General features: G+C 70.0%; 51 protein-coding genes (1 of these 51 running past the window's edge). 24 read left to right on the forward strand and 27 right to left on the reverse strand.

Annotated features, from left to right (window positions below):
* On the reverse strand, positions 1–1559 hold the 5' portion of the coding sequence (locus Q0747_RS11015) for a TM0106 family RecB-like putative nuclease (protein ID WP_298254571.1). The gene continues 2104 nt to the left of window position 1, outside the view; the window shows 1559 of its 3663 coding nt (coding positions 1–1559); it begins with the start codon at positions 1557–1559; the stop codon falls past the left edge of the window.
* 216 nt (positions 1560–1775) lie between these two features.
* Between Q0747_RS11015 and Q0747_RS11020 the strand changes: the two genes are divergently transcribed.
* The 4 genes from Q0747_RS11020 to Q0747_RS11035 all read left to right on the forward strand — a co-directional run bounded on the left by Q0747_RS11020 (position 1776) and on the right by Q0747_RS11035 (position 3218).
* Positions 1776–1973, forward strand: coding sequence for a CsbD family protein (locus tag Q0747_RS11020; protein WP_298254573.1), 198 nt, complete (start codon positions 1776–1778; stop codon positions 1971–1973).
* A gap of 141 nt (positions 1974–2114) precedes the next feature.
* On the forward strand, positions 2115–2585 hold the full coding sequence (locus tag Q0747_RS11025; RefSeq protein WP_298254575.1) for a DUF3817 domain-containing protein: 471 nt from the start codon (positions 2115–2117) through the stop codon (positions 2583–2585).
* A complete protein-coding gene (locus Q0747_RS11030; protein ID WP_298254577.1) occupies positions 2585–2935 on the forward strand; it encodes a hypothetical protein in 351 nt (116 codons plus the stop codon). The genes Q0747_RS11025 and Q0747_RS11030 overlap by 1 nt, the downstream gene beginning before the upstream one ends.
* Positions 2925–3218, forward strand: a complete 294-nt coding sequence (locus tag Q0747_RS11035; protein WP_298254579.1) for a DUF3253 domain-containing protein — start codon at positions 2925–2927, stop codon at positions 3216–3218. The genes Q0747_RS11030 and Q0747_RS11035 overlap by 11 nt, the downstream gene beginning before the upstream one ends.
* Before the next feature lie 9 nt (positions 3219–3227).
* On the opposite strand, the gene Q0747_RS11040 is transcribed toward Q0747_RS11035, so the two are convergent.
* The 4 genes from Q0747_RS11040 to Q0747_RS11055 form a co-directional block, all read right to left on the reverse strand.
* Positions 3228–3578, reverse strand: a complete 351-nt coding sequence (locus Q0747_RS11040; protein WP_298254581.1) for a GNAT family N-acetyltransferase — start codon at positions 3576–3578, stop codon at positions 3228–3230.
* 22 nt (positions 3579–3600) lie between these two features.
* Entirely contained in the window at positions 3601–4611 is a 1011-nt protein-coding gene (locus Q0747_RS11045) for a pirin family protein (RefSeq protein WP_298254583.1), read from the reverse strand.
* Positions 4608–5114, reverse strand: a complete 507-nt coding sequence (locus Q0747_RS11050) for a carboxymuconolactone decarboxylase family protein (protein WP_298254585.1) — start codon at positions 5112–5114, stop codon at positions 4608–4610. The genes Q0747_RS11045 and Q0747_RS11050 overlap by 4 nt, the downstream gene beginning before the upstream one ends.
* Before the next feature lie 159 nt (positions 5115–5273).
* On the reverse strand, positions 5274–6311 hold the full coding sequence (locus Q0747_RS11055) for an isopenicillin N synthase family oxygenase (RefSeq protein ID WP_298254587.1): 1038 nt from the start codon (positions 6309–6311) through the stop codon (positions 5274–5276).
* A 215-nt stretch (positions 6312–6526) separates the two neighbouring features.
* Here Q0747_RS11055 and Q0747_RS11060 point away from each other — a divergent pair, with 215 nt between their 5' ends.
* Genes Q0747_RS11060 through Q0747_RS11070 form a run of 3 tightly spaced genes read left to right on the forward strand, consistent with a single transcriptional unit; the run spans position 6527 to position 9229 of the window.
* Positions 6527–7585: an ABC transporter ATP-binding protein gene (locus Q0747_RS11060; protein ID WP_298254589.1), complete on the forward strand. Its 1059-nt coding sequence runs from the start codon at positions 6527–6529 to the stop codon at positions 7583–7585.
* A complete protein-coding gene (locus Q0747_RS11065) occupies positions 7575–8351 on the forward strand; it encodes an ABC transporter permease subunit (RefSeq protein WP_298254591.1) in 777 nt (258 codons plus the stop codon). The genes Q0747_RS11060 and Q0747_RS11065 overlap by 11 nt, the downstream gene beginning before the upstream one ends.
* A gap of 5 nt (positions 8352–8356) precedes the next feature.
* Positions 8357–9229, forward strand: a complete 873-nt coding sequence (locus Q0747_RS11070; RefSeq protein WP_298254593.1) for an ABC transporter permease — start codon at positions 8357–8359, stop codon at positions 9227–9229.
* A gap of 78 nt (positions 9230–9307) precedes the next feature.
* Here Q0747_RS11070 and Q0747_RS11075 read toward each other — a convergent pair whose 3' ends face one another.
* Complete coding sequence (locus tag Q0747_RS11075; protein WP_298254595.1) at positions 9308–9868, reverse strand: GNAT family N-acetyltransferase; 561 nt, start codon at positions 9866–9868, stop codon at positions 9308–9310.
* 150 nt (positions 9869–10018) lie between these two features.
* Between Q0747_RS11075 and Q0747_RS11080 the strand changes: the two genes are divergently transcribed.
* The gene (locus tag Q0747_RS11080) at positions 10019–11029 is read left to right on the forward strand and encodes an alpha/beta hydrolase (protein WP_298254597.1); all 1011 of its coding nucleotides are present in this window, start codon (positions 10019–10021) and stop codon (positions 11027–11029) included.
* Here the strand turns inward: Q0747_RS11080 and Q0747_RS11085 are convergent.
* From Q0747_RS11085 to Q0747_RS11105, 5 genes are all read right to left on the reverse strand, one after another.
* Complete coding sequence (locus Q0747_RS11085) at positions 11026–12111, reverse strand: ABC transporter permease (RefSeq protein ID WP_298254599.1); 1086 nt, start codon at positions 12109–12111, stop codon at positions 11026–11028. The two genes, Q0747_RS11080 and Q0747_RS11085, sit on opposite strands and share 4 nt — an antisense overlap.
* Complete coding sequence (locus Q0747_RS11090) at positions 12108–12992, reverse strand: ABC transporter ATP-binding protein (RefSeq protein WP_298254601.1); 885 nt, start codon at positions 12990–12992, stop codon at positions 12108–12110. Before Q0747_RS11090 ends, Q0747_RS11085 begins: the two co-directional genes overlap by 4 nt.
* A 178-nt stretch (positions 12993–13170) precedes the next feature.
* On the reverse strand, positions 13171–13752 hold the full coding sequence (locus tag Q0747_RS11095; protein WP_298254603.1) for a GAF domain-containing protein: 582 nt from the start codon (positions 13750–13752) through the stop codon (positions 13171–13173).
* A gap of 172 nt (positions 13753–13924) precedes the next feature.
* Positions 13925–15685 (reverse strand): SDR family NAD(P)-dependent oxidoreductase, encoded by a 1761-nt coding sequence (locus Q0747_RS11100; RefSeq protein ID WP_298254605.1) that lies wholly within the window; start codon positions 15683–15685, stop codon positions 13925–13927.
* Positions 15682–17193 (reverse strand): NAD(P)/FAD-dependent oxidoreductase, encoded by a 1512-nt coding sequence (locus Q0747_RS11105; protein ID WP_298254607.1) that lies wholly within the window; start codon positions 17191–17193, stop codon positions 15682–15684. The genes Q0747_RS11100 and Q0747_RS11105 overlap by 4 nt, the downstream gene beginning before the upstream one ends.
* A 34-nt stretch (positions 17194–17227) precedes the next feature.
* On the opposite strand from Q0747_RS11105, the gene Q0747_RS11110 reads away from it, so the two are divergent.
* On the forward strand, positions 17228–18319 hold the full coding sequence (locus Q0747_RS11110; RefSeq protein WP_298254609.1) for an AraC family transcriptional regulator: 1092 nt from the start codon (positions 17228–17230) through the stop codon (positions 18317–18319).
* On the opposite strand, the gene Q0747_RS11115 is transcribed toward Q0747_RS11110, so the two are convergent.
* Positions 18273–19475 carry an MFS transporter gene (locus Q0747_RS11115; protein ID WP_298254611.1) on the reverse strand — a complete coding sequence of 401 codons (1203 nt, stop codon included), beginning with the start codon at positions 19473–19475 and terminating at the stop codon, positions 18273–18275. The genes Q0747_RS11110 and Q0747_RS11115 overlap by 47 nt on opposite strands.
* Positions 19476–19744: 269 nt before the next feature.
* On the opposite strand from Q0747_RS11115, the gene Q0747_RS11120 reads away from it, so the two are divergent.
* On the forward strand, positions 19745–20059 hold the full coding sequence (locus tag Q0747_RS11120; RefSeq protein WP_298254613.1) for a DUF6457 domain-containing protein: 315 nt from the start codon (positions 19745–19747) through the stop codon (positions 20057–20059).
* Between the two features lie 4 nt (positions 20060–20063).
* On the opposite strand, the gene Q0747_RS11125 is transcribed toward Q0747_RS11120, so the two are convergent.
* Together Q0747_RS11125 and Q0747_RS11130 are read right to left on the reverse strand one after the other, a co-directional pair.
* Positions 20064–21362, reverse strand: a complete 1299-nt coding sequence (locus Q0747_RS11125) for an MFS transporter (protein ID WP_298254615.1) — start codon at positions 21360–21362, stop codon at positions 20064–20066.
* Positions 21363–21456: 94 nt separating this feature from the next.
* Positions 21457–23868 carry an FdhF/YdeP family oxidoreductase gene (locus Q0747_RS11130; RefSeq protein ID WP_298254617.1) on the reverse strand — a complete coding sequence of 804 codons (2412 nt, stop codon included), beginning with the start codon at positions 23866–23868 and terminating at the stop codon, positions 21457–21459.
* Between the two features lie 361 nt (positions 23869–24229).
* Between Q0747_RS11130 and Q0747_RS11135 the strand changes: the two genes are divergently transcribed.
* From Q0747_RS11135 to Q0747_RS11150, 4 genes are all read left to right on the forward strand, one after another.
* Positions 24230–26095 (forward strand): MFS transporter, encoded by a 1866-nt coding sequence (locus Q0747_RS11135; RefSeq protein WP_298254619.1) that lies wholly within the window; start codon positions 24230–24232, stop codon positions 26093–26095.
* A gap of 9 nt (positions 26096–26104) precedes the next feature.
* Positions 26105–26839, forward strand: coding sequence for a glutamine amidotransferase (locus tag Q0747_RS11140; RefSeq protein ID WP_298254621.1), 735 nt, complete (start codon positions 26105–26107; stop codon positions 26837–26839).
* 146 nt (positions 26840–26985) lie between these two features.
* A complete protein-coding gene (locus tag Q0747_RS11145) occupies positions 26986–27336 on the forward strand; it encodes a hypothetical protein (protein WP_298254623.1) in 351 nt (116 codons plus the stop codon).
* A gap of 190 nt (positions 27337–27526) precedes the next feature.
* On the forward strand, positions 27527–28708 hold the full coding sequence (locus Q0747_RS11150) for an NAD(P)/FAD-dependent oxidoreductase (RefSeq protein ID WP_298254715.1): 1182 nt from the start codon (positions 27527–27529) through the stop codon (positions 28706–28708).
* An 88-nt stretch (positions 28709–28796) separates the two neighbouring features.
* On the opposite strand, the gene Q0747_RS11155 is transcribed toward Q0747_RS11150, so the two are convergent.
* A complete protein-coding gene (locus tag Q0747_RS11155) occupies positions 28797–29108 on the reverse strand; it encodes a GNAT family N-acetyltransferase (protein ID WP_298254626.1) in 312 nt (103 codons plus the stop codon).
* Positions 29109–29302: 194 nt separating this feature from the next.
* Between Q0747_RS11155 and Q0747_RS11160 the strand changes: the two genes are divergently transcribed.
* Entirely contained in the window at positions 29303–29956 is a 654-nt protein-coding gene (locus Q0747_RS11160; protein WP_298254628.1) for an SDR family oxidoreductase, read from the forward strand.
* 74 nt (positions 29957–30030) lie between these two features.
* Here Q0747_RS11160 and Q0747_RS11165 read toward each other — a convergent pair whose 3' ends face one another.
* Entirely contained in the window at positions 30031–30747 is a 717-nt protein-coding gene (locus Q0747_RS11165) for a hypothetical protein (RefSeq protein WP_298254630.1), read from the reverse strand.
* Between the two features lie 612 nt (positions 30748–31359).
* Positions 31360–31827, reverse strand: a complete 468-nt coding sequence (locus Q0747_RS11170; protein WP_298254632.1) for a hypothetical protein — start codon at positions 31825–31827, stop codon at positions 31360–31362.
* A gap of 407 nt (positions 31828–32234) precedes the next feature.
* Between Q0747_RS11170 and Q0747_RS11175 the strand changes: the two genes are divergently transcribed.
* The gene (locus tag Q0747_RS11175; RefSeq protein WP_298254634.1) at positions 32235–32675 is read left to right on the forward strand and encodes a hypothetical protein; all 441 of its coding nucleotides are present in this window, start codon (positions 32235–32237) and stop codon (positions 32673–32675) included.
* 76 nt (positions 32676–32751) lie between these two features.
* A complete protein-coding gene (locus Q0747_RS11180; protein WP_298254636.1) occupies positions 32752–33621 on the forward strand; it encodes a Rieske (2Fe-2S) protein in 870 nt (289 codons plus the stop codon).
* A gap of 108 nt (positions 33622–33729) precedes the next feature.
* On the opposite strand, the gene Q0747_RS11185 is transcribed toward Q0747_RS11180, so the two are convergent.
* From Q0747_RS11185 to Q0747_RS11210, 6 genes are all read right to left on the reverse strand, one after another.
* Positions 33730–34197, reverse strand: a complete 468-nt coding sequence (locus tag Q0747_RS11185) for an excalibur calcium-binding domain-containing protein (RefSeq protein WP_298254638.1) — start codon at positions 34195–34197, stop codon at positions 33730–33732.
* Positions 34198–34347: 150 nt separating this feature from the next.
* On the reverse strand, positions 34348–34686 hold the full coding sequence (locus Q0747_RS11190) for a DUF4282 domain-containing protein (protein WP_298254640.1): 339 nt from the start codon (positions 34684–34686) through the stop codon (positions 34348–34350).
* Between the two features lie 86 nt (positions 34687–34772).
* Positions 34773–36326, reverse strand: coding sequence for a sulfatase-like hydrolase/transferase (locus tag Q0747_RS11195; protein ID WP_298254642.1), 1554 nt, complete (start codon positions 36324–36326; stop codon positions 34773–34775).
* Between the two features lie 395 nt (positions 36327–36721).
* Positions 36722–37423, reverse strand: coding sequence for a GntR family transcriptional regulator (locus tag Q0747_RS11200; RefSeq protein ID WP_298254644.1), 702 nt, complete (start codon positions 37421–37423; stop codon positions 36722–36724).
* Positions 37420–38373, reverse strand: coding sequence for a hydroxymethylglutaryl-CoA lyase (locus Q0747_RS11205; protein ID WP_298254646.1), 954 nt, complete (start codon positions 38371–38373; stop codon positions 37420–37422). The genes Q0747_RS11200 and Q0747_RS11205 overlap by 4 nt, the downstream gene beginning before the upstream one ends.
* On the reverse strand, positions 38370–39581 hold the full coding sequence (locus tag Q0747_RS11210) for a CaiB/BaiF CoA-transferase family protein (protein ID WP_298254648.1): 1212 nt from the start codon (positions 39579–39581) through the stop codon (positions 38370–38372). Before Q0747_RS11210 ends, Q0747_RS11205 begins: the two co-directional genes overlap by 4 nt.
* Positions 39582–39897: 316 nt before the next feature.
* Here Q0747_RS11210 and Q0747_RS11215 point away from each other — a divergent pair, with 316 nt between their 5' ends.
* The 4 genes from Q0747_RS11215 (at position 39898) to Q0747_RS11230 (ending at position 45768) form a co-directional block, all read left to right on the forward strand.
* The gene (locus tag Q0747_RS11215; RefSeq protein WP_298254650.1) at positions 39898–41991 is read left to right on the forward strand and encodes a hydantoinase/oxoprolinase family protein; all 2094 of its coding nucleotides are present in this window, start codon (positions 39898–39900) and stop codon (positions 41989–41991) included.
* Between the two features lie 3 nt (positions 41992–41994).
* Positions 41995–43869, forward strand: a complete 1875-nt coding sequence (locus Q0747_RS11220; protein ID WP_298254652.1) for a hydantoinase B/oxoprolinase family protein — start codon at positions 41995–41997, stop codon at positions 43867–43869.
* Between the two features lie 137 nt (positions 43870–44006).
* A complete protein-coding gene (locus Q0747_RS11225; protein ID WP_298254654.1) occupies positions 44007–44558 on the forward strand; it encodes an isochorismatase family protein in 552 nt (183 codons plus the stop codon).
* A 397-nt stretch (positions 44559–44955) separates the two neighbouring features.
* Positions 44956–45768 (forward strand): FCD domain-containing protein, encoded by an 813-nt coding sequence (locus tag Q0747_RS11230; protein WP_367277710.1) that lies wholly within the window; start codon positions 44956–44958, stop codon positions 45766–45768.
* Between the two features lie 60 nt (positions 45769–45828).
* On the opposite strand, the gene Q0747_RS11240 is transcribed toward Q0747_RS11230, so the two are convergent.
* The 4 genes from Q0747_RS11240 to Q0747_RS11255 all read right to left on the reverse strand — a co-directional run bounded on the left by Q0747_RS11240 (position 45829) and on the right by Q0747_RS11255 (position 50578).
* The gene (locus Q0747_RS11240; RefSeq protein WP_298254656.1) at positions 45829–47067 is read right to left on the reverse strand and encodes a M20 family metallopeptidase; all 1239 of its coding nucleotides are present in this window, start codon (positions 47065–47067) and stop codon (positions 45829–45831) included.
* The gene (locus Q0747_RS11245; RefSeq protein WP_298254658.1) at positions 47064–48317 is read right to left on the reverse strand and encodes a PLP-dependent aminotransferase family protein; all 1254 of its coding nucleotides are present in this window, start codon (positions 48315–48317) and stop codon (positions 47064–47066) included. Before Q0747_RS11245 ends, Q0747_RS11240 begins: the two co-directional genes overlap by 4 nt.
* Before the next feature lie 2 nt (positions 48318–48319).
* The gene (locus Q0747_RS11250) at positions 48320–49501 is read right to left on the reverse strand and encodes a M24 family metallopeptidase (protein ID WP_298254660.1); all 1182 of its coding nucleotides are present in this window, start codon (positions 49499–49501) and stop codon (positions 48320–48322) included.
* An 87-nt stretch (positions 49502–49588) separates the two neighbouring features.
* Positions 49589–50578, reverse strand: coding sequence for a D-2-hydroxyacid dehydrogenase (locus Q0747_RS11255; protein ID WP_298254662.1), 990 nt, complete (start codon positions 50576–50578; stop codon positions 49589–49591).
* 65 nt (positions 50579–50643) lie between these two features.
* On the opposite strand from Q0747_RS11255, the gene Q0747_RS11260 reads away from it, so the two are divergent.
* Genes Q0747_RS11260 through Q0747_RS11270 form a run of 3 tightly spaced genes read left to right on the forward strand, consistent with a single transcriptional unit; the run spans position 50644 to position 56562 of the window.
* Entirely contained in the window at positions 50644–51921 is a 1278-nt protein-coding gene (locus tag Q0747_RS11260) for an aspartate aminotransferase family protein (RefSeq protein ID WP_298254664.1), read from the forward strand.
* Positions 51922–51929: 8 nt separating this feature from the next.
* Complete coding sequence (locus Q0747_RS11265; protein ID WP_298254666.1) at positions 51930–55067, forward strand: FAD-binding and (Fe-S)-binding domain-containing protein; 3138 nt, start codon at positions 51930–51932, stop codon at positions 55065–55067.
* Between the two features lies 1 nt (position 55068).
* Entirely contained in the window at positions 55069–56562 is a 1494-nt protein-coding gene (locus Q0747_RS11270) for an NAD-dependent succinate-semialdehyde dehydrogenase (RefSeq protein ID WP_298254668.1), read from the forward strand.
* Positions 56563–56572: the final 10 nt, after the last annotated feature.

The following is a 56572-nucleotide window of genomic DNA, read 5'->3' on the forward strand; positions in this document are numbered from 1 at the left end:
CGGTTGTAGTCGCCGATCCCCGCGAGGAGCCGTGCGGCGGCCGCGGCATCGCCGTCGTCCCGGGCCGCGCAGTAGGCCGCATAGGCCACCACGGAGGCGCCGGCGTCGGTGACGTCCCCGGATCTCAGGTTCGCGCCCATGTACAGGGGTTCGAGCTTCTTGAGGCTGTAGGAGCGCTCCGAGAGGCGCAGGCTGTGGCGCACGGTGTCGTAGAGATCCACCAGGACGCCCTCGCGCAGCAGGGTGTCCACCGCGTCCTCCCCGATCACGTGGGTGAGGGACAGGCGGCGCAGGGCACTGCGCTCGTACGCCGCGTAGTGGTAGATGTGCAGCTCCGGGAACCGCCGGCGACGCTCGGCCACGTAGTCGAGGAAGCGTGCCAGCGCCGAGCGCTCCTCGGCCCGGGTGTGCGCCCAGAACGGGTGGAAGGGCGGTTCGCCGCCGGACGCGGGGACCTCCAGTACGCCGAACAGGTACTCGATGCCCCAGCTGCCGTCCACGGGGTCCTGCCAGAGCGGGTCGCCCTCGAAGTCGAAGAAGATGTCCCCCGGACTCGGGGCGGGCAGCGAGCCCAGGGTGTGCTCGGGGAGCACGCGGTAGGAGACGGAGCGCTCCGTCCCGTCGGGACCGGTGTACGTGACGCCGCCGTCGGTCTCCGCCACGCCCACCTGGAGCCGGGCCTGGTCCCGCAGCCGGGCCGAGGTCGGGTCGCCCGTGCGTGCGGGTTGTGTGGCCAGCTGCTCGATGGTCAGGACGCCCTCGCTCCGGAGTTTCGCCCGGCGCTCGGTGGTCATGCCGGCGACGAGCAGCAGATCGCGGCCGGCCTCCACCTGCTCGGTGCAGTAGGGGCAGCGGCCGCAGGCCCGCAGCCCGGACGCACCCCACACCACCGGGTGCGGCTGGTCCCGATGCTCCCCGACCAGATCGAGGAACCGGTCGCGGCGCTCGCGGAAGACCGGAAGGAGATCGGGAAGACTGTGCGTGGTGTGCGTGGTGTCGCCCAGCACGAGCGTCACCTCGGGCGACGTCGGGATCCCTGCGGCCTGCAGCTGGTCCCCGTAGGCGGCGAGCTGCAGCAGGGCGCCCACCCTGGCGCGCCGGGCGAGCTTGGTGTCCCAGACGGCGTAGGAGGAATCGGGGCGGCGGACGAGGAAATCGGAGCGCCCGTGGAAGACGCCGTCGAAGAAGGCCGCCTGGAACACCACCGAGGCCCCCGAGTGCAGTGCGCGGACCGACTCCTCGTGCTTGTGCTGCAGCGTGGCACGGTCCATCGACACCGCGGGGGCGACGTCGTACACGCCCCACGGGCGATCCGGTGACCACAGGCCGTGCTCGGCCACGAGTCCGTCCAGCACCCGGCGCTCGTGGACGTCCCCGAGGAGCGCCGCGCGCTCCGTCATACCGTCCACCGCGAACCCTGCGCGCGGTGTCCGCCCGAGCTTCTCGTCGAGGACGCGCAGCACGCGGTACTCGCACTCCGACGCCGTCACCAGGTCGGAGGCCGAGAACACCAGATCGGGCCGGGTGGGCTGCGGGGAGCGCGCCTCGAGCAGGAACATGGACCAGGGACCTTTCGCTCGGCGGGCAGGGTCCAGTCCATCATGATCCTCCGACAGGTGGACTCCGGCACGGTAGATTACCCCCATCGGTCGCGGCAGCGCGGGCCCGTGTCGCGGGGCGGCAGCCGTTCCGTGCGAGGGTCCTGTACCGCCGAACCGCACCTCCCCGGGAGGATCCGCGGGACCGACCAGCAGTGACGAGGAAAGGATGCGTGCATGAGCTTCATCGACAAGGCGAAGAACAAGGCCGAGGAACTCTCGGGCAAGGCCAAGGAGGCCGTCGGCGATTCGACCGACAACCACGATCTCAAGGCCGAGGGCCAGGGCGACCAGGCCTCGGCGTCCGGCAAGCAGGCCGGGGAGAACGTGAAGGACGCGGCGACGAACGTCTCGGACGCCTTCAAGCGCAAATAGTCCTGCGCAGGGAGGGCCCCGTACCGAGCGGTGCGGGGCCCTCCCTGTGTCCGGGCTTCTCGCTGTGTCCGGGGCCCGAGCGGCGAGGGGGCTCCGGGAAGAATGGAACAATCGGGGGAGACCCGATCACCAGGAGTACCGATGAATCCCCGCACGCTCTTCCGCTCCGTCGCCCTCGCGGAGGTGGTGACGTGGGCGTTCCTGCTGCTGGGAATGTTCCTGAAGTACGTCACGCGCACCACCGAGGCGCTCGTGCCACCCGCAGGAGCCGTGCACGGGTTCGTCTTCCTGTGCTTCGTGGTCACGACCGTCTTCGTCTGGATCAACCAGCGCTGGCCGGCGAGCACCGGGGTGCTCGGCCTGGCCTCGGCGGTGATCCCGTTCGCGACCATCCCCTTCGAACGGCGGATCGAACGCCGCGGGCAGCTCAGCGACACCTGGCGTCTGGGCCCCGGAGCGGAGGCTCCCGCGACGGTCCCCGAGAAACTGCAGGCCTGGGTACTGCGCAGTCCGCTCGTGGCACTGCTGGTCGCCGTCGTGGGCGTCGGTGTGGTCTTCAGCGTCCTGCTGATGCTCGGCCCGCCCGGGTCCTGGGGAGGTGAGGGTTCCTGATGAGTGATCTCGGTGGCACCACGGACGACGAGCGGTTCTTCCTCCACAGCGGACGCCGCTGGCGGAAGACCGATCCATCCCTGCCCGAGGAGGTGAGGATCCGGCTCATGTCCCACCTCGGACGGGGGCGCTCCGGCGTGCGCAACAGCGCCAAGGGCGACGCCGGCGGTGCCCTTCCGCGGGCACGGCGCACCGTCCAGCTCGCCAAGGAAGGCCTCGGCGAGCGGGGCACGCCGTGGTGGGAGCAGTCGGCGGCCCAGCGCGAGGCGCGATGGACGGCGGCGCTCGAGGAGCTCGAGGCACTTCGCCCGAAGCCTCCCGGGTCCTCCGGGAGCCCCGATGACGAGTGAGCCCGTTCCCGGCGCCCTGCGCGCGGAGATCCTGCGGATGGCGGAGTACCGCGGTCAGGGGAAGACGCTGTGCCCGTCCGAGGCCGCGCGCAGCATCGGCGGCCCGCAGTGGCGGGAGCTGATGCCCGCAGCACGGCGCATCTCCTTCGACCTCGCCGGGGCGGGACTGGTCGAGGTCACGCAGGGCGGCGACCCGGTGGACGCCGACGCACGCGGTCCCATCCGCATCCGCTGGGTGGAGACGGGTCGGTCCGACGGACCGGGCGGCGCACCCGCCCGGTGACGGTTCGGCTCAGCTCCCGGCGAGCTGCCGGACGGCCTGCAGATGCTCGCGCCGCACGGGCGAGGCGTGCTGCTGGTACTCCTCGTGGTTCTTCAACCACGTCTTGATGTACGGGCAGACGGGAACGATCGTCAGACCGGCAGCGATGGTGTCGTCGAGGGCCTGCCTGACCAGGATCGACGCGAGTCCCTGGCCGGCGTAGGCGTCGTCGACCTCGGTGTGGTAGAAAATCCGGTCCTTCTCCTCGCCGCCGTCGGCGGGCACGTACTCGGTCCTGCCGATCGCTGTGCCGTCGTCGAGGATCTCGTAGCAGTGCTTCGCCGCGGCGTGTTCGACGGTCGGGGTGCTCTTCGGTTCCATGGAAACTCCTGGTGGGCTGTGACTAGCCGCGAGGTCGCAGCTGGACATTGGGGAGGACGGGGGCGGGCAGCGGTGCCGGGGTTCCCTCCGGGAACGGACCGAAGCGGAGGTGCGGCGGGATCCCCCCGGGCGCCTCGTCCGGGGACGAAGTCGGTTCGGCGCCGATCTCGGCCTGCCACGCTGCCCGGTAGGCGACCACCTCCTCGTGGGACCGGCCGACGAAGTTCCACCACATGACGATCTGCTCCCCGAGGGGCTCCCCGCCCAGGATGAGCACCCGTACGGGGGACCCGTGCGCTTCCAGGATCAGACGGGAGTGCCCGGTGGGCAGATACGCGAGGTGGTCCACCGGAACGGCGGAGCCGTTGAGGGTCAGCTCCCCGGTGTCGAGGAGGATGCCGTGCTCGAAGGAGGGATCCAGCTCCAGCTCCAGGGTCTCGCCGGCCCTGATCACGGCCTCGGCGGCGAGGAGGGGCGGGGTGTAGGTCTCCACGGGCGAGGTGGACCCCGCGAGCGAGCCGAGGAAGACCTTCAGCTCCGCCCCGCCGAGGCGGACGGGCTCCGGGGCGAAGCGTTCGAAGGTCGGCAGCATGTGACGCGTGGACTCGGGCAGTGCGAACCAGAGCTGCGCGCCGTGCAGCACCGCGGTATCGGCGGTGGAGAGTTCCTGGTGGGAGATCCCGCGACCGGCGACCATGAGATTGACCGCGCCCGGTTCGACGGTCGCGGTGTTCCCGGCCGAGTCCCGGTGGTCGATCTTCCCGGAGAACAGCCAGCTGACCGTGGCGAGCCCGGTATGCGGATGCCGGGCCACCTTCATCCCGCCGGAGGTGGAGACCGGGTCGGGGCCGTAGTGGTCCAGGAAACACCAGGAGCCGATCAGGCTGCGCTTCCGCTGCGGCAGGGTCCGGCGGACGGGCATGGCGCGGGGGCCGCCGAGGGGAACGTCGCGCGGGGGCAGCACCTCCACGCCGTCGGGGTGCCCCTGCTGCCGGCACAGTGTCTCCTCGGGAGCTACTTCGAGATTGCTCATGATGCGTCCGCTGCTGCCGTCTGTGTGGTGTCCTTGCCTGCTGCCGGCCGCTGACGCACGGGGTGCCCGCTGAGGATCGAGACCCGGTTGAAGGCATTCATGGTCACGGCGGCCCACCGGAGGGCCGAGAACTGCTCGTCGGTGAGTTCCTCCCGCGCCGCAGCCAGCTCCGCCTGGAGCCGCGCGTGGTCGGGAAGTTCCGTGGCGGCCTCCCCGATGATGAGGGCCGCACGCTCGGTGGGCGAGAACACCGTGGTCTCCCGCCAGGCGGGAAGGACGGCGACCTGCTGCTCGCTGGCCCCCGCCTGGCGCGCAAGACGGACATGCAGGTCGAGGCAGAAGGCACAGCCGTTGAGCTGGGAGATCCGGACGTTGACCAGTTCGATGAGCGACCGCGGGAGACCGGCCGCCTCGGCCGCCTCGGCGACCTTGAGCGCCAGTCCGTTCAGCGCCCTCCAGCTGGCGGGGTCCGACTTGTCCAGAAAAAGATCCTTGCCTGTCATGCTGCTCCTCACGTCGACCGGTCGAGGGAGGAGCACAGGCCACGTCCGGTGCTCCTCCCAGTCTGTCTCACCCGGTGCGACTTCGGGAACGGGGCACGGTCCGGTGCCGGCCGACCCGGGCGCGGGCTTCAGACGTGGGCCTTCACCCGACGGCGGGGATCAGTCGGTCCGGCGCGCGAGGAGCTCCGGGTGGTGGAGCTCGGTGACATCCGGGTGCGCGCGGACGCGGCCCTTGAGCACGTTGGAGCCGTAGGAGGAGAGCATCGGGTTCTCCGGGTCGTCGGAGACACCGCGCGCGGAGGCCCTCAGTTCATCGGTGAGGGGAACCGGCTCGATCACCGCGTCGAGGCGTGGTGACCAGAAGAACGGGATGGCGTAGCGGTCCACGCCGGGGGCAGGAGCGGTGACGCGGTGGACGGTGGCCGCGAGGTACCCCTCGGTGGCCACCTCGAGCATCTCGCCCAGGTTCACCACGAGCGCTCCGGGGACCGGAGTGACGGGAACCCAGGTGTCCGTGCCGTGGGGGAGTACCTCCAGTCCGCCCACCTCGTCCTGCAGCAGCAGCGTCACGAAGCCGTAGTCCGCATGGGCGCCGACGCCCTGCGATCCTGCCTCGTCGACCACCCCGCCCACGTAGTGGACGAGCTTCGCCATCCACGCCGGGGTCTCGGCGAACGGTTCGGCGAAGTGGTCCTCGGGCAGGTGCAGGGCGACGGCGATCGCCGACAGCAGCTCGGCACCCACCTGCGACATCAGGTCGGCCCAGGCCATCGCCCGGTCCTCGAGTTCCGGCAGGGTCTCGCGGGGCCACAGATTGGGACCCTGCAGGAGCCAGTACGGTTCGTCCGCCGGGTACTCGGCCACGGGTGCGCGTTCGGGGGAGAAGTCGATCTGCTCGCGGGCATCGGGGCGGCCGCGCGTGATCTCGGTCCCCAGGCCGGCGTAGCCGCGGAAGTGGGGCGAGGTGCGGTTGTGGATCGCGAGGCGTTGCTCGAGCGGCAGCTCGAAGAACCGGCGGGTGACGTCGAAGAGGTCGTCGACCTGGGTGGGGGCGGCGCCGTAGCCGACCACATGGAAGAAGCCGACGGTGTGTGCGGCGGCACGCAGGTCCTCGATGAACTCCGGGGTGAAGGAGCCATCGGCCGAACGCGCGGTACTGAGGTCAAGGGTGGGGATCGATCTCGGGGTGTGCAGCATGCGCAGGAGGCTACGCCCGGTCCCCGGATGGTGGCTCCTTTGCATTACGCCGTGTTGCGCCGCACATCGGTCCGACCGGCCGTGCGTCGTGGCCCGCGCCCCTTCACTCCTCCCTTGATGTGGTGGACACTATGAAGAGTCTCGAGGCCACCGACGAGGCGGCGACGAGACGCCACGTGTGAGCACCCGGTTCCACGCCCAGCGAGGAGCGCGCAGTGAGTGACGAGGTCGAGAGTGACGAGGTCGACGCAGCAGCCTCCGACGTCGATCGCGGGCCGGTGCGCACCACACCGGAGGAGCTGCAGGGTGCATCGGGTCCGGCGGTCATCGCCACCGCCGGATTGACCAAGCAGTTCAAGGACTTCACCGCCGTGGAGGAGCTGGACCTGGAGATCGGCCGCGGAGAGATCTTCGGATTCCTCGGACCCAACGGTGCGGGAAAATCCACGACCATCAGGATGCTGTTGGACCAGCTGCGGCCTTCCTCCGGATCCGCGCGCGTGCTGGACCTCGAGGTGGGTCCGGACTCGCTCGAGATCCACCGACGCATCGGCTACATCCCCGGCGATCTGGCGCTCTACCCGAAGCTCACCGGCACCCAGACGCTGCAGTACTTCGCACGCCTGCGCGGAAATGTGGACTGGTCCTACGTGCTGGAACTGGCCGAACGGCTCGAGGCCGATCTCGGGAAGAAGGTCGGGGACTACTCGACGGGTAATCGGCAGAAGATCGGTCTCATCCAGGCCTTCATGCACCGTCCCGAGCTGCTCATCCTCGACGAGCCCAATGCCGGCCTCGACCCCCTCATGCAGCAGACCTTCCACGAGATGCTGCGCGAGGTACGCGCTGCCGGTCGCACCGTCTTCCTGTCCTCCCACACCCTCTCCGAGGTGGAACGCGTCGCGGACCGCGTCGGGATCATCCGGCGGGGGAAGCTCGTCGTCGTCGAGCGGGTGGACGAGCTCAAGCGCAAGGCCATCCGACGGCTGGACTTCGAGTTCGACCAGCCGGTCCCGGCCGACATGTTCGAGGGCGTCGCCGGTGTACGGGACGCCGAGATCGACGGCGTCCACGCCAGGATCGCCTACGAGGGGAGCGTCAACGACGTCCTGCAGGCGGCCCTGGTCCATGAGGTGACCAATCTCCACTCCCGGGACGCGGATCTCGAGGAGATCTTCCTGGCCTTCTACCGTTCCGACGATCCACCCGCCCCGGTGCCACCGGCCCGGACCGCGACAGCATCGGCACCCAGGGCGGGACGCCGTGTTCGCTGAGGTACTGCGGCACGAGAGTCGGCAACGGGCGGTCCCGACCGGCGTCCTCGGCGGGACCCTCGCCGCCTTCGCCTTCCTCGGGCTCGCTGTCTCCGGCAGCCTCGGCTCCGCCCTCGACTCCCTGACCGCCTCCATGCCCGAGGCACTGACGGCGTTCATCGGCGGCGATTCACCGGGCGGCTACGTGGTGGGGGAGATCTTCACCCTGGTGGCACCGATCGCCCTGGTCGCCTACGGCATCATCGCGGGAGCCGGCCTCTTCGCGGGCGAGGAGCGCGAGGGCACCATGGCCGTCCTGTCGGCTCAACCGGTGACTCGGCGGAGTCTCCTCCTTGCGAAGGCCTGCAGCCTCCTCCTGAGCCTGGTCGTCATCGCCGGGCTCTTCTGGGGCGGGATGACAGTGGCCGCGCTCGTCTTCGATTCCGAGCTGACCGCAGGTGCTCTGGCGGCCGGCAGCACCCATCTGGTGATGCTCGCCCTGGCCTTCGCCGCCGTGGCCCTCGCGGTCGGAGCAGCCACCGGCCGTCCCGAGCTGGCCTCCGGAACAGCAGGCGGCCTCGCGGTCATCTCCTATCTGACCTCGGCCATGCTGCCACTCGCCGGTCTGGAGCAGTGGGCGCGGCTCAGCCCGTGGCACTACGCCCTGGGCAGTGATCCGCTGCGCAACGGGATCGATCCCTCCCACCTGGGTGTCTTCGCAGCCATCACAGTCGTCGCACTGGTCGCCGGTCTCGTCGCCGTGAACCGCCGCGATCTGAAGGGATGAACCTCATGACCGCAGCACCCACCACGCCGGCCACTCGCGACAGCACCTCCGGCGGTGGTCGCGGACCGGCCCGTTCGGTCGGCAGGCACTTCGCCACGATCTGGGCCCGCGCCGTCGGCGACAGGCTGGTGCTCGTCGCCGTCCTGGCCGTCTACGGTCTGGCCATCGGCGCGGGCGTCGGCGCCCTCTGGCCGCCCCTGCGCGACACCTTCGCGGATCTGGCCCGGAACCTGCCCGCTGCTTTCGACCAGATCCTGGGAGGGCTCTCCATCGGCACACCCGAGGGATGGCTCCACGCGGAAATGCTCTCGATCCTCGCTCCGGGCTTCCTCATCGCCGCGGCGATCATCTCCGCCGGAGCGGCGACGGCAGGTGAGGAGCAGGCACGCACCCTCGGGCTGGTCCTGTCCTCCGGGGTCGGTCGTACCACCTTCCTCGCGGCCAAGACCGCTGCCGTGGTGACGCACCTGCTGCTGGTCAGCGTCGCGATGTTCCTCGGGATGGTCATCGGCAACGCGATCGGCGACATGGGGATCGGCATCGGAGCCCTGGCATCCTCCGCACTCTGGGTCTTCCTGTTCGGCCTGATGTACGCGGCGATAGCTCTCACCCTCGGCGCTCTGCTCGGCGACCGGCGCCTGAGCTCGGCGATCACCGCAGGGGTCGCAGCCGTCTCGTTCGTCCTCGCGACCTTCCTGCCGCTGGACGACGCGCTGACCGGGTGGGCCAAGGTCAATCTCTGGTATCCCTACAGCGGCAACGTGCCCGTCGTCGACGGCGTCGACGGCGGACTGGCTGCGGTCATGGTGGGCGTCGCCGTCGCGGTGAGCGGCGCCGGGTTCCTCGGTTTCCGCCAGCGCGCCGATCTCCACGGTTGAGCTCCTGGGGGCACTTGCATCGGGACGACGTCACCCGTGCTCCCACCGGCGGCCAGGTCACCATGGAAGCCGACCGGATCAATCGGCGGTGACCACTCGCGGGGCCAGGGCCAACGACTGCTCGAGGATGTAGTCGTCCTCGAACCGGTCCCCGAGCCGGAACCGCTTGGTGCCGACGATCCGGAAGCCGCTCTTCTCGTAGAAGCGGATGGCACGGGGATTCTCCTGGTTCACGCCGAGCCACACCCCGGGCAGCCCTGAGCGCGCAGCGAGCTCCAGTGTCGCCGCCATGAGCGCGGCGGCCGTCCCCCGCCCGTGCTGCTCGGGACGGACGTAGAACTTGCTCAGCTCCACCACGGGGGAGAGGGACAGGGCGGCGAGCACATCCGTGTCAGCGGGCTGGTCGAGGACCACCATGCTCCATGCCAGGACCCGCGCGTCCTCCCGGAGGCAGAGGATCGTGTGGCCGGGCAGGTCCACCAGGGCGGTGAAGCGCGCGGCCGAGAGGTGCGTGGCGATGTGCCGCTCGATGTCCTCGGGGCGCGACTCCGGAGGGCAGGCGAGGGGGAAGGTGATCGCGGCGCACTCGGCCAGCGCCTCGGCGTCGTCCGCTGTCGCCGTCGTGATCCGGATGCTCATGATCCCAATCTAGGGGCCATGGAGGCGTGGCTCGGAGCGGATGGGCCCGGCGTCACGCGAAACCGGTGCGAGACTGGACCCGGAGGCCCGGCAGTGACGGCTGTGCCGGGCGGGGCACTGCGTGAATCAGGTCAGGGAGGACCACGATCGATGACGACCACACGGCAGCACACGTACGGACCGGACGTCCTGGGTGGCGACTACGAGGCACGGACCATCCCGCTGCGGCCCGACGACGAGGGCGAGGTTGTGGCCACGCTGGTGCGCCGGGTGCTGCCGGGAGGATCGCGCCGCGCCGTCCTCTACGTGCACGGCTTCGTGGACTACTTCTTCCAGCAGCATCTCGCCGACGCCTGGCTGGAAGCCGGGTTCGACTTCTACGCCCTGGACCTGCGGAAGTACGGGCGCTCGCTGCGTGGGCACCAGAGCCCCAACTACATCACGGAACTCGAGGCCTACGACGAGGAGCTGGACGCCGCAGCCCGGATCATCCGCGAGGAGGAGGGCCACGACGTCCTGGTGGTCATGGGCCACTCGACCGGCGGCCTGGTGACCTCGCTGTGGGCCCACGACCGGCGCGGGCACGGCATCGTCGATGCGCTGGTGCTCAACAGTCCGTGGTTCGATCTCAACGCGGGCTTCCTCCAGCGCACGGTCGGCACCCTCGCGGTGCGCAAGCTCGGCACGCTGAAGCCGAAGACCGTGGTCAGCTCCCTCGGATCCGCCTACGGGCGCTTTCTGCACCGGGAGTCCGGCGGCGAGTGGGACTACGATCTCGCCTGGAAGCCGCACCGGGGTTTTCCCGTGGTCGCTGGCTGGCTGCGGGCCATCCGCGCCGGGCACGCACGGCTCAATCGCGGTCTCGCTATCGACTGCCCGGTGTTCGTGGCCTGCTCCGACGCGAGCTCGAACCCAGCCCGGGAACCGGGCCGCGTCTCCTCCACGGACGTGGTGCTCGACGTCGGCCAGATAGCGCGCCGCACCCCGAAGCTGGGCGGACTCGTCACCCTGGTGCGGATCACCGGCGGGATCCACGATCTGACGCTCTCGCCGGAACCGGTGCGGTCCGCGTTCTTCGCCGAGCTGGAGCGCTGGCAGGCGGCCTACGTCCCCGCCGTGCCGCAGGCGGACGCCGCTGAGGGCCGGAGTGACCTGCGCTAGGTCCTCAGTGCATCTGCCAGCTTCACCCGGGCGCCCATGCGCAGGATGGAGTTCTGGTAGATCTTCGCACTGACGACGATCGCGGCGACGCAGGTCGCGAGCAGGATCACCAGTGACAGAAGCGGCTCCCACCACTGCGCCTCGTCGACGAAGATGCGCACGGGCATGCCGACCGGCGCCGAGAACGGTACGTAGGACAGGACCGCCATCACCACGGGATTGTCGTTGAAGAAGATCACCAGGAAGTACGGCGCCATGACGAGGAGGGTCAGCGGCGTCGTGGTGGCCCCGATGTCCTCCTGCCGCGAGACCATCGCACCGGCCGCCGCGTACAACGCCGCGAGCAGGATGAACCCGAACAGGAAGAAGACGGCGAACCATGCCAGCGGCGCGCCGATGCCGTCGAGCAGTTCGCCCTGGTCGGTGACCGCGAGACCGATCACCGCAATGGCGCTGAGTCCCAGGATCTGGCCCATCGCGAGGATCGTATTGCCGAGTACCTTGCCTGCCAGGAGAGCACGCGTCGAGATGGCGGAGATGAGCAGCTCGACGACGCGTGTCTGCTTCTCCTCCACGACACTGGAGGCGATCGTCGTCCCGAAGGTCAGCGCCGCGACGAAGAAGACCAGGCCGAAGAAGAGGGCCACGAAGTAGCGGAGCTGTTCGTCGACGGCATCCGTGGTCAGCAGCTCGACCTCAGGGGAGACGCTCAGCATCGCCAGGAGCGTGGTCGGGACGCTGTCCTCGGCGATGAGCGTGTACCCGAACGGTTCGGCGCCGCCGGGGACGAGGGCGGCGTCGACGTCGCCCGAGGAGACGAGATCGCGTGCCTCGGCGACGCTCGCCACCTCGGTGGTCTCGATGACGTCGTCGAGCTGGGCAACCACCGCTGCGGTCCCCGGCCTCACGGCGACGGGCGTGCGGGAGTCGGAGTCCGCGGCGACGCCGCCCCAGATCACCCCGATCAGGGCCAGCGCGAACAGGAGGCCGGTCGAGATGAGGAAGGCCTTGCTGCGCAGCTTCGAGCCGACCTCGCGCTCGGTGACCAGCCAGACGCTCTGGGTGAAGGACCGGGTGTTCACTGGATGACCTCCTTGAAGATCTGGGCGAGGGACGGGTGGCGGGGCGCGAAACTCGCGACGTCCCCCGACTCCATCGCGCGGCGCAGCACACGCTGCACCGTCTCGTCGCTGTCGGCGTCGAAGATCGCGTACCCGCCGTCGAGCTCGACGACGTCCACCCCCGGCTCGGTCCGCAGCCATCCGGCATCGCCGCCGAGCACGAGCTCCAGGCGGCGCGAGGAGAACCCGGCGCGTAGCCCGTCACGAGTACCTGCGGCACGGATCGTTCCGCCGGCGATGATCACGAGGTCGTCGCAGAGCCGTTCGACGACGTCGAGCTGGTGCGAGGAGAAGAGCACGGCCGCGCCCCGGGCCGCTCGGGTCTGGAGCACCCCGGCGACGACGTCGACCGCGAGCGGATCGAGGCCGGAGAACGGTTCGTCGAGGATGAGGACCTTCGGGTCGTGGACGAGTGCCGCGGCGATCTGTGCGCGCTGCTGGTTGCCGAGGGAGAGGGTCTCCACACTGTCCCTGAGGCGTTCACCGAGCCCGAGCTCCTCGAGCAGGGCTGTGGCGCGGGTGGTGGCGTCCGCCCTGGAGAAGCCGTGCAGGCGGGCGAGGTACACGATCTGCTCGAGCACCTTCATCTTCGGGTACAGGCCGCGTTCCTCGGGCATGTAGCCGAAATTGCGGCGGTCGCCGTCCGTGAGCGGCGCGCCGTCGAGAGTCACCTCACCGGAGTCGCGGGAGAGCACGCCGAGCATGATCCGCATCGTCGTCGTCTTGCCGGCGCCGTTGCCGCCGACGAAACCCGTCAGGCGACCGTCGTCGATGGTGAACGCCACGTCGTCGAGCACGCGGTGTTCGCCGTAGCTCTTGGTGACCCCGGTCAACTGCAGCATGCCCCCACCTCCTGATGTCGTGCGCACTGTCGGCACGACGACGATGTCACAGCGTCACCCCCGCAGCAGCGAGCCCACCGGATGCACCCTCCCCAGCATCGCGCCTCGCGCATCCGATCCACGGGAGACACGCCCTGGAGGCGTCGGTACCGCTGGCTCCCGGTGTCACGAGCGCCCTTCAGGCGGGAGGGGTGTTCAGTTCGAGTTCGGCCTGTGCAGCCAGGGAGCGGAGCACCCGCTGGTCCTCGGCGGTGAAGGCACGCGGCCGCTGGTCGATCACGCACAGCGTGCCGATGAGCCAGCCGCCGGGCCCACGCAGGGGGCACCCGGCATAGAACCGTATGCGTGGATCACCCGTGACGAGTGCGTTGGCACTGAAGCGCGGATCCTCGTGCGTGTCCTCGACGACGAGGAGATGCTCGTCCTGGATCGTCACGTTGCACAGCGCATCGCCACGGTCCACGCTGCGGGACAGGGGTCCAGTCACCGAGAACAGGATCTGCTGGTCGGCGGTGATCACACCGATACTGGCCGAGCTGACCTGGAAGATCTCACGCGCGTAGCGGACGATCCGGTCGAAGCGCTCGGCATCCTCCACCTCGAGAACCTGCGACCGTTCGACGGAGAGCAGGCGCAGTTTCTCCGCCTCCGACCGGGCGCCGCGACCCGCGTGGGCCGGTGACGCCGCACCGGTGCCGTCGGGTAGGGCAGCATCGTCCTCGGGGTGGACCTCACTGCAGGTGGTCCTCGCTGGTCTCATCGTCGTCTCAGGTCCTGGCAAGCGGGTGGTGGCGAGGGCGTCGGCTGGTCCCCATGATCTCCGACGGTACGGCACCCGCCACGACCGAGCCGGTAACCGGGGGTGTCGGCTATGTCACGGCTGAGCACGGAAGCACGGGAGCACAGGAGCAGACCGGAGCACCCCGGCACGATCAGACGCGCGCGGCGGCGTCCGCGTCGGCTTTGGCGACGAAGCGTCGCACCAGCGCGTCGAACTCGTCCTCCCGCTCGATCTGCGGCATGTGCCCGCACTTCTCGAACAGGTGGAACTCGGCGTGCGGGAACGCGGCGCGGGCGTGCTCGAGGTGCGACGCCGGGAGCACGCGGTCCTCGTCGCCCCAGACGACCAGGGTGGGCTTGCGCTGGGCTGCCACACGGCGCAGGAGTTCGGTCCGCCAGCGACGACGCACCCCGCCGAAGGTCCCCAGGTGCCCGGCGACGGCGAGCATGACGTCGTCGTACCCGGGGTTCCGCCCCACCGCCTGCGCGTGGTCGAGGCGTTCCTCCGTGACGAAGACCTTGTCGTAGAACAGGGCCCGCTCGGTGCGGTAGGCGGCCTTCCGCGACTTGTCCCGCATGAGCACCCTGCCCACGGGGCGGACGGCGAGCAGGCGCAGGGCGATGGTGACCTCCCTGCCGAAACCGGCGCTGTTCGCGAGCACCAGGCTCCGGACACGCTCGGGGGCCAGGGCGCTGAGCTTCATGGCGACCGCCCCGCCGAGGGAATTGCCCACCACGTGCAGCGGCCGGCGTTCCCCGAGGGTGTCGAGCACGGCGAGCACGAAGCGGGCCAGCGTCTCCATGGAGTATTTCCCCTGCGTGCGCTCCGAGAGGCCGAAGCCCGGCAGGTCCACGCTGATGACGCGGTGGTCCTGTGCGAGGCGGTCGTAGAGGCCCTCCCAGTCCTCGAGGCTGCGCCCGATCCCGTGCAGCAGGAGCACGGGGGTCTTCTCCGCGACTCCCTCGTCCCGGTAGCGGACCTTCACGCCGGCCACCCGAAGGTAGCCGTCTCCCAGCACGCCGTCGGGGTCGGCCGGGCCGCTCCCGCGGCCGGTCCCGGAACCCCGGCGCAGCGCTCCCGGCAGGCGGGAGAGAGCCGCGAGCCGGCGCTGCAGCGTGTCGAAGGACAGCGGCGCCACCCGGGCGACGACGTCGGGCAGCTTGGCGCTCAGGCCGATGAGCAGACGCGGGGTGCGGTTCCCCACCGCCTCCAGCATGAGCTCCGCCGCCCGGTCGGCGGGGAAGGTCAGGAGCCGGTCGAAGTCAGCCCGGGCCTTCCTGCTGGCGGCGTCGTCGAGATTGCCGCCGAGGCGGGCGTTCCGCGCGATGTTCGTGCGGATGCCGCCGGGATGCACGGAGGTGGTGCCGATGCCGCGGGGCAGCAGCTCGTTGCGGAGCGCCTCGGTGAAGCCCCGCAACGCGAACTTCGACGAGGAGTAGGCGGTCTGCCCGCGCGGAGCCACCAGGCCGAACAGGCTCGACACGTTCACCACGTGGCCGCCGGGGCGCATGAGGGGCAGCAGGTGGTGGGTGAGCAGCACGGGCGCATGGAAGTTCACGGCCATGACCCAGTCGAAGTCGTCCATGGTGATCTGGTCGAACATCCCGGCCAGGGCCACGCCGGCGTTGTTGATCAGCAGGTCCACGGTGTCCGTCGCGGCGAGGATCTCGGCGGCCACCTCGTCGACGGCGTCGCGCCCGGCCAGATCGGCCACGAACGTGGTGATGGACGTGTCCGGGAACGCGGCGCGGATGGAGGAGGCGACGGCGTCGAGGTTCGCGGCGTCGCGGTCGACGAGCAGCAGCCTGCTCCCGCGCTCGGCCAGCCCGCGGGCGAGATGCTCGCCCATGCCGCCCGCCGCGCCGGTGACGACGGCGGTGGCGCCCGCGAAGCGGAACGGTGCAGGCTTCATGCGTGGATCTCCTGGAGTTCGGGTGCGGGCGTGCCGCTGGAGGCCGGGCGGTCGAAGACCATGTTCTTCGCGAGATTGCCGCGCAGGGCGGTGGGGGCGTCGAGCAGGTAGTTCTGGCGCATGGTCCACGGCTGCCTGTCGCCCTGCTTGGGGAACGCCGAGACGGCGCGCTGCACGTAGCCGGAGGTCAGGTCGAGGATGGGCCGGGGCGTCATCCCGCCGTCCGTGGACGGCGCGCCGTAGCGATGCCCGTGGCGGTCCAGGTAGGTGATGAGGCGGCAGACGTAGCGTGAGCTGAGATCCGCCCGGAGTGTCCAGGAGGCGTTGGTGTAGCCGACGCAGAGCGCCAGATTCGGCACGCCGCTGACCATCAGTCCCCGGTACACCCAGGAGTCGCCGAGATTCACGGGCTCGCCGTCCACAGTGAAGGTGGCCCCTCCCAGGGGCAGCATGGACAGCCCGGTGGCGGTGACCACCACGTCGGCCTCCAGCTCCTGCCCCGAGGCCAGGCGGATGCCGTGGGGCGTGAACGTGTCGATGGTGTCCGTGACCACGGACGCCGTCCCGGCCTTGAGGGCCTTGAACAGATCGGCGCTCGGTGCCACGCAGAGGCGCTGGTCCCACGGGTTGTACGCGGGGGTGAAGTGCTCGGCCACGAGCTTCTCGTCCCCGACGATACGCTCCGTCTGCGTGCGGATGATCTTCTTCGCGATCTCCGGCCGGCGGCGGCACAGCTGGTAGAACGCCTGGGTGAACAGCACGTTCTTGGCGCGGGCCACGTGGTGAGCGAGACGGGCCGGCAGATAACGCCTGGCCGCGTCGGAGAACGTGTCGCGGCTCGGCACGGCCGTGACGTAGGTGGGGGAGCGCTGCAGCATGGTCACGTGCGCGGCGTCCTTCGCCATCGAGGGCAGGAGCGTGATCGCGGTGGCTCCACTGCCGATCACGACGACGCGCTTGTCACGGTAGTCGAGGTCCTCGGGCCAGAACTGCGGACGGACGATCTGCCCCTGGAAGGACTCCAGACCCTCGAAGGAGGGCTCGTAGCCGTGGTCGTAGTTGTAGTAGCCGCTGCAGATGTAGAGGAAACCGCAGGTCACGGAGCGGCGCTCCGTGGCGCCGTCGTCGTCGCGCACATCGAGCTCGAGCGTCCACCGGGCGTCCTCCGAGGACCAGGCGGCGCTGACGAGCCTGGTGCGGAACCGGATCCTGTCCCTGATCCGCTCGTCCTCCGCGGTGGCGCGGACGTAGGAGAGGATCGAGGAGCCGTCCGCGATGGCCTTGGCCTCGGTCCACGGACGGAACGGGTAGCCGAGGGTGAACATGTCGCTGTCGGAGCGGACACCGGGATAGCGGAAGAGGTCCCAGGTGCCGCCCACGGTGTCGCGGGCCTCGAGCACGGCGAAGCTCTTGCCCGGGAGCATGGTCGAGACGCGGTAGGCCGCGCCGATACCGGAGAGTCCGGCGCCCACGATCACGACGTCGAGGTGTTCGGTGAGAGTGTCCATGGTCCCAGTATTCCGGCGTCGGAGGTATGTGCGCTTGACTTCGCGCGACAGCTATTTACCCTTGGGTGACATGGGGTCCGTGATCCGCTCCGCCGGGATGCGCGGCTTCCGCGACGTCGTCGAGCAGTTCGGCGGGGACGCCGTGGCGCTCGCGGCATTCCACCACGTGCCGCTGGAGGCGATCAACGACGACGACGTCCTCGTCTCCGACGTCGCGGTGGCCAGGCTCCTCGAGGGCGCCGCCCGCACGCTGCCCTGCCCGGATCTGGGACTGCGCATCTCCGAGTACCAGGACATCGGCATCCTCGGCCCGCTCGCCGTGGCCGTGCAGAACTCCCCGACGGTGGGAGCGGCCCTGGAGTGCGCCTCGCAGTTCCTCTTCCTCCACAGTCCGGCCCTGCGCTTCTCCATCGTGCCGGACCCCGAGGGCAGGGCCGGCGACGTGGGCCTGTGCTACGGGTCCTCCGCGGGGGCGCCGCCCCGGCAGGCGAGCGACGCCATCCTGGCGTTCGTCCATCGCATGCTCCGGTTCCTCGTGGACGGCCCGTACGCGCTCCACTCGGTGCACCTGTCCCATCTGCCCAAGGCCCCGACGAGCCGTTACACCGAATTCTTCGGCGCCGAGGTCCGCTTCGGGCAGCACGACTCCCTGCTGCGGGTGCCGCGGAGCCTGCTCGACCGGCCGCTGCAGGCGGTAAACCACACCCTGCGGGAGATGGCCCTCGACTACCTGCGGCACCATTTCCCCGAGCCGGGTCGCGTGGTGGCGCCGACGGTCCGCATCTCGATCGAGCGGATGCTGGGCACGGCCCCGCCGCGCATCGACGCCGCCGCCCGGCTCCTCGGCATGCACCCGCGGACCCTCCAGCGTCGACTCGCGAGCGAGGGCACCTCGTTCGAGGTGCTGCTCGACGACGCCCGCCGCGACGCCGCGCACCGGCTGCTCACCCGGACCGATCTGCCGCTGCAGCAGATCGCGGGCCTCGTGGGTCTCTCCGAGCAGTCCGCGCTCACCAGGTGCGCACACCGCTGGTACGGCAGGACCCCGAGCAGCCTGCGGGCAGGCGTCGTGCAGGGCGTCAGCGCACCCCGATCACTCGGTTCCGCCCGGCGAGCACGCCCATGACGGCGAGCACCACCATGATGCCGGCGGTGACGACGAGGGGAAGCGTCCAGTCGCCGCTCAGATCGCGCAGGGCCCCGAAGAGCACCGGACCCACGGCCGCGAGCCCGTAGCCGACCGACTGCGCCATCCCGGACAGCGACCCCGCCTGGGTGTAGTTGACGCTCCGGAGGCTGAACAGCGAGAGGGCGATCACGATGAGGAAGCCGGAGCTGATGGAGCCCAGCACCACCCAGAGCAGGGTCAGGCCCGGGACGAAGGCCAGTCCGAGGAAGGTCGCCACGGCGAGCACTGAACTGACGAGGGAGATGAGCCGCTGGTCCGAGCCGCGATGCAGGATAGCCCCGGCCACGAGACTGGCGAACACACTGATGAGCAGGAAGACGGACAGGTGGACGCCGGCCGTGGGCGCGGAGACGCCGCGACTCTGCTCGATGGTGGGCAGCCAGGCCATCAGCACGTAGTAGGAGATGGACTGCAGGCCCATGAAGATCGTGACCTGCCACCCGAGGGCCGAGGCCCAGGGGGAACGGTACGGGGCCTCGGGGGCGGACGCCCCGCTGCTGCCCCCGGTACGCCGGAGCAGCCACGGCAGGAGCACCGCCATGGCGATCAGCGCCACGCCCACCCAGATGCCGAGGGCCAGGCGCCACCCGGCGGGTGAGGTCTGGGCCACGGGCACGACGACTGCGGCACCGATCGCCGCCACGGTGGCCTGCGCCGCGGTGTAGATCCCGGTGACCTGGCTGACCCGGAGGGGGAAGTCGCGCTTCACGAGGGCCGGCAGCAGCACGTTGAGGAAGGCGATCGCCAGCCCGATCAGGGCCGTTCCTGCCCAGATGACGCCGGGCAGCGGCAGGGAGCGGAGCACGATGCCCGCCGCGAGGATCAGCAGCGACACCCACAGTGCCCGATCGAGGCCGAGTTTGGCGGCGAAGACGGGAGCCACGGGGGAGAAGACGGCGAAGGCGATGAGCGGCAGGCCCGTGAAGAAGCCGGCCTCGGCGCTGGAGAGCCCCAGATCGCCGCTGATGTTGCCGAGTACCGGGCCCACGCTGATGAAGGACACCCGGAGATTGACGGCGATGAGCAGCACGCCGATGAAGGCCATCCCGAGCCGCGCGGGGCCTGCGGGGGTCCTCCGGGTCACAAGGGACATCTCACGATCCAATCGGTCGGCGGGAGGCGCGGGCGGGGCGTGGACCGCTGCCTGCTGCGGCGCGGGACCCAGGCCTGTGGTCACCCTACCTGCGCGGCGGCGCAGCGGCGATCGACGCGGTGTGGCACCCGGGGCGGGGCGCGTCAAGGGTCGCGGTGATCGGGCCACCTGCCCGCGTGCATTGAAGCACTCCGTTTTCGGTGCTACATCTTGAGGCAGAGGTGCCCGCACAGCTGCGGCTCCCGCCCGTACTCGACCAGAGGAACCCCATGACCACGTACGACGACGAAAGCCGCACGCTCACCGAGTGGAGCCGCACCCTGGCCCAGGCCCTCCAGATCCTCGATCTGGAACTCGACCATGACCGGATCCTGGAGCTCACGCAGCGGTCCTCCCACTACAAGTCCGAGGACGCCGCGGCGATCAGCGCCTTCATGGTCGGCTACGCCGCCGGATCGGTGACCACGGAGGGGCGTGACGAGGCGAGTGCCGCCGTCGAGAAGGCCACGAGGACGGTGCTGGCCGTCATCGACAAGGACGAGCAGGCGCAGGAGAAGCAAGGCTGGACCGGCACGGCCCAGTAGGGGCTCACCCGGCGAGAGGTGCCCGTCGGCGGGCCGCGACCAGTCGTGTGAGCGTCCATCCCAGGACGGCCGCGACGGGAACGGCCGCGACGAGCCCGAGGCCCGCGTAGCCGAGCAGCACGAGGGCGGGCCCCGCGAGTGCTCCACCGGTGGCGCCCGCGAGATTCATGAGCAGGTCGGAGGACCCCTGGGCCGGTGCGCGTTCGGTGACCCCGACCGCACCGGCGAGCAGGGCCGACGCCGAGACGATGCAGGCCGACCAGCCGAACCCCAGCAGGACCAGGCTCACGGTCACCAGGGCCTCGGACTCCGCGCCGCGCCAGGCCGTGAGGAGCGCGGCGAGCAGGAGCAGCTGGCCGCACAGGATCCCGCGGGTGGTCCCGGCGCGATCCGCGACCCACCCGAAGACCGGCGACAGCGCGTACATGCCCGCCACGTGCAGGCTGATGGTCAGACCGACCACCGAGAGACCGGCGCCGTGATCGTGGAGGTGCACCGGGGTCATCGCCATGAGCGAGACCATCGCCGCGTGGGCCACGGCGATGCTCACCACGGCGTAGCGCGCGGCCGGGGTGCGCGCGAGGACGGCGAGACCGCGCCGCTTCGCGGGAGCGACCCCGGGACCGCCGTCGGTGCGCTCGGCAGCCTGGAGCCGGAGCGCGGTCAGCAGGGGGTCGGGCCGCAGCCCCAGCCGGTACAGCAGGGCAGCTCCCACCTGCGCCGCCGCGGAGAAGACGAAGCCGCCGCTGAGCGCGGGGATGCCGAGGATCCCCGCCACGGCCTCGCCGGGTTCGAAGAGATTCGGGCCGAGGACCGCGCCGATGGTGGTCGACCACACCACGAGGGCGAGGCTGCGGCCGCGCGTCTGCTCGGACGCGAGATCCGTCGCGGCGAAGCGGGCCTGCAGACCCGTGGCCGAACCGACGCCCAGGAGGACCAGCGCAGCGAGCAGCAGCGGGAAGAGGGACAGGGACGCCGCCGTGATCGCCAGCAGGGCACCCGAGCCGGCCACCACGGCACCGGCGGACAGGGAGACACTGCGTCCCCTGCGCTGGGCGAGTGTGGCGAGGGGGACCGCAGCGGCTGCGGCGCCGAGGGTGGCCATGGTCGCGGCCATGCCCGACCAGGCACTCGACCCGGAGAGCTCGGCCGCGAGGAGCGCCCCGAGGGACAGCGTGGCCCCGGCACCGATGCCGCCGAGGACCTGGGCGACGACGAGCACGCGGATCACGTGGCGTTGCTGCTCCCGCGGATCGGCCGGCGGATGGGTCGGCCGGCCGTGCATCACCTGGTCCTGCTCCATCCGGCGCCTTCCGCTGTGCGTGCTGACGACAGAACTCTACCGGCGCACCGGGGGATGCGCCGGTAGAGGATCCAGCCGGGAAGGGGCGGCGCGCTCAGGCGTTCGCGGTCTCCCGGGCCGGTGCGCCGGCGTCGGCCGGCGCGAATCCGTCCGGCTCGTTCCGGGGCGCCTCGGAGGTCGCGGCGGCGTGGTGCTCGGACGGCGCGCGGTGCGAACTGGGCTCGAAGCGCACGATGACCTGCTTGGACAGCGGGGTGTTGCTGCCCTGCGCCACCTCGTCGAGGGGCACGAGCACATTGGCCTCCGGGTAGTAGGCGGCAGCACAGCCCCGTGACGTGGGGTAGGAGACCACGCGGAAGGCGCGGAGCACACGCTCGACGCCGTCGTCGTGCACGCCGTGGATATCCACGTTCTGCCCGTCCTCCAGACCCAGCTCGGAGATGTCCTCCGGGTTGATGAACACCACGTGGCGGCCCTTCTTGATGCCCCGGTAGCGGTCGTTGTGCCCGTAGATGGTGGTGTTGAACTGATCGTGCGAGCGCAGCGTCTGGAGGATCAGCGTGCCCTCCGGCCGCTCCACGTAGTGCAGGTCGTTGACCGTGATCACGGCCTTGCCCGTCGGGGTGTTGAACGTCCGCGAGTCCCGTGGACCGTTGGGGAGCACGAAGCCGCCGTCCTGGCGGATCTTCCGGTTGTAGTCCTCGCAGCCCTCCACCACCTGGGAGATGTGCCGGCGGATGAGATCGTAGTCCTGCTCGAAGCCCTCCCAGTCGGCGTTGATGCGATCGCCGACCGTGGCCCGGGCGAGGCGGCTGATGATCGCCGTCTCGGAGAGCAGGTTCTCGGAGACGGGCTCCACGCTGCCCCAGGACGGGTGGACGGCGCAGACCGTGTCCTCGACCGAGACGAACTGCTCGCCGGTGGCCTGGCGGTCGATCTCCGTGCGGCCCTTGCACGGCAGGATCAGCGCTTCCTTGCCGGTCACCACGTGGGAGCGGTTGAGCTTGATGGAGACCTGCACCGTCAGATCCGTGTTCTCGAAGGCCTTCTCCGCCACATTGGTGTCGGAGATGGCGGAGACCAGGTTGCCACCGAGGGCCATGAAAGCCTTGATGCGTCCGTCGGTCATCGCCTTGATGGTCTCCACGGCGTCCGTGCCGTGCTCCTGCGGCGGCTGGAAGTCGAACTCCTTGCCGAGGGCATCCATGAAGGTGGCAGGCATCTGTTCCCAGATGCCCATGGTGCGGTCGCCCTGGACGTTGCTGTGCCCGCGGATCGGTGAGGCACCGGCCCCGGGCTTGCCCATGTTGCCGCGCAGCAGGAGGAGGTTGATGATCTCCTTGATCGTCGCGACGCCCTTCCGCTGCTGCGTGATACCCATCGCCCAGGTGATGATCACCTTGTCGGCGGCGATGTAGCGGGCGGCCAGCTCGTCGATCTCCTCGATCCGGAGCCCGGTGGCCTCCACCACGGTGGCGTCGTCGAGCTTGAGCAGGTACTCACGGAGTTCGTCGAGGCCCTCGCAGTACTCGTCGAGGAAGGCGTGGTCGAGGACCGTGCCGGGGTTCTTCGCCTCCGCCTCGAAGACGCGCTTCGACACGGCCTGGAGCAGGGCCATGTCGCCGCCGAGCCGGATCTGGAGGAACTGGTCCGCCAGTTCGGTGCCCTTGCCTGCGACGCCGCGGACGGTCTGCGGGTTCTTGTAGCGCTTGAGGCCCGCCTCGGGGAGGGGGTTGACGGCGACGATCTGCCCGCCGGTCTGCTTGCAGGCCTCCAGCTCGGTGAGCATACGCGGGTGGTTGGTGCCCGGGTTCTGGCCCATGAGGATGATCAGGTCCGCGTCGGCGTAGTCGTCGAACGTCACGGTCGCCTTGCCGATCCCGATGGTCTGGCCCATGGCCCAGCCCGAGGACTCATGGCACATGTTGGAGCAGTCCGGCAGGTTGTTGGTGCCGTAGGCGCGGACGAAGAGCTGGTAGAGGAACGCGGCCTCGTTGGACGCGCGGCCGCTCGTGTAGAACGCGGCCTCGTCGGGGGAGTCGAGGCTGTTCAGCCGGGAACTGATGATCTGGAACGCCTCGTCCCAGCTGACCGGCCGGTAGTGGTCCTCACCCTCGGGCTTGTAGAGCGGTTCGGTGAGGCGGCCCTGCATGCCCATCCAGAACTCCGAGCGCTCGCGGAGCTCGGTGAGGGAGTTCTCGGCCCAGAACTCGGTGGGGATGACCAGCGGTGCCGCTTCCCAGGTGACGGCCTTGGCGCCGTTCTCGCAGAACTCGAAGGTCTTGCGCTTGTGCGGGTCCGGCCAGGCGCAGCTGGGGCAGTCGAAGCCCTTCTTCTGGTTCATCTTCAGCACGGTGCGGGCCGTGCGCTCCACGCCCATGTGCTCGACGGCGGGCTTCATGGAGTGGTAGACACCGGGAACGCCGGCGGCCCATTCCTTCGGGCGGTCCTCCACGTGGAGATCCTTCTCGTCGACTTCCTCTACGTGGGCTTCATTGCGCGTCATGACGAACGTCCTCTTCCGTGCCCTGTGTCGGGCGCTCCTCGACAGATGATCCACCGTGTCGTTTGTACTAGGCCTAGCAGGAGGAGGGAGAGTATCGCAAGCCTCGGCCGTGTCAAGGGGTGGGTTGACGCGATCCGGGCGACGCGGCGATGGCCCTCCGGCCCACCATTTGATTAGTTGACCTAACGAAAACAGGGGCGTACTGTTACCTGGAGCAACCGAATGCCCAGGGCGACACGCGTCGGGTGCCGGCACAACTGCAGAGCCTGCAGTTCTGGTACTCCACGCGATGTCACGCCGCACGGGCGGGGACGGCCGTCATCCGGGCCCTGCGTCCCAGACCACGAAGGAAACCCCACCGATGGCCCTCCATCCCACCGCGGCGACAGCGACCGAGGTAGTCCCACCACCCACGGCAGCGTCTGCCCCGGCCGGCGAGCCGATGAGCCACCGGCAGGTCCTGCAGGCCCTCACCGGCCTCCTCGCGGGACTGTTCACCGCCATCCTGAGCAGCACCATCGTGGCGAATGCCCTGCCCACCATCATGAGTGAGCTGAACGGTTCGCAGACGGACTTCGCCTGGGTCATCACCGCGGCGCTGCTGGCCAATGCCGCCACTACCCCCATCTGGGGCAAGTTCGCCGACCTGTTCGACAAGAAGCTGCTGGTGCAGGTCAGCATCGTCATCTTCGTGGCCGGTTCGGTCCTGGCGGGCTTCGCCGGGAGCATCCCGCTGCTGTTGACGGCCCGCGTCATCCAGGGTGTCGCCATGGGCGGGCTCACCGCGCTGGCCCAGGCCATCATCGGCACCATCATCGCCCCGCGGGAACGCGGCCGGTACGCCGGCTACATGGGCGGGGTCATGGCCGTCGCGACGGCCGGCGGACCGCTCCTCGGCGGGCTCATCGTGGACTCCCCGCTGGGCTGGCGCTGGACCTTCTTCGTCTGCGTCCCCTTCGCGATCATCGCGCTGGTGCTGCTGCAGCTCACCCTGAAGCTTCCCGACACCCGCCGCAAGGCCCGCATCGACTGGCTCGGCTCCATCCTGCTCACCGCGGGGGTCAGCCTGTTGCTCATCTGGGTCTCCTTCGCCGGCAAGGAGGGCTACTACGACTGGTTCTCGAGGGAGAGCGCCCTCATGGTCGGCGGCAGCGTGATCCTGCTGGCACTGCTGCTCGTGGTCGAGTCGAAGGTGCCCGAGCCGATCATCCCGCTCAGGATCATCTCCCAGCGCACCACGGCCCTCGCGATCGTCGCGTCCGTCGCCGTCGGGATCGCCCTGTTCGCCAGCTCCAGCTACATCGGCCAGTACTACCAGGTGGCCCGCGGCGCCACGCCCACCGAGGCGGGGCTCCTGACCCTGCCCATGATCGCCGGCAACCTGCTCGGGTCCATCGGTGCCGGAGCGCTCGTGACGCGGTACGGCAAGTGGAAGAGGTACCTGATCGCAGGATCCGTGCTCCTGATCGCGGGCCTGGGCCTCGCGGGGACGATCGACCACCTCACGGACCTGTGGCTCGTGGGCGTCTACACCTTCGTCTTCGGCCTGGGCCTGGGTCTGATGCTCCAGAATCTCGTGCTCGCGGTGCAGAACACCGTCGCCGTCCGTGACATCGGCTCGGCCAGTGCCTCCGTGGCGTTCTTCCGCTCGCTCGGCGGTGCCGCGGGCGTCGCGGTCCTCGGTGCGATCCTCGGGACCCAGGTGAGCACCCGGACAGCCGACGGGCTCGCCGCAGCCGGGGTTCCGGCCGGCGCCGGTGGTGCCGCGGGCGGCTCCCTGGACCTCGTGGATCTCCCTGAGCCGATCGCGGAGATCGTCCGCAGCGCCTTCGGGGACAGTACGGCCATCATCTTCATCATCACGGCGGCCATCGCGGTCATCGCCCTGATCTGCGTGCTGTTCATCGAGGAGACCCCGCTGCGGCGCACGGTCGACCTGGTGCAACCCGCCCCCGCCGGCCCTGCCTCCTCGATCGCAGCCGAAGCACCGGGTGCCATGCCGGCGACCGACGGCTCGACGGCCGGCGGCGCGGCGACCCCACCGGCCGGAACCGGGGCCGATGGCGCCGCGGGAAGCGGCGCCGGGCACGATGCCGAGGTCCTCGCCGTCCAGCCCTCGCGGGGCCGGCGCAGCGCCGGACCGGTCACCATCCTGAGGTCCGACGTCGAGCGCGTGACGCGCGAGCTGGCGGAGCTGGACGCGGGCGGAGCGGAGCGGCACCAGTAGCATCGAGGGGTGAAACCGTTCCTCCTGCTGGCCACCCGCGCCGAGAACCACGCCGCCGACGCCGAGTACCGCAGCTTCCTGCGCGTCGGCGGTCTCGCCGAGTCCGAGCTGCACCGGGTACGCCTGGAGGAAGGGCCCATGCCCGAGCTCGACCTGGCCGACTACTCCGGGATCTTCCTCGGCGGGAGTCCGTTCAACTCCTCGGATCCTGAGGAGGCGAAGACCGGCGTGCAGCACCGTGTGGAGCATGAGCTGGAGGTGCTCCTGGACCGGGTGGTGCCCGAGGACTTCCCGTTCCTGGGTGCCTGCTACGGCGTCGGCACCCTCGGCCGGCACCAGGGCGCCGTCGTCGACACCACCTACGCCGAACCCATCGGTGCGGTGGAGATCACCGTGAGCGAGGACGGCGCCGCCGACCCGCTGCTGGCCGCGCTGCCGTCGTCGTTCGCGGCGTACGTGGGGCACAAAGAGGCCTGCGCCACCCTGCCGCGCGGAGCGGTACTCCTGGCCTCCTCGGCCACGTGCCCCGTGCAGATGTTCCGGGTGGGGTCCAACGTCTACGCCACGCAGTTCCACCCCGAGCTCGACGTCGAGGCGCTCGTGGGCCGGATCAGCACGTACCGCCACGCGGGCTACTTCCCGCCGGAGCAGGCCGAGGAGTACATGGAGCGTGCGCGGGCCACGATCGTGGACCAGCCCGAGGCCATCCTGCGCTCCTTCGTGATGCGGTACGCACGCACCTGACACCTGACACCTGCGCCGTCCGGTGGTCTCTCTCCGTCGGGAGGTCCCGTCCGCCGGCGTGCGACGATCCTGCCCCAATCCTGCGGCGGCACGCCCGCAGGCAGGGGGAGCGCGGCCTACGCTTGTGGTGTGGGGGACGAGCGGTCGTGACGGTGGGTCATGCGGACGGTGAGCAGCACGAGCGGGCCCGGAGGGCGGCCGAGCGTGCAGCGCGCCTCGTGGAGGAACTGACCCGGGCGCGGATCGACGTCGAGCTCTTCGAGCGGCAGCGTCGGCGCAGTCCGCTCCCCGGCCCGGCAGGAGCGGCCGCGGGGACGCGTGGTCCGCGCAGGCGGCCGGCCCTGCTGACCCTGGGGCTCTGGCTCATCACGCTCTACCTGCTCGTCACGATGCTCGCGCAGGAGCCCCCGAACGCGACGGACTCCACCGTGTACCAGCCGCGTGCCGTGCTGGAGCTGACGACGGCGCCCGCACCGGCCGACGGCGCCCTCGCGTAGCGTTCCTGCCGTCCGCCCGGTCCGGACCGGCGTCCCTGTCCTCCGTCGGACCCGGGCGGTAGTGTCGGAGGACGCGCCGAGCAGGGCCGACCCGGAAGAGGTAACCGTCATCCGTACCACCACGAGCACCGCCCCGAGGGGTCGCACGGTTCCCGTCACCCTCGCCGCAGGCGAGCAGCGGCATCACCAGGTGCTCATCATCGGGGGAGGGAACGCCGGCATCTCGCTGGCCGCGCGTCTGCGCCGCTACCGGTTCAAGGACATCGCCGTCGTCGAGCCCAAGAGCCGCCATCTGTACCAGCCGCTCTTCTCCCACATCGCCGGCGGGACCGCCGACGCCTTCGAGGCAGTCAGGCTGCAGTCCGCCGTGACGCCCCAGGGCGTCGCCTGGATCCAGGACAAGGCCGTGGACGTCAGTACGGACACGCACACGGTCCTCCTGGAGTCGGGCTCGGCCGTCACCTACGACCACCTGGTGATCTGCCCCGGGATGCAGAACGACTGGTCCGCCGTACCCGGGCTGAAGGAGGCCATGGAGGGGCCCTACGGTGCCTCGAACTACGAGTACGAACTCGCGCCGAAGGCGTGGGATCTGCTCCGCCGGATGACCGGCGGCACCGTGGTCTTCACACAGCCGTCGGGCCCGGCGTCGTGCGCCGGCGCCGCGCAGAAGCCCCTCTACCTCGCGTGCGACCACTGGCGGCGCGAGGGCGTGCTCGAGGACATCAGGGTGGTGCTGGCCGTGGCCACGCCCACGATCTTCGGGATGGAGATCATCGACGAGGAGCTGAACCGGAAGATCGACGAGTACGGCATCGAGGTGCGCTTCAGCACGGAGCTGGCCTCGGTGGAGCCGCAGGAGCGGACGGTGCAGCTGCTCGACACCGCGACCGGTACTGCGGAGACCCTCTCCTACGACGTCCTGCACGCGGTCCCACCGCAGTCGGCACCCCAGTGGCTGAAGACCACGGATCTGCCGTCGCCGGGCGATCGCGCGGGGTTCGTGGAGGTGGATCCCCTGATCCTGCGGCACCCCCGCTTCCCGGAGGTGTGGTCGCTGGGAGATTCCGCGTCCACGCTGAACTCGAAGTCCGGGGCGGCCCTCCGTACCCAGGCCAAGGTCCTCGCCAAGAACCTGCGGGCGGTCACCCGGGGCAGGAAGCCCACCACGAAGTACAACCAGTACTCCGCGTGCCCCTTCGTGGTCAGCCGGAACACCGTGGTCTTCTCGGAGTTCGACGACAAGTACTCGCCGATGCCCACGGTGCCGGGGTGGAACAACCTCGCCCGCGAGCGTCGGCTGACGTTCATCGCCGAGCGCGTGATGCTGCCGAGGATCTACTGGAACCTGATCCTCCGCGGGCTGGCCTGATCCTCCTGGGCCGGCCTGGTCCTCCGCTCTCCTCCGCGGACTGGCCAGGGCCGGCTCTCCTCCGCGGACTGGCCGGGGCCGGCTCGGGCTACCGGGTCAGGTCCTGGTACTCGGGGTGGCGCTCGATGTAGGCGGCCACGAAGGCGCACTGCGGCACCACGGCAAGCTGCTGCGCCCGCGCGTCGTCGAGCGCGTATCCGATGAGCGAGCTGCCCACGCCTCGGCCCTCCGCCTCCGGCTGCACCACGGTATGCGTGAACACGATGGTGTCACCGGAGCGCTCGTACGCTGCGATCCCGACGCTCTCGCCGTCGAGCGTGGCGGTGTAGCGCTGCTGCGCCTCGTCGTTGCTGACGTCGACCGTGGTCGACCCGGACTCCTGTGCTCCCTGGCTACTCATGGAGTCACTGTGGCACGCCGTTCGCGGGAGGGTCAACGCCGGGCGCGATCGGTCGGGAATCGCCGCGCCCGATCCGGGAATAGGACTCCGCCGGGGGCTGAACACCCGATCCACGCTGGTCAGCGTGCAGGCGCGGGGACTACCGTCGAAGGGAAGATATCCACTCGACACCACCTCGATACGAAGGAGTCCACATGTCACGCGTAGCCATCATCGGCGGGCACGGAAAAGTCGCCCTGCACCTCACGAAGATCCTCACCGGCCAGGATCACCAGGTGAGTTCGCTGTTCCGGAACCAGGATCATTCGCAGGAGGTGGAGCAGGCCGGCGCCACCCCCGTGGTCGCCGATCTCGCCGAGCTGTCGAAGGACCAGATGGCCGAGATCTTCCGCGGACACGACGCCGTGGTCTGGTCCGCAGGCTCCGGCGGGAGCAGCCCCGAGGCGACGTACGCCGTCGACCGCGACGCCGCGATCCGTTCGATGGACGCTGCGAAGGAGGCCGCCGTGGGTCGGTACGTCATGGTGTCCTACCTCGGTGCGGGCAAGGACCACGGTGTCCCTGAGGACGACGGCTTCTTTCACTACGCGGAGGCGAAGGCCGCCGCGGACGAGCACCTCCGCAACTCGGAGCTCGCCTGGACCATTCTCGGCCCGGGCGCACTCACCACCGATGTCGGCACCGGGAAGATCGAGGTCTCCAGCAAGCCCCAGAATGATTCCGTGCCGCGCGAGGACGTGGCCCACGTGGCCGCCGTCGTGCTCGGCAACCTCGGGACCGTGGACAGGACCATCGAGTTCACCAGCGGGGACACCCCCATCGCCGAGGCCGTCGAAGCCTCGCTGTAGTTCTGCCGCGGTCCTCGAACCGCAGCCGGAAGGCGGCGCCCGAAGCGGGCGCCGCCTTCTTCGTGTCCGGGGACCTACTTCTTGGTGCGGCGGCTCCCGCCGTGCCAGTCCTCCTGCAGGCCTGCCTCGCCGTCGTCCACCCCGAAGCTGCGCAGTTGCGGGCGCTCCCGCAGGCTCCGCTTGAGTTCGGCGAAGCCGGAGAAGCGGGCGAGGCCCACCACGTGGTCCCACAGTTCCACGGCGTCGTCGGCGGCGGGCAGCCTGCTGATGACGGGTCCGAAGAACGCGACACCCTCCGGCGGGTCGAACTGGATGATCGGCGTGCCGACATCCTTGCCGGTCAGTGCCAGCGCCTCGTCGGTCTCGGCCTGGATCACGGCGTCCAGCGACGAGTCCTCCAGCGCCTCCGCGAGCTCCGCGGGCAGCTCCAGCTCTGCGAGGAGGGGCAGGAGGAAGTCGGCGGTGCCACGGTAGCCGCCGTCGGAGGTGTCCTCGCGGGTGTCGAAGATCTCGGTGCCGAGGCGTTCGTAGAGGCGGGCCACGGCCTCGGTCCCGTGCTCGTCCCGGGTGCGTGCAGCGACCCGGAGCAGGCGCAGCCCGGCGGTGTGACCGGTCTCGTAGCCGGCGGGGAAGTGTGCGCCGTAGTCGATGTGGCTGTTGAGGAGGCGGAGCGAGATGAAGCGCCACTCCACCGAGTACTCGCGCTGCTGGGCCACCATGCGCACCCACTTGCTGGTCATCCAGGCGAAGGGGCAGACGGGATCGAAGTAGAACCTGATGTCGGGGGTCATGGCTTCACGCTAGGGACCGGGCATATCCGGGTCAAGGCGGCCTTCACAGTGCGCAATCGGGACTCTGCGCGGTTGGGCTGGCGCACACCGTGGTCGCGCGGTCCGGGCTCCTGCGTCTTGGACCAGGGACTTTGCAGGGCGAGGTGGCGCTTCCGACGGCGTGTCGCAGGGCGCCGCAGCGTGCGCAGCGTGGAAGACCCCGATCCGGCACCCCGGGAGCCCGACGATACCGCCATCGTCCGCATGATGACGTGGGAGACGGCGAGCTGGTGTGAGGCCGACGCTGGCCGGGGCCCTTTTTTATCTCGGGTCTGTGCAATTTCGGGGTCTGCGCCGATCCGGGGATTTCGGGCGGCAACGTGCACCCGCGACGGCGTGTCGCGCCACGACACGCTGGTGCCGTCGCCGAAGTCCCCGGTCAGGAACCCCCGGTCGAGAACACCCGACCAGGAACACCCGGTCGAGAACACCCGACCAGGAACACCCGGTCGAGAACACCCGACCAGGAACCCCCGGTCGAGAACACCCGACCAGGAACCCCCGGTCGAGAACACCTGACGTCGGCGAACGCCCTGTCGACGCACTTCCGCGGCCAGTCGGACCGCGGAAGGGTCAGGAGGTGGCGATGTCCTTCGAGGCGTAGTCGAAGCGGAACGTCACCGCGCTGTCCGAGAGCAGGTGGAGTTCGTGGTTGGCGCCGTCGCGAACCCCGAAACGGCCGTAGTTCTCGTCCCAGGAGCCGTTGACCAGCACCTTGTACTGGTAGGTTCCGGCCGGCAGCTGCAGGGTCTGGTGCCAGGAGTTCGCCGCGGCGTCGTACGAGAGCTGCAGCTCGCGGAGATCGGTGGACCAGTGACCCGCCTCGCCGAGGATCGGATCGAAATCGCCGGAGAGGGCCACGGACTGCGGCTGATCGTGCCACGCCTCGACCGTGGAGGAGTCCGCCTCCGCGGAGGACACCTCGAGGTCGACGGCGGTGTCCGGGGGAGTGGGGTCCTCGGCGGGCGTGAACTGCACTTCCTCTCCCAGCTGCTCGGGGGACGGGGGTGCGTGCTCCACGGAGGCGGGCTGCTCGGGCACGGGGTCGCCGGTCAGCATGGCGTTGACGAACTGGTCCGCGTCGGGGAAGGCCGCAACGGCGCGGGTGCCCTCCTCGGTGGCCGTCCAGCCGGCGCGGCCCTTGACGAGCCACCCGGCCTTGACGAGCTTCGCCGTCGCCGTCGTCAGCGCCTTGAAGCCCCGGGGGATCCCGCCCGAGAGGAGCTCGGCTTCCTTGTCGTCGAACGGGACCTCGGCAACAACCTGTGACAGCAGCTCGCTCGGAGCGGCGCCGGAGCCCGACGCCTGATGGTCGGCCAGGATGGCGAGCGTGGCACGCAGGCGGGCGTTGGTGTGATTCCGGGGGGCGATGACAATCTCCTTCGTCGACTTCCTGGGTAGATCGATTTTATCGGATGACTCTCCATTCCGGTGCTACGCTCCGCCCGATGACGTTTTCCACGCGCACCGGCCCGCTCAGAACCGTCGCACGCGTGGCGCTCGGGGCGTTCCTCCTGGTGGCCGGGACCGCGCACCTCACCGTCGCGCGGGAGGCCTTCGCCGCGCAGGTACCGTCCTGGCTCCCGCTGGACACGGACGCCGTCGTCGTCGTGTCGGGTGTCGTGGAGCTCCTGCTCGGTGCCGCGTTGATCGCCCTCCGCCGGTATCGTGTGCCGATCGGGTGGGTGGTGGCGGGATTCTTCGTGGTGGTCCTTCCCGGGAACATCGCCCAGTACGTGGAGGGCGTGAGCGCCTTCGGGCTCGATTCCGACGGCGCCCGCCTCACCCGCCTCTTCTTCCAGCCGGTCCTCGTGGTGTGGGCCCTGTGGTCCACCGGCGCCTGGCAGGACCGCGACTCCCTCCGGACGCGGGGCCGGGCCCGGAACTGACCGACCGCTGACGAGGAATCGTCAGTAAGCTTCGAACAACAGCACGTTGCCTCGCCCCAGGACCCCGGGAGACACCATGAAGACCCTTCGACCCCTCAAATCCGTCGAGAAGCTCGAGAACGCCACCTGGCTGGACGCGGTGGCGAACCCGATGCGCGACCTGGTGCAGGCCGTCATCAAGCCCGGCGCTGTTCGCGACATCCTGCACGGCGTGCCGATCGGGCACCCGCTGCACCCGCTGATGGTCCTCGTGCCGACCGGCACCTGGCTGTCGGCTGCCGTCCTGGACGCAGTGCCCGGCTCGAAGGCGGCGTCGGCGATCCTCATCGGTACCGGTGTGGTCAGCGCCGCCCCGACGGCGCTCAGCGGCTGGACCGACTGGTCCGAAGGGCACGAGCAGCAGCTGCGGGTGGGCGTGGTCCACGCCGCCGCGAACGCCGTCGCCGTCGGTCTCTACTCGCTGTCGCTGGTGCAGCGGCTACGCGGCCGGTCGGGCAAGGTGCTCTCGTACACGGGGCTCGCGGTGGTCTCCGCCGGAGGATTCCTCGGCGGTCACATGGCGTACCGGCAGGCGCTGGGGGCCAACCACTCGGAGGACGTGCCGCACCGGGTGGAGCCCGGGTGGCATGCCATCGGGGCGCTCGCCGAGTTGCCGGACGGCAGGCTGGAGAAGCGGGTGCTCGGCGAGGTTCCCCTCGTGGTCTTCCGTCAGGGCGACGAGGTGTCGGTGCTCTCCGCCACCTGCAGCCACCTCTCCGCGCCACTCGACGAGGGGACGGTCAGCTACGACGACGGCGATCCCTGCCTCACCTGTCCCTGGCACAACAGCATGTTCTCGCTGAGGAACGGCGAGGTGCTGCGAGGCCCGGCCACGTCGCCGCAGCCGTCCTTCGAGACGCGGATCGTCGCGGGGACCGTGGAGGTGAGCCTGCCGAACGCAGGCTGATCGGCGGCGCTGTCGGAAGGCTGCGGGGCGTGGCCGGACCTCCGGCGCCCGGACACGACGATGCCCGGCACAGTGCGTGCCGGGCATAGTCGTGCGTGCTGTCTCCGCTCAGGCGGTTGCCCGACGGCGTACCACGAACGCACCTCCGAGTGCTGCGAGGACCAGTCCGCCACCGAGGGCGAGGGCCCCGGCGTCGTTGGTCGCCGGAGCCTGCGCGACGCCGGTATCGGCACCACCCACCGGCATCTGGCCCATCTGCTGCACCTCGGGCTGGGGCTGCGGCATGGGCGTGACCGGCGGGTCCTGCGGAACCATGGGCTCGTTCTCCGCGACGATCCGCGCCACGATGCTCGCGTCGTACGGAGGATTACCTGCTGCGTCACAACCTGTGGCGTCGTCGTCCGAGTTGAGGCCCGGCTGGTAGCCGGGGGTACCAACGGGAATGTTGTAGACCCCGACGTTCGCGGCTGCCGTGCAGTTCTCGAACGGCAGGCCGACCGCGAGGGCCGGTGACGCCGAGAACAGAGCGAGGCCTGCTGCGGCCGAGGTGGCAAGGGCGATGGACGTCTTCTTCATGGGAAACTCCTGAGACCTGGAAGATGATGGTCGTCCGACCGTACTGCATGATCACGACGAATCGGGGAACGCAGCTCGCGGGTACACCTGTGGTTGCGTGCCGCAGCTCCGTGGTCTACCCGGCGGATGGCCCGGTCCGGAGACCTCCGATCAGGCGTTCGCGTCGGGGCGGTAGGGCGGGTAGCTCGGAGGAGGAACGGTGCCGCTCCCTGCATTGCCACGGCGGACGAGCTCGCCGGTGTTCTCAGCCGTGCGGATGGCCGCAATGAGGGATTCCAGTCCCACGCGTGCCAGGACCAGGTACAGGAGACTGAAGATGGGGCCGATGATCAGGAGCACCAGGATGCCGAGGAGCGAGCTCTGCTGGAAGCTCAGGACGACGAACAGGAGGTAGGAGATGGCGATCACCACCATCACCAGGAGATAGACGATCTTCGCGATACTGGGCGCGATGAAGGTGGTGAAGGAAAAATCGAAGAGCGCTTTCATGATCCCCATATTCGGTCGACGGTCGAGTGTCGGACCGACTGTACAGCGAGGACCGCGCCCGACGGCCCAGGACTCACCGGCGTGCGCTACTGCGTGGCGTCCTCACCCGCCCAGGCCTCGGCGAAGAACTGCGGGGAGCGCGATTCCAGCAGTCCGGCATACGTGTCCGGGTCCAGTGCCTGCGCGGAGTGCGCCGGTATCTCGGAGGTGAAGGCGGAGACGCCCAGGCCGGCTGCGCCGTCCTGCAGTGTGAGTCCGGCCGCCTCCAGGATGGTGGGGTACAGGTTCAGCTGGTCCACGCGGGGACGAACCGTACCGGCCGGCTCGGCGCCCGGGACCCAGATGCGATTGAAGATGGTGCGGTTCGGGTGGTCGTCGAGCTGCTCGTGGAAGGCGTCGCCCGCACTCATGTGCTTGAGGTGGTCACCCATGATCACCACGGCGGTGTCCTCGAGATAGCCCTCGGCCTCCAGGTGGTCGACGAACCCGGCCACCTGGGTCATGGAGCAGGCGAAGACCGAGGTGACGGCGTCCTGCGTGTCCACGTCGCAGTAGTCGTACACGTGCACGGGCTCGTGGGTGTCCAGGGTCAGGACCGAGAGGTTGAACGGCTCACCGGTCCGCTCGGACTCCGCGTGGAGCTCGTCCACGGTGGTCGTGGCATTGGCCATGAGACGCTCGTCGCTCAGGCCCCAGTCGCTGCGGAAGCTCGTCTCGGGTTCGCCCGCTGCCCGCCAGTCGGTCAGGCCCTTCACCACGGAGTACTCGTGGGTGCGCAGGAACGTGTCCTTCGCGGCGAAGCGCGCGTTCGCACCACCCAGGAAGACATTGGTGTAGCCGTGGTCCCCCAGCACGTCGCCCAGGCAGGTGGTTCCGCCCAGGTACGTCTCGACGTCGTCGCTCGGCTTGTCGGAGACGCTGCTGCCGGAACTCCCCGCCGGACGAAGCGGCACGCCGCACTGGGTGGAGGTGAGGCCGGCCATGGTCCACCCCCCGCTCCGGTACTGCTGGAGGTCCTCGATGCTCTGCCACCCGTCGGAGGCCTTCGTGGCCTCCTTCAGGGGCGCGAAGGCGTCCTTCTCGAAGAGCTGGTCGTCCTCCAGGGTCGCCTCGCCGGACTCGAGGTAGATGAGGACGAGGTTGCGCTTGCCCGCGTCATCGGTGATGACGGGCTGCGCGTAGTAGTCGCCGATGTCGAAGTCGGAGTTGGCCGCCTGGATGTACTTCCCGAGGTTCACGGTGTCGGCGAAGGCCGTGGTGCCGCCGACGACCACCGCGCCGACCAGCGCCGTGGCGACAGTCCGCGTGATCCACGGCGAGCGGCGCGACCGTCCGGCGTACGTGGCGCGACGGCGGGTGCGACGCCGGAGATACCACCACAGGGCGATACCCGTGGTGAGGAGCAGGGGCACCACACCGACGCCGATGATCCCCAGCCAGACGACGGCGCCGCCCCCGCCGTCGGTCTCCAGGGAGGTCAGGTTCAGGAGCATCTGGCCCACGGAGATCTCGCCCCAGAAGAATCGGATCCCGATGGCAGCGATGAGCAGTGCGAGGCCGGCCCAGAGGAGGACGAAGACCAGGGTCTGGGCGGCGACGGCGCCGGCTCGTCGGGTCAGGCGCAGGCCGCGCTCATACATGACATCGCCTCGCCTTCCAATAGCCCGCCCGATGTTCGAACGTCCTTGACATCCACCCGGTTCCTGGGCCGGTAGAAGCCTAGCGTCGCCACAGGGGCTGTCAACACTCGTATCGGCTCTCCTCATGGTGTGTTGCCCTCTGACTGCTCGGGTGCGGCCGTGCTCCGCAGGGGCTTTCGACGACTGGGACGGGCCCGGAGGCGGCGTGTCACCCCGCAACACGCCGATCCTTGGTCCGAAAGCCCCGATTTGGGACGGTGCCGGACTGGAAGGCCCCGGTTCGGAGCTCGAAATCCCCGGTTTGAGACGGTGCCGGACTGGAAGGCCCCGGTTCGGAACGAGGTGGGCTCGAAAGCCCCGGCCCCGGCCCCGGACCCCGGGGCGGCAGGGCGGCCCTACCGCGTGGAGGGGGTGTCACCCGCCGCGTTGCGCGCCGCGAGGATGTGCGTACGCATTACTGCCTCCGCCCACTCGCCGTCGCGCGCGTCGGCCGCTGCCACGAGCTCCGCGTGATGCTGCATGGAGCGGCGCAGCGCTGCCTCGCTGTACTTGCGGAAGGTGTGCGCGACGACGGCGGGGCGCATCACGGCCTGCAGCGCGGTGGCCACGTGCCGGTTGCCGCACCGCTCGATGAAGATCCCGTGGAAGGCGGCATTCAGGGGGCTGAGTCCGTCCATGTCGCCGCCACCGTCCACCACGGCTTCCATCCGAGCGCTCAGGGAGGCGAGTTCGGCGACGTCGTCGTCGGTCAGGTGGGGCACGGAGAGCCGTACGGCGTGGGGCTCGAATCCGGAGCGGACGTCATAGAGCCCGGCGACGTCCTCGGTGGAGAAGTCCACCACCTGCGCGCCCTTGTTGCGGCTGAGGTCCACGAGTCCCTCGGCGGCGAGGCGGTTCAGGGCCTCCCTGATGGGCGTGCGGCTCACGCCGATGCGGTCCGCGAGGGTGGTCTCGCGCAGCCAGGCACCCGCGGCCAGCTCGCCCGAGGCGATCATGGCCCGCACCTGCCCGTAGGCGCTCACGTCGCGATCCGGTACAGCACGAGGTGCAGTGTCGCGGGTGGGTGCGTCGGACGGCGTGCTGTTCACGGTGCTCACGCTAGCGCGTCGGGCCAGCTCGCCACAGCCAATCCGGCGCGCGTCCCGCCGCGGGAGACGAAGGACGACGACGCCCGACCGGTGAGCTCCACGATCCGGTGCGAGGCGAGCATGTACGTCTCCAGATCGATCCCGGTCGCGATGCCGAGCCCGTCACACAGGTGCACCAGGTCCTCGAGAGCCGCATTGCCGAGCACCGAGGGATCTCCGGGAAACCACAGGTCCCCGCCGAGCCCCGCGAAGGAGCCCTCGAGCCAGGTGGCGCCGGCCAGCATCGCCGCCAGTGCATTGGCGGGTGCGAAGCCGTTGCGATTGTGCAGATGGACGCCGACGTCGAGCCCCGGGTACAGGCTCCGCACCTCGGCGATGCCGTCGAAGATCTCCCCGGGCTCCTCCTCACCCGAGGTCGCGGCCAGATACACGCCCGCGGCACCGGCGTCGACCGCTGCCTGCACCACTCGCAGGCGCTCCTCCCGGGTGACCGGGCCCCGCGCGGGAGCGAAGAACGCGCACGCGACGGCGACGACGAGCCGCGTGCCGGTGTCGGCGGCGAGCACCCCGATGCGCGCGACATCGGCGAGGATCTCGTCGGTGCCCAGGCGCTGGTTCTTCAGGCTCACGGCCTCGTCCGCGGAGGCGACTACCACGAGTTCGTCGAGGCCGCAGTCCACCGCCCGTTCGGCGCCGCGGTAGTTCGGAGCGAGCCCCCGGTATCGCACCCCGGGGACGCGGGGCACGGCGGCCATGAGCTCTGCGGCGTCGGCGAGCTGGGGGAGCACCTTCGGGTGGGCGAAGCTCACGGCCTCGATCTCCCGCAGACCGGCATCGATGAGCAGGTGCACCAGCTCGAGCTTGGCCGCGGTGGGCACCATCGCCGGGACGGACTGCAGGCCGTCGCGGAGCCCCACCTCCACGAGGCGGATGGTCGAGGGAAGCCCGGGGATGCTCATGCCAGTTTGCGTTCGCGCAGGGAGGCGAGCCTGGCGTCGTCGACCCCGATCTCCGCGAGGACGGCCTGCGTGTGCTCGCCGAGGGCGGGGCCGGGCCAGCGGATGCTGCCGGTGGTGCGGCTGAGCTTCGGGAAGACATTCTGCTGGGCCACGGGCCCGAGGACGGGGTGGTCCACCTCGGTGATGGACTCGCGGGCCAGGTACTGGGGGTCGGTGAGCATGTCCTCGGGGCGGAAGATCTTGCCCGCGGGGACGCCGTGCTCGCCGAGCGTGGCCTCGAGGGCCTCGGCACCCTGCGTGGAGGTGTACTCGCCGATCAGTGCATCGAGTTCGGCCTGGCGTTCGCCACGCGCACCGTGGGTGGCGTAGCGGGGATCGGTGGCCAGCTCGGGTCGGCCGATCGCCGTGGCGAGGCGGGCGAACACGGTGTCCTGGTTCGCCGCGATGAGCATCCACGTGCCGTCGGCCGTCGGGTACACATTGCTCGGTGCCACATTGGGCAGGATGGCGCCGGTCCGCTCGCGCTGGTAGCCCGAGACCTGCCACTCCGGGACGAGCGACTCCATGACGCCGAGCACCGCCTCGTAGATAGCGGAGTCCACCATCTGGCCCCGGCCGCTGACCTCGCGCTCGCGGACGGCGGCGAGCGCGCCGATGGTGGCGAACAGGGCTGCCAGCGTGTCACCGATGGAGATGCCGACGCGGGAGGGCGGCGTGGACGGATCGCCCACCACGTAGCGCAGTCCGCCCATCGCTTCGCCGATCGCCCCGTACCCGGCGCGCTGGGAGTAGGGGCCGTCCTGGCCGAAGCCGGAGACGCGGACCATGATCAGCCCGGGGTTCAGCTCGGCCAGGGCGGGGTAGCCCAGGCCCCAGCGTTCCATGGTGCCGGGCCGGAAGTTCTCGATCACGATGTCCGCGCCGGCGATCAGCGTGCGGGCCAGTTCCTGGCACTCGGGGTCGCGGAGATTCAGGGTGACGGAGCGTTTGTTACGCCCTACCACGGACCACCACAGCGACTGGCCCTGCGGGAGCTGCCGGCCCCACTGGCGCAGCGGGTCGCCCGTGGCCGGGTCCTCGATCTTGACGACGTCGGCGCCGAGATCGCCGAGCATCTGTCCGCAGAACGGGCCGGCCAGGAGCTGGCCCAGCTCCACGACGCGGAGACCGGCGAGGGGGCCCGTGGCGGGGGTATCACTGGCTGTCATCGGCGGGCCTCCAGGGCGGGACGGGGGATGTCGCCGGTAGCGGCACCCTGAACGTATACAACGTCGCACCTCGAAGCGTTCTCGGTCAAGAAGAATGCGGGAAAACGTGTGAAGTTGTATGCAATCTCTTGACGTCGGGACTGCCCCACCCCTACGCTGGCTCGCAGTGGAGCGGTGACGTCGGTCACACAGTTGGAGCTCTCCCCCTAGGGTTCCGGCGGACCGGCGTCACCGCCCCACCGGTTCCCGGCCCCGCCCCTTCCGGGCGCGGCCGGGAGCTTCCACGCTCACGAGGCATCACACAAGAGGAGACCTGATGGCGTTTCGGCTCGGCGTAGACGTGGGCGGTACGTTCACGGACATCCTCCTGATCAACGAGGATTCCGGGGAGACCCACCGCTTCAAGACGGCGTCCACGCCCGAGGACCAGTCGATCGGCGTGCTGCACGGGATCGAGCAGGTGTGCCGGGCGGCCGGTGTCCCGACGTCGGAGGTGACCGAGGTGCTGCACGGCACCACCGCCGCCACCAATGCGATCCTCGAGCACAAGGGTGCCCGCGTGGGTCTGGTGACCACGAAGGGCTTCCGGCAGGTGCTGCAGATAGCCCGCTCCTTCGTGCCCGGTGGCCTGGCCGGGTGGATCATCTGGCCCAAGCCTGAGCCGCTCGCGGACCTCGAGGACACCGTGGAGGTGGCCGAACGCGTGACCACCGGCGGTGAGGTTCGTATTGCCCTCGACGACGACGACGTCCGCACCCAGCTCCGCCGCCTGAGGAAGCGCGGCATCGAGGCCCTGAGCATCAGCCTCATCAATTCCTTCGCCTACGGCGCCCACGAGGCACGCGTCGCGGAGCTGGCTGCCGAGGAGCTGCCCGGCGTCCCCGTCTCCGTGTCCTCCGTGGTGCTGCCCGAGCTCCGCGAGTACGAGCGCACCATCACCACCGTGGCCAACGCCTATGTGCAGGGCCAGGTCTCGCGCTACGTGGGCAATCTGGAGGAGAAACTCACGGCGGCCGGAATCGACGGCGCCCTGTCCATCCTCCGCAGCGACGGCGGGCTCGTCTCGGGCAAGGTCGCCGCGGACAACCCGGTGTCGCTGCTGCTCTCCGGCCCGGCCGGTGGCGTGACCGGTGCGGTCTGGGCCGCCGAGCAGGCGGGATTCAAGGACCTGCTCACTTTCGACATGGGCGGCACCTCCACGGATGTGGCGCTGGTCCAGGACCTCACCCCGCGCATCGGCCGTGAGACCTCGGTGGGCGATCTCACGGTCCGCGCCACCTCCGTGGACGTCCGCACGGTCGGTGCCGGCGGTGGCTCCGTCGCGCACGTCCCGCAGCTGACAGGAGCGCTCCGTGTGGGGCCGCAGTCCGCCGGCGCGGCACCCGGTCCGGCGTCGTACGGGAAGGGCGGCACCGAGCCCACGGTCACGGACGCGAACGTGGTGCTCGGGTATCTGCCCGCGCAGCTCGCGGGCGGCGAGATAGCGCTCGACGTCGACGCCGCGGCGACCGCCGTCGCCACGATCGCCGACGCCCTGGGCCTGGGTGGCGCCGAGAACGCGGCCGAGGGCATCATCGACATCGTCAACGAGAACATCTACGGCGCGCTGAAGCTCGTCTCCACCCAGCAGGGCTTCGATCCGCGGGACTTCGCGCTGGTGGCCTTCGGCGGCGCCGGGCCCCTGCACGCCAATGCGCTGGGCAAGCTCACCGGCGCCTGGCCGGTGATCATCCCGCCGTCGCCCGGGGTGCTCTGCGCCTACGGGGACGCGACCACGAGCCTGCGCGACGAATCGGCCCGGACCCTCGTGAAGCGTTTCAGCGAGCTGGGCGACGCCGAGGTGCGTACCGTCCTGGAGGAACTGGCCGCCACCGCGCGCGAATCGCTGCTGGCCGCCGGTCTGCGCGAGGACGAGCTGACGGTCACCTACTCGGCGGATCTGCGGTACCACGGGCAGGGCTTCGAGATCCCCATCGGGGTGGACCTGGCGACCTTCACGGACGACGGCGGCCTGGCGGCCCTGCGCTCCAGCTTCGATGCCGAGCACGAGCGGCTGTTCGCGTTCCTGCTGGACAACGAGCACGAGCTCGTCACCGCCCGCGCCACGGTCAGCGGCCCCCGGCCCGAGGTCGCGGCGATCACCCTGGAGAGCGGCAGCGCCGATCCGCGGGCGGCGCTGCGCACAACCGACAGCATCTTCGTGGCCGGGGAGCGGGTGGAGGCGTCCATCTACGACCGTGAGCTGCTGCTCGCAGGGAATGTGGTCACCGGACCCGCCGTCATCGCGGAGATGGACTCCACCACGCTGGTGCTCCCGGGCCACACCGCCACCGTGCACCAGCACGGGAGCCTGCTCATCCGGCCCCTCGACGAGACCACCACCACCTCGTCCACCACCAGTGAGGACTGATCCATGGCACAGCTGATCGAAACCGCCACCTCCGAGCTCACCGCCGTGGACGTGGACGTGGTGACCCTCGACCTGATCGAGAACGCCCTGCGCAGCGCACGCTACGAGATGGACGAGACACTCTTCCGCACGGCGCTGTCGCCGGGCATCCGGGAACAGCACGACGAGTTCCCGCTGATCGCCGATCCCGAGGGGAAGATGATCGTGGGCCAGTTCGGGCTCTCCATCCCGGACTTCCTGGCCAACTTCGACGGGACCATCGAGGAGGGCGATGTCCTGATGACCTCGGACCCGTACTCCTGCGGTGCGGCGATCAGCCATGCGAACGACTGGCTGGTGGTGATGCCCATCTTCTTCGACGGGCGGATCGTCGGCTGGGCGTCCCAGTTCGGGCACATGACCGACGTCGGCGGCAAGACCCCTGCGTCCATGCCCACGGACGCGCGGACCATCTTCGAGGAGGGCGTGATCATCCCGCCCTTCAAGCTGTACCGGAAGGGCGAGCGCGACGACACGTCGCTGGGGATCATCCTCAACCAGGTGCGCAAGCCCGACTGGAACCGGGCGGATCTCAACGGGATCGTGGCCGCCTGCCGCACGGCGTCGCGCCGCGTGCAGGAGATGTGCGCACGCTTCGGGGTGGACACCTACACCTCCGCGCTGAACGCCCTGCTGGACCGCAACTACCGGGCCATGAAGGCGCTGCTGGCCATGGTGTTCGAGGAGGGCAAGCCGCTCTCCTTCACCGACTACATCGACGACGACGGCCGCGGCTACGGACCGTACGAGCTGACCATGACGCTCACGCGCACGGGCGACAAGGTACTGATCGACCTCACGGGCAGCAGCCCGCAGGCGCAGGGACCCATCAACTACTACATCAACGAGAATCTGATCCGGATGTTCTTCGGCATCTACATGATCACCGTCGCCGATCCGCAGATCCTCTGGAATGACGGCTTCTACCCGCTGGTGGACGTGGAGATCCCGGAGAACTCCTTCTGGAAGCCGGCGTACCCGGCGGCGCTCAACGGGCGCAACCATGGTATCGGCCGGTTGTTCGATCTCTTCGGCGGGCTCCTCGGCCAGGCCAACCCGGACCTGCTGAACGCGGCCGGCTTCTCCTCCTCCCCGCACTTCATGTACTCGGGGAACTACAGCGCCGGCGAGCGGAAGGGCGAGTGGTTCCAGCTCTACTCGATCGGCTTCGGCGGTATCCCGGGCCGGCCGGTGGGCGACGGGCCAGACGGCCACTCGCTGTGGCCCTCGTTCGTCAACATCCCGTGCGAGTACCTGGAGAGCTACTATCCGCTGATCATCGACTGCTGGGAGACCATCCCGGACACCGGCGGCGCGGGCCTGCACCGCGGCGGTAACGGCGTGGACGTGGCGTACCGCTTCCTGGAGGCCGGGACCATCGCCATCCACGACGACCGCTGGCTCACCTACCCGTGGGGTGTGAAGGGCGGCGAGCCGGGGGCGCGCGGCACCAAGTGGATCGACCGCGCTGACGGTAGCCGGGAGGTACTGCCGTCCAAGGTGCACGACGTCGCCGTCGGCAAGGACGACGTCCTCCACTTCGTGACGTGGGGCGGTGGCGGCTGGGGTGACCCGCTGGCCCGTGACCCGGAGCTGGTGTGCAAGGAGGTGCGGCGCGGCCTGGTCACGCAGGCCGGCGCACGGGCCTACGGGGTGGTGTGCGACGACGACGGCGACCTCGACGCTGCTGCCACCTCCGCATTGCGTGATGCGCTGCGTGAGGGTCGGGAGGAGCCGCTGCCGCTGTTCAACCGCGGCGATTCCATGGAGAACCTGCTGGCCAACAGCCTCACCGAGACCGGACTCCCGGCGCCGACGCCTCCGCTGGCGGTGCTGTGACGGCTGCACCCGGCTCCTCGTCTCAGTCCTCGTCGCCCGGATCCGTTCCGGCGGTCACTCCGCCGGTTGGTTCTCCCTCGTCGGGGTCCTTCTCGACAGGGTTCGACGGCGCACTGACACCGGGTCGGCGTCGGGCGGTGATCGCCGTCGACCTGATGCGGGCGTACTTCGACGAGGAGAGTCCGCTGTGCCTGCCGTCGTCGGACTGCCTGGCAGGAGCCGCCGCCGTCCTCGCCTCGGCCCGTGCGGCCGGGTACCCGGTGTTCCACACGGTGGTCAGGTTCGACGACGCCGAGCACGGTGGCGTCTTCCTGCGGAAGGTCCCGGCGCTGCGCCTCTTGATCAGTCCCTCACCGGGGGAGACCCCGCCGCTGGGGGAGTTGATGCCCCAGGTCGCCCCGATTGCGGGGGAGACCGTGGTGGTGAAGCAGTCGGCCAGCGCGTTCTTCGGCACCGATCTGGCCGACCAGCTGCGCGCGGCGGAGGTGGACACGGTGATCATCGTCGGAGTGAGCACCAGCGGGTGCGTGCGGGCGACCGCGGTGGATGCCGTGCAGCACAATTTCGTGCCGCTCGTGGTGCGCGAGGCCGTCGGGGATCGCGACGACGCCGTACAGCGGTCGGCGCTGTACGACCTGCAGGCGAAGTACGCCGAGGTCGTGGGGCTGGACGTGATCCTGGGCGGCTAGGGCTGGGGTCGAGGTGGGCGGTTGGCGCGTTCAGATCCGGGGTTTTTGCCTATCGGATCCTGCCGTAGGCCGGCGTGTCGTGCCGCGACACGGTGCCGTGGCGCTCGAAGTCCCCGGACAGGCACCGACACGGGGCGCTCACAGGTCCGGAGCCGGCGTCGAGACAACGCCGCCGCGCAGAAGCAGCCGATGACGTGCGGCTCGGGAGCCGTCACTCCCTGTGCTGCATGACAAACAGGGAATGACCAGTCCCCACGGTGGGAGTTGCACACCCCGAATCACCCACTCCGAGTAACGTAGGATTGTAGACAGTCCCCGTCCGGTCCGTCGGCGGGAGGCGAACCTGATTGCGCGCCCGGGGGGTCGCGACCGAACCCCGAGTGGAAGGTGGTCACCCATGCAGAGATTCGAGCCCGTCGTCCGCGAATCCACGCCCTCGATCATCGCCGGCAAATTGCGCACCGCGATCGGTCTGGGCCACATTCCTCCGGGGGCCCAACTCGGCGAGGCCGAGCTTGCCAAGGAGCTCGGCGTGAGCCGGGGTCCGCTCCGCGAGGCCATGCAGCGGCTGACCCAGGAGGGCCTGCTCATCAGCATCCGCAACCGTGGGCTGTTCGTCATCACCATGACGGACGACGAAGTCCGGGACATGTACGTAGCGCGAACCGCCGTCGAACGGGCTGCCGCCGAGCTCATCCTGCAGAAGGGTGCCGAAGACGTCGCGGCCCAGCTGGTGAACCTGGTGAAAGCCATGAAGAAGGCAGCTGACCGGAACGACCTGGATGCCATGTCCGAGGCCGACATGGCCTATCACGCCACCCTCGTCGCGGCGGCGGGTAGTAGCCGGCTGACGCGGATGCACCAGACCCTGCTGACGGAGACGCGCATGTGCCTGACGGCCCTCGAGAAGAGATACCCGGACCCCCACACCCGGGTGGCTGAGCACCAGGCCATCGCCGAAGCACTGGGTGCAGGCAACGCCGACCTGGTGGGCAAGCTGCTCATCAGCCACATGGACGACGCCCTGCAGCGGCTCACCGGCACTGAGAACACCGGCAAGGAAAGCGCCGGCACTGAGAACACCGGAACTGAGAACACCGGAACTGAGATCACCGGCGCTGAGAACACCGGAACTGAGAACACCGGCGCTGAGAAGCCTGGCGACGAGATCAGCGGCACTGACAGCGACAGGCAGCCGGCGACCGCCTAGCCCCGGACTCGCCGGCTGCAGCTGGTGCCGAATCGGCTATCGGGCCGGCGCGTCCTCACCTCAGGTCCCGCCATGCCGCAGACACAGGAGCGCGTAAGCACGAGCGGCTGCAACGATCTCCGCGACACGGACGGATTCGTTCACCTGGTGTGCCTGGTCGTTCAGCCCACCCGGGCCCATGACGATGGTCGGTACGCCGAGATCGCGGGCCACGAATCCGCCGTCGCAGGCAGCTGTCCAACCGCTGATGGTGCTCTCCACACCGACGTCGGCCAGCGCGGACACGGCATTGGCCACGAGCGGATGGGCCTCGGGAGTACGGAAGCCGGGCATCTCCATGGAGACTGCGGCCTCGACCGAGATGCCGTCCGAATCGATGCCGGCGTCACTGATCTGCGTCATCAGCCTGTCCCGGATCAGGCCTGCGTCGTCGTCGGGCATGAGGCGTCGATCCAGCGATACCGAACATCGGTCCGCCACCATGGAGATTCCGGTGCCGCCCGTGATGAGGCCGATGTTCCAGGTGCCCGCGCCGAGCAGCGGGTCCGGCTGGGACTGGAGCCGGGCATGGTCGGCGCGGACGAGGTCCAGGATCCTCGCGGCGGCGTCGATCGCGTTCCGCCCGTCCGCGGGCCGCCCGGAGTGGGCCGACCTACCGGTGATCTCCAGGTCGAGGTAGCTGTCTCCGCGGCAACCGATCACGGTCGTGAGGTCCGTCGGCTCGGCCACGACGCACGCCGAGTAGGAGAAGGCTGGGTCGGCGAGGGCAGCGGCGGTGAAGGCGCGGATGCCGATGCCGCGGTCCTCCTCGTCCACGGTGCATGCCAGCGCCGTGGTGAAGGGCAGCTCCACGCCGGCCTCCCGCAGGGCCTTCAGGGCGACGACGACGGCGGCCAGACCGCCCTTCATGTCCGTGGACCCGCGTCCGACGAGCCGCCCGTCCCGGGTGTACGGCTCGAAGGGGGGCCGGTCCCAGCCCGTCCCGGCCGGTACGACATCCGAGTGGCCGAGGAACAGGACGCCAGGCAGGGTGCCGCCCGGCAGGACGGCTGTGAGGTTCGGCCGACCCGGTGCCACCGTGTCGGTCGATACGTCGAGCCCGGAGCGTTCACAGAAGTCCTTCAGGACCTCCACGGTGGCCTCCTCGGTGCCGCCGGGGTTCTCCCCGCCGGCGGCCACCAGCGCCATGGTCAGGGAGACGAGGTCGTCCTCGCGGATGAGGCCGAGCACGTCCTGTTCGATGGCCGATCGTTCACGGGACGTCAGCTCTCGATGCTGCCGGCCAGGAGCCGTCGTCAACGGTTGTCCGTGCCTCTCAGGGCCTGGAGCTCCACGTCCATCGCACGGCGGAGGCGGAGGATGCCCTCCTCGGCCCGTTCGGGAGTGGTGGAGGCGAAGCAGAGCCGCAGGGCGTCGTCGAACCTGCCGCTGGCGGACAGGGCCGGCCCGGGGATGAAGGCCACGCCTTCGGCGAGTGCTGTCTCGAAGAGCTTGCTCGTCGAGATCCGCGCGTCCTCGCCCTGGAGTGTGAGCCAGAGGAAGAAGCCGCCTTCGGGGTCGGTCGTGGTGACCCTGGTGCCCAGATTCCGGTGCAGGCTCTCCTGCATGGAGTCCTTGCGGTGCCTGTATTCGGTCCGCAGGCCCGCGAGGTGTGAATCGAGGCCACCGCGGCGGATGAACTCGGCCACGATGTGCTGGCCGGGGACGTTGGTGCACGTGTCCATGGCCTGCTTGGCGTTGATGACGAGCTGGCGCAGCGCCGGGTCCGTGTCCACCCAGCCCACGCGCAGTCCTGGGGCCAGGATCTTGGAGAACGTGCGGACGGAGAACAGCAGCGGGTCGCCGGGACTCAGGGCCTGCAGGGACGGCAGGTCGTCACCCTGGAATCGCAGCAGACCGTAGGGGTCGTCGTCGATGATCACGGAGTTCCACTCGTGCGCCAGCTCCAGGAGCTGGTGGCGCCGTGGCAGGGAGAGCGTGGTCCCGGAGGGGTTCTGGAAGTTCGGGATGGTGTAGATGGCCTTGGGGGTACGGCCGGCGGCGGCGATCAGCTCCGGCAGGGCCTCCACGACGAGGCCGTTCTCGTCGGTCGGTGCCTCGAGCAGTTCGGCGCCGTAGCTCAGGGCGGTGGCGCTGCCGTTGGTGTAGGTGGGGCTTTCCACGATGACCAGGTCACCGGGGTCGATGAAGATCTTGCAGGCCAGGTCGAGGCCCTGCATCCCCCCGGCTGTGATGGTGATGCGGTCCTCGGTGGTGGGATCCGATGTCCCTGCCAGGTAATCGACGAGATTCTCCAGCAGCACCGGCTCGCCCTCGGTGGCGCCGTAGGTCATGGAGCTGTGGTCGAACACCTGGTCCGCGATGTCGCGGAACTCGGCCAGAGGCACGGCCTCGTTCGCCGGGGAGCCCATGGCGAAGCGGACGATGTCGTGCGTCTGGGCGGCCAGCAGCGACGTGCTGGAGTCGATGACCGAGCCGACGAGGCCGGCTGCGCGGTCTGCCAGAGGCAGGGTGGCACGGGATCGGGTGGCGGAGTGGTCGACGGTCATGGCTAGCCGCCTTTCTGGATGAGTTCTCGGGGGAAGCTGGTGAACGTCTCCACGCCGTCGGCGGTGACGCGGATCGATTCGGAGAGTTCGTAGCCGTAGCTGTCCATCCACATGCCGCCGATGACGTGGAAGGTCATGTTCTCCGCGAGGATGGACTCGTCCTCGGAGCGGATCGAGATGGTGCGCTCGCCCCAGTCCGGCGGGTAGCCGACGCCGATCGAGTACCCGATACGGGAGGGCTTCTCCAGGCCGTGTTCGGCCAGACTCCAGTTCCAGGCGCGGGCGAGTTCGCGGACGGGGACGCCCGGCTGGACGCGGTTCAGCACGGCGTCGAGGCCGTCGGCGACGGCGTCGGCCAGCTTCGCCAGACGCTCCGGCTTCTTCCCCAGTGTCAGCGTGCGCGCCAAGGGGGTGTGGTACCGCCGGTGTGCCCCGGCAAGCTCGACGACGACGGACTGGCCGGCCTCGAAGCGGTCGGCGTTCCAGGTCAGGTGCGGGGTGTCCGATGCCTCACCCGTCGGGAGCAGCGGCACGATGGCAGGATAGTCACCGCCGATGTCGTCGGTGCCCGTGATCTGGGCCTGGCTGATGGCCGCAGCGGCGTCGCACTGGCGGACGCCGACGTCGATCGTCTCGACGGCGGCTTCCATGGCTGCCATGCAGACCTGTGCCGCGCCGCGCATCAGCTGGATCTCGGCCGGGGACTTCACGGAGCGGACCCAGTTCACCAGCTCGAAGCTGTCCACGAGCGTCCATTCCGGGATGGCGTTGACCAGGGACCGATAGGCCTTGGGGGAGAAGAAGTGGGAGTCCATCTCCAGGCCCACGCAGCCCTTGGCCGCCGCGGCGATGAGATGGCGCTCGCGCAGGGCGAAGGCCACCCAGTCGAAGGGGTGCAGGTGCGGGCGGTGCACATAGCGCTCGGGGTATCCCACGATGCACTCCGGCGGCAGCCAGGTGGTGCGGAAGGCGCCGTCGGCATCCATGGCCCGGGCGAAGAGCAGCATGGGACCGTCGGCGGGGACGAAGACCAGCTGCGGGGTGTAGAAGGACCACGCGTTGTACCCCGTGAGGTAATAGATGTTGGCGGGATCGGTGACCAGCAGGGCGGAGAGCCCCTGCTGTTGCAGGCGCACGCGCACACCGGCCAACCGGGCGTCGTACTCCTCTTGGCTGAACAGCAAGGGCCACCTCCGGCACGTCGTAGATTGTCTACAATCTAACTCATGTGGTGCGGCTCACACAAACCGCGGGGTCGAACGGTTCGGCGATCAGTGGGTACTGACGTAGCCGCGGTGCTTGTCCACGACGCCGGTCAGATTCCCGCCTGCTGTCCACTCCTCCAGCTTGTCCAGGAACTGCTCTGCCAGCGCGTCACGCCAGCCGATCACGTCCCCGCACATGTGGGCGGACATATGCACGTTCTCCATGGTCCAGAACGGGTGGTCTGCCGGGAGGGGCTCCTCCCGGAACACGTCCAGTGAGGCGGCCGCGATCCGGCCTTCCCGGAGGGCCTCGATGAGGGCGGATTCGTCCACCAGGGCACCGCGGCCCACGTTGACGAGGTGCGCGGACGATTTCAGGACCGCGAGGACGCGGGCGTCCACCAGGTCGCGGGTCTGCTCGGTGAGCGGGGCGATGAGTACCAGGTGGTCCGCCCAGCCTGCATGTTGCGCCAGGTCCGCGCTCCGGTGGACCACCCCGAAGTCCGGATCATCCTCGCGCGCCGTGCGACCGACGCCGCGGACCTCCAGTCCCACGGCGCGCAGCAGCCGGGCAGTGGCGCGCCCGATACCGCCCGTACCCACGACCAGGGCGTGCGAGCCACCGCTGCGAGTGACTTCGCGGTGCTGCCAGACGGCGCGCTGCTGGAGGGCCTTGCTCAGGTGCAGCTGCTTGTCGTGGGCCAGGACGGAGGCCAGGACGAACTCCGCGATGGGCTGATCGAAGGTGCCGTGGGCGTTCGTCACCACGACGTCGGAGGACCGCAGCTCGTCGAACATCATGGCGTCGACGCCGGCCGCGGCCACGTGCACCCACTTCAGTGCATCCGCCTGTGGCCACGCCTCCCTCAGCGCCGAGGAGAAGAAGTCCCAGAGGAAGAGGACGTCGGCTCCGATAGCCGCGCGGGCAAGGCCGGCGGCGTCCGTCACGGTCACCTCCGCCAGTGCCCCGATCTCGGCCAGGTTGTAGGGGAGCGGTTGTCCTTCGGCGGCGAGAACGACAACGCGGGGTGCGCGGCTCTCCTCAGTGGTAGGCACGGTCCAACCGTAAAGCATCGCCCGATTGTTGACAATAAACAGCTGTGACCTGCATCATAGTGCGCATGACTTCGCTCAGCCCGGCACTCAAGCAAGCAACCCCCGTCGTCGTGGATCGTGCTCTCGGCAGCTGGATCTACGGGACCGACGGCAGGGACTATCTGGACTTCACCACGGGTATCGGCGTGACGAGCACCGGGCACTGCCATCCGAAGGTGGTGGCCGCCGCACGCGAGCAGGTGGGCAAGATCATCCACGCCCAATACACCACGGTGATGCACAAGCCGCTGCTGGAGCTCACCGAGAAGCTCGGGGAGGTCCTTCCCACCGGCCTCGATTCCGTGTTCTACGCCACCTCGGGATCCGAAGCCGTCGAGGCCGCCATCCGCCTGGCGCGCATGGCCACCGGGCGCCCCAACATCGTGGTGTTCCAGGGAGGGTTCCACGGTCGCACCGTCGCCGCCGCGTCCATGACCACGGCGGGGACCAGGTTCTCCGCAGGATTCGCACCCCTGATGGCAGGGGTCCACATGTCCGCCTTCCCCTACGCGTACCGCTACGGCTGGGACGAGGACGTGGCCGTCGCCTTCGCCCTGCAGGAGCTCGACTACCTGCTGCAGACCCGCACGGCGCCGAACGACACCGCGGCCTTCCTCATCGAACCCGCGCTGGGTGACGGCGGGTACCTGCCTACACCGCCTGCCTTCATGGAGGGGCTGCGGGAACGCGCCGACACCCACGGCATCCAGCTGATCTTCGACGAGGTCCAGGCCGGCGTCGGCCGCACCGGCAGGTTCTGGGGCCACCAGTACTCCGCCGCCACACCGGACATCCTCGTCACGGCGAAGGGCATCGCCTCCGGCTTCCCCATCTCCGCGATCGCCGCGTCCACCGAGACCATGTCCAAGGCCTGGCCCGGTTCCCAGGGCGGGACGTACGGCGGCAACGCCGTGTCCGCCGCGGCCGGCGTCGCGACACTCGAGGTGGTGAAGGAGGAGGGGCTCGTGGAGAACTCCCGCCTCCGCGGTGAGCAGCTGCAGGTCGGACTGAAGGAGATCCAGGACCGCTGCCCGGCGATCGGCGACGTCCGCGGACGCGGCCTGATGCAGGGCATCGAGTTCAGCCGCGAGGACGGCACGCCCGACGGCGTCATGGCCGCCGCGGTCCAGCAGGCCACCGTGGACCAGGGCCTGCTCACCCTGACCTGCGGCCCCGCCGGCAACGTGATCCGTCTGATCCCCGCCCTGGTGGTCACGCCCGAGGAGATCTCCACCGGGCTGGAGCGCTTCGAGGCGGCGGTGGCCGCCGTCGTCGGCGCCGTCACCGCCACGTCGGGAGGCTGAGGCGACAGATGACCGTGTCCTCCCCGCCGGATACCCCCGCCGTCGTGCCTGCCGCTGCACCCGACGCCGCGCAGCAGGCGGTGCTCGAGCACTTGGCCGCCGCAGGCGTCGACGCCGACGGCTCACCCCGGCGGCTGGCGGAGTACTCCTACGACGCGTCCAATTACCGCGTCCCGCCGCTCGCCGTGGTGTTCCCGCGGTCCACGGAGGACGTGGTGGCCACGCTGGCGGTCTGCCGGCAGACCGGAACCCCGCTGATCAGCCGCGGTGGTGGGACGTCCATGGCGGGCAATGCCGTCGGGCCGGGGGTGGTGCTGGACTTTTCACGGCACTTCGACCGGATCCACGGCTTCGATGAAGCGGCCGGCACGGTGTCCGTGGACCCGGGCGTGGTGCTCGCCGTCCTGTCCCGCGAGGCGGAGCAGGCAACCGATAACCGGTTCACCTTCGCCCCGGACCCGTCGTCCAGGACCCGGGCCACCGTGGGGGGTTCGCTGGGCAACGACGCCTGCGGCAACCACTCCGTGCGCTACGGCCGCACCTCGGACCACGTGGTGGAGCTCGACGTCATCACCTCCGACGGCGCACAGCTCACGGCCACTGCGGGCGGGCTGCGCGCCACGCACCCGGGGGACGGCTTCGCCGCAGCCCGCGCTGCCGCCCTCAACACCTCGCTCACAGAGCTCGCCCACCGCAACCTGGCGACCTTCCGCACCGAACTGGGCCGCATCCCACGGCAGGTCTCGGGCTACCACCTGGCCAACCTGCTGCCGGAGAACGGCTTCGACGTGGCCCGTGCCCTGGTGGGCTCGGAGGGCACCTGCGCGATCATCACCGGTGCCCGGATGAAGCTCGTGCCCAAGCCGGCCAGTGCGCTCCTGGTCTGCCTCGGCTACGCGGACGTGGTGGAGGCGGCCCGGGACATCGGAACCATCCTGGAGTTCTCCCCGGCGGCCGTCGAGGGCATCGACGAAGCGATCGTGGACACGATGCGGTTCCGCCGGGGCGAGGACGCGGTGCTGGGCCTGCCGGAGGGCAAGGCGTGGCTGTACGTGGACCTCGACGGCGAGGATCCCGCCGCCGTGGAGGCCGAAGCCGGTCGCCTGCTGGCCCGTCTCCGGGAGAACGGCCGCCTCGTGGCGGGCAGGCCGGTGCCCGACGCCGTCGAGCGGGCTTCCCTCTGGCGGGTCCGCGAGGACGGGGCCGGGCTGTCGTCCCGCCTCTCCACGGGCGGCGAGTCGTGGCCCGGCTGGGAGGACTCCGCCGTCGCGCCGGAGAAGCTCGCGGACTACCTCGCCGAGGTGCGCGGACTGCTGGACAGCTACGGACTCAAAGGAGTCATGTACGGGCATTTCGGGGCCGGCTGCATGCACATCCGCATCACGTACGATCTGCGCACGGATGAGGGCCGCGAGGCCTTCCGGGACTTCTCCCGCGCGGCGGCCCGGCTGGTGGTGCGGCACGGCGGTTCGCTCTCCGGCGAGCACGGGGACGGCAGGGCCCGCTCGCAGCTACTGCCCCTGATGTACTCGCACTCCATACTGCAGGCGTTCGCCGACTATCGCCGCCTGTGGGATCCCGCGGGCATCCTGAACCCGGGCTCGCTCACCGACCCCGACCCGCTGGACGCGCAGCTGGCCCTGGACGGTGTGCCGCAGCGCGAGTGGCGGACCAGCTTCGACCTGCGGCCACTGCACTCCGGCGGAGGTTCCTCCGCCGAGACGGACAAGCCCGCGAACGAGAGCGGAAGCGGCAGCGATCCGTGGGTCCACGCGCTCCAGGCCTGCATCGGCGTGGGCCGCTGCCGCACGGATTCCGGCGGGGTGATGTGCCCCAGCTACCGGGCCACGGGCGACGAGAAGGATTCCACCCGCGGCCGCGCCCGCGTGCTGCAGGACATGGTCCGCGGCGCGCGCACCGTGGAGGAGGGCTGGAGATCCGAGGAGGTCCGGGAGGCCCTGGACCTCTGCCTGTCGTGCAAGGCCTGCTCGAGCGACTGCCCCACGGGCGTGGACATGGCCACCTACAAGTCCGAGTTCTTCGACCACTACTACCGGGGCAGGCTGCGGCCGCTCTCCCATTTCTCCCTGGGCTGGCTGCCGCGGTGGCTGAAGCTCACCGGCCGCGTGGCTCCGCTCGTCAACGCCGTGCTGGCAACGCCCCTCGGCACGCTGGCAGCCGCGCTCGGCGGTCTCACCACGGCGCGCTCCCTGCCGCGGTTCGCCCGCGGCAGCGCATGGCGCGGGGAGGTCGCTGCTGCAGGGGTGGTGATGCCGGGGCGGCTGCGCAAGGACAGGAGGCGTGACGGCGTCGCGCCCGGTTCCGCCGCGGAGGGTGTGGTCTTGTTCGTGGACACCTTCACCCGCGGCTTCCGGCCCGAGGTGGCCGGTGCCGCAGCCCGCGTGCTGACCGAGGCGGAAGGGCGCACAGAGTGCGCGGCCGACGCGTGCTGCGGCCTGACCTGGATCTCCATCGGCCAGCTGGACACCGCCAGGCGATTGCTCGGCAAGGCTGCCGAGGCGCTCGACGACGGCACGGACCGCCCCATCGTGGTGGTGGAACCCAGCTGTGCCGCGGCGCTCCGCAAGGACCTGCCCGAGCTGGTCCACACCGATCAGGCGCGGCGCGTGGCAGCCCGGGTGCGCAGTTTCGCCGCGCACGTCGATCAGCTCACGCGCGCAGGCTGGACGCCGACGCCGGAGGAGGCGCTCCCGGAGAAGGTGGTGCTGCAGACGCACTGCCACGAGTACTCCGTCTTCGGAGCCGGCACCCAGAAGGCCACGCTCACCGCCGTCGGCATCACCGACGTCGTGGACGCCACCGGCTGCTGCGGCGTGGCAGGGAACTTCGGCTTCGAGAAGGAGCACTACGAGGTGAGCATGCTCGTCGCCGAGCAGGCGCTGGCTCCGGCGCTGCGCAGCACGGGCCGGGAGTCCGTGGTGCTCACCGACGGCTTCTCCTGCGCCATGCAGGTCGAGCAGCTCGACGGCGAGCGGCAGGGCAGACACCTCGCCCAGCTGCTCGATCCCGGCACGGGTACGCGTGGCGCACCACGTCCGGGCCCAGGAGAAACAGCCCGTACCGCCCGACCCAGCCGCCCCGCAGCGGTCCCCGACCTCCCACTTCCTCACGACAAGGACTCCTGACATGACAACGCCGACCACCAGCACCGCGCGGACCTCGCAGCACGCGCTCGACACGATCGCCAGGGTCAGCACGGGCCTGTTCATCGACGGCGAGTGGACCGAAGCGGCCTCCGGCAAACGGTTCGACGTCGTCAACCCCGCCACCGAGGAGGTCATCGCCAGCGTGGCCGACGGCGGTCCGGACGATGCGCAGCGCGCCATCGAGACCGCCGGACGCGTGCAGAAGGAGTGGGCCAGGACGTCGCCCCGGGAGCGCAGCGAGATCCTGCGCCGCGCCTACGATCTGACCATGGCCCGCCAGGACGAGGTGGCCCTCATCATGACCACCGAGATGGGCAAACCCTTCGCGGAGGCCCGGGGCGAGGTCGCCTACGCGGCCGAGTTCCTCCGCTGGTTCTCGGAGGAGGCGGTGCGGATCGGCGGCGACCTCACCAGCACGGGCGACGGGAGGAACCGGATCCTCGTCTCCAAGGAACCCGTGGGCCCGTGCGTGCTGGTCACGCCATGGAACTTCCCGCTGGCGATGGGCACCCGCAAGATCGGTCCGGCGATCGCAGCCGGCTGCACCATGGTGTTCAAGCCGGCCAATCTCACCCCGCTGTCCTCCCTCGCGCTCGTGGACATCCTCGTCGAGGCGGGCCTGCCCAGGGGAGTGCTCAACGTCGTCTGCACCACCAAAGCGTCGGACGTGGTGACGCCCTGGATGGCCAGCGGAATCGCCCGCAAGGTCAGCTTCACCGGTTCCACCGAGGTGGGCGTCCTGCTCCTGAAGCAGGCAGCGCAGCACGTGATGCGGTCGTCGATGGAACTCGGCGGAAACGCTCCGTTCATCGTGTTCGAGGACGCGGACCTCGACCGCGCGGTGGACGGCGCCGTGGCCGCCAAGATGCGCAACATGGGCGAGGCCTGCACCGCGGCCAACCGATTGTTCGTCCAGCGTCCGGTCGCCGACGACTTCGCCCGGCGGCTCGCCGCACGCCTGGGCGCCCTGTCGGTGGGCGACGGCGCCGAATCCGGGACCGACGTCGGCCCCCTGGTGGAGGAGAAGGCGCTCACGAAGGTGCAGGAGTTGGTGGACGACGCGGTATCCAGGGGCGCCGACGTCGTGTGCGGCGGCTCTCGGCCCGAGCGCCCGGGCTACTTCTACACGCCCACGGTGCTGTCCGGTGTTCACCCGGACTCCGACCTGATGAGCCAGGAGATCTTCGGGCCGGTGGCACCGGTGGTGCCCTTCGACACCGAGGACGACGTCGTCCGGCTGGCCAACGACACCCCGTGGGGGCTGGTGGGCTACCTCTTCACGCAGGACGTGGACCGCGGCTTCCGCGTGGGCGATGCGCTCGAGGTGGGCATGGTGGGGCTCAACACCGGCATCGTCTCCAACCCCGCGGCGCCCTTCGGAGGGGTCAAGGCCTCCGGGCTGGGCCGTGAGGGCGGACGCGTGGGCATCGAGGAATTCCTCGAGACCAAGTACATGGCCATGCCGCGCAGCTGAGTGCCGTGCG

This window comes from uncultured Arthrobacter sp., from assembly GCF_947493765.1.
Lineage (GTDB): Bacteria > Actinomycetota > Actinomycetes > Actinomycetales > Micrococcaceae > Arthrobacter_D.

Excerpts from the sequence above, each read along its gene's own strand:
- Q0747_RS11105 (WP_298254607.1), bottom strand. The coding sequence starts at position 17,193 with ATGGACACTCTCACCGAACACCTCGACGTCGTGATCGTGGGCGCCGGA.
- Q0747_RS11180 (WP_298254636.1), top strand. The coding sequence starts at position 32,752 with ATGAAGACCCTTCGACCCCTCAAATCCGTCGAGAAGCTCGAGAACGCC.
- Q0747_RS11025 (WP_298254575.1), top strand. The coding sequence starts at position 2,115 with ATGAATCCCCGCACGCTCTTCCGCTCCGTCGCCCTCGCGGAGGTGGTG.
- Q0747_RS11175 (WP_298254634.1), top strand. The coding sequence starts at position 32,235 with ATGACGTTTTCCACGCGCACCGGCCCGCTCAGAACCGTCGCACGCGTG.
- Q0747_RS11245 (WP_298254658.1), bottom strand. The coding sequence starts at position 48,317 with ATGACCGTCGACCACTCCGCCACCCGATCCCGTGCCACCCTGCCTCTG.
- Q0747_RS11070 (WP_298254593.1), top strand. The coding sequence starts at position 8,357 with ATGACCGCAGCACCCACCACGCCGGCCACTCGCGACAGCACCTCCGGC.
- Q0747_RS11220 (WP_298254652.1), top strand. The coding sequence starts at position 41,995 with ATGGCACAGCTGATCGAAACCGCCACCTCCGAGCTCACCGCCGTGGAC.
- Q0747_RS11205 (WP_298254646.1), bottom strand. The coding sequence starts at position 38,373 with ATGAGCATCCCCGGGCTTCCCTCGACCATCCGCCTCGTGGAGGTGGGG.
- Q0747_RS11160 (WP_298254628.1), top strand. The coding sequence starts at position 29,303 with ATGTCACGCGTAGCCATCATCGGCGGGCACGGAAAAGTCGCCCTGCAC.
- Q0747_RS11020 (WP_298254573.1), top strand. The coding sequence starts at position 1,776 with ATGAGCTTCATCGACAAGGCGAAGAACAAGGCCGAGGAACTCTCGGGC.
- Q0747_RS11165 (WP_298254630.1), bottom strand. The coding sequence starts at position 30,747 with ATGACCCCCGACATCAGGTTCTACTTCGATCCCGTCTGCCCCTTCGCC.
- Q0747_RS11135 (WP_298254619.1), top strand. The coding sequence starts at position 24,230 with ATGGCCCTCCATCCCACCGCGGCGACAGCGACCGAGGTAGTCCCACCA.
- Q0747_RS11120 (WP_298254613.1), top strand. The coding sequence starts at position 19,745 with ATGACCACGTACGACGACGAAAGCCGCACGCTCACCGAGTGGAGCCGC.
- Q0747_RS11215 (WP_298254650.1), top strand. The coding sequence starts at position 39,898 with ATGGCGTTTCGGCTCGGCGTAGACGTGGGCGGTACGTTCACGGACATC.
- Q0747_RS11125 (WP_298254615.1), bottom strand. The coding sequence starts at position 21,362 with ATGGAGCAGGACCAGGTGATGCACGGCCGGCCGACCCATCCGCCGGCC.
- Q0747_RS11035 (WP_298254579.1), top strand. The coding sequence starts at position 2,925 with ATGACGAGTGAGCCCGTTCCCGGCGCCCTGCGCGCGGAGATCCTGCGG.
- Q0747_RS11090 (WP_298254601.1), bottom strand. The coding sequence starts at position 12,992 with ATGCTGCAGTTGACCGGGGTCACCAAGAGCTACGGCGAACACCGCGTG.
- Q0747_RS11230 (WP_367277710.1), top strand. The coding sequence starts at position 44,956 with ATGCAGAGATTCGAGCCCGTCGTCCGCGAATCCACGCCCTCGATCATC.
- Q0747_RS11130 (WP_298254617.1), bottom strand. The coding sequence starts at position 23,868 with ATGACGCGCAATGAAGCCCACGTAGAGGAAGTCGACGAGAAGGATCTC.
- Q0747_RS11195 (WP_298254642.1), bottom strand. The coding sequence starts at position 36,326 with ATGTATGAGCGCGGCCTGCGCCTGACCCGACGAGCCGGCGCCGTCGCC.
- Q0747_RS11050 (WP_298254585.1), bottom strand. The coding sequence starts at position 5,114 with ATGACAGGCAAGGATCTTTTTCTGGACAAGTCGGACCCCGCCAGCTGG.
- Q0747_RS11040 (WP_298254581.1), bottom strand. The coding sequence starts at position 3,578 with ATGGAACCGAAGAGCACCCCGACCGTCGAACACGCCGCGGCGAAGCAC.
- Q0747_RS11100 (WP_298254605.1), bottom strand. The coding sequence starts at position 15,685 with ATGAAGCCTGCACCGTTCCGCTTCGCGGGCGCCACCGCCGTCGTCACC.
- Q0747_RS11155 (WP_298254626.1), bottom strand. The coding sequence starts at position 29,108 with ATGAGTAGCCAGGGAGCACAGGAGTCCGGGTCGACCACGGTCGACGTC.
- Q0747_RS11030 (WP_298254577.1), top strand. The coding sequence starts at position 2,585 with ATGAGTGATCTCGGTGGCACCACGGACGACGAGCGGTTCTTCCTCCAC.
- Q0747_RS11270 (WP_298254668.1), top strand. The coding sequence starts at position 55,069 with ATGACAACGCCGACCACCAGCACCGCGCGGACCTCGCAGCACGCGCTC.
- Q0747_RS11115 (WP_298254611.1), bottom strand. The coding sequence starts at position 19,475 with ATGTCCCTTGTGACCCGGAGGACCCCCGCAGGCCCCGCGCGGCTCGGG.
- Q0747_RS11045 (WP_298254583.1), bottom strand. The coding sequence starts at position 4,611 with ATGAGCAATCTCGAAGTAGCTCCCGAGGAGACACTGTGCCGGCAGCAG.
- Q0747_RS11055 (WP_298254587.1), bottom strand. The coding sequence starts at position 6,311 with ATGCTGCACACCCCGAGATCGATCCCCACCCTTGACCTCAGTACCGCG.
- Q0747_RS11095 (WP_298254603.1), bottom strand. The coding sequence starts at position 13,752 with ATGAGACCAGCGAGGACCACCTGCAGTGAGGTCCACCCCGAGGACGAT.
- Q0747_RS11075 (WP_298254595.1), bottom strand. The coding sequence starts at position 9,868 with ATGAGCATCCGGATCACGACGGCGACAGCGGACGACGCCGAGGCGCTG.
- Q0747_RS11185 (WP_298254638.1), bottom strand. The coding sequence starts at position 34,197 with ATGAAGAAGACGTCCATCGCCCTTGCCACCTCGGCCGCAGCAGGCCTC.
- Q0747_RS11080 (WP_298254597.1), top strand. The coding sequence starts at position 10,019 with ATGACGACCACACGGCAGCACACGTACGGACCGGACGTCCTGGGTGGC.
- Q0747_RS11260 (WP_298254664.1), top strand. The coding sequence starts at position 50,644 with ATGACTTCGCTCAGCCCGGCACTCAAGCAAGCAACCCCCGTCGTCGTG.
- Q0747_RS11210 (WP_298254648.1), bottom strand. The coding sequence starts at position 39,581 with ATGACAGCCAGTGATACCCCCGCCACGGGCCCCCTCGCCGGTCTCCGC.
- Q0747_RS11265 (WP_298254666.1), top strand. The coding sequence starts at position 51,930 with ATGACCGTGTCCTCCCCGCCGGATACCCCCGCCGTCGTGCCTGCCGCT.
- Q0747_RS11190 (WP_298254640.1), bottom strand. The coding sequence starts at position 34,686 with ATGAAAGCGCTCTTCGATTTTTCCTTCACCACCTTCATCGCGCCCAGT.